Consider the following 41,453-nt stretch of genomic DNA (forward strand, 5'->3'; position numbering starts at 1 on the left):
GTGGGCCATGACGCCGTTGATGTGGTCGATCATGGCTTGGCGCAGGCTGCTGCCGCTGAGGCTTTGCATCCAGCCGGGTTGCTGGGCGTGCCAGGCGAGGGTGTGGCCGCGGACCTTGAGGCCGCGCTGGGTGGCCCAGTTGTAGATCTGGTCGCCGGCGCTGAAGTTGAACTGGCCGCGCTGGGGTTGGGTGGCGTCCGGTTTCATCTCGTTCTCGGCCGTGATCATGTTGAACTCGCGCCCGGCGATGGTGCTGTAGGTGGAGTTGCTGAGCCGGCTGGCGGCGATGGCCGTGCCGAAATACCGGCCCGACTGCGCGGCCGCGGCGCCCAGGGTGCTTTCCGCGGCGCTGGCGTTGGGGATCACCATCGCCACGCCCGCGGCCGTGACGGCGGCGACGGCGGCACCCATGAGCAGCCGGATCCGCGGCGATCGGCGCCGGTGGGGGACTGGGGGACTGGCGGTCACTGTGGCTCCTTCCAAGGAACGAAGAACCTCGATGTCGGGTCATGCTGACATGGGAAACGCCGCGGAAACAATAGTTTCCGGAAGTTCTCCGGAAGTTGATGAGCGCCTTGAAACGTTCTACCTGCATGTATGCAGCCGTATTTCGGTGATCGGCGATCACCGGGGCTCTTGTCGGGGTGACAACGACCGAAAGTTTCAGAGTCCACGACCAGGGAGGAGAGGGCTGGATAACACCTTTCCGCTCGGTTTCTTTCCCTGGACGGGCGGCATAGGGTGTCGTCGCTATGGATCTGACGAGTGCGAAGGTGGCCGAGCTCGTCACCGCGGCCCGCAACGGTGACCGCCGTGCTCTCGAGCGGCTGATCGCCGACCATCTCCCGCTGGTCTACAACCTCGTCAGCGCGGCGATGGAGGACCCGGCCGACGTCGACGACGTCGTGCAGGACACGATGCTGCGGGCCGTGCGCGAGCTGCCCGGTCTGCGCAGCCCGGGCAGTTTCCGGGCCTGGCTGGCCGTGATCGCGGTCCGTCAGGTGGGCACCCATCGGGAGCAGCGGCGGGCCGCCGGCCGCCGGCTCCGGCCCTTGACCGAGGCGGCCGGGACAGCGGACCCGCGGGCCGAGGTCGAGGACGTGACGGCGCTGCGCAGCCGTCTCAGCGACGAGCGCCGGCAGGTCGCCGAGGCGACGCGGTGGCTCGACCCGGACGACCGCGAGCTGCTGTGGCTGTGGTGGCAGGAGGTCGCCGGCCGGTTGACCCGGGCCGAGCTCGCGGAGGCGGCCGGTATCAGCGCCGCCCACGCGGGCGTCCGCGTCCAGCGCACCCGCGAGCAGCTCGACCTGGCCCGGTCCGTCGTCGCGGCGCTCGCGGCGCGACCGATTTGTGCCCGCCTGGCCGCGGAGACGGCCGACTGGGACGGGCGGCCGAGTCCACTCTGGCGCAAGCGCATCGCCCGGCACGTCCGGGGCTGCCGCACCTGCACGGCGGCCGCTGCGGGTCTGCTGCCGGCCGACAGACTGCTGGAGAACCTGCCGGCCCTCGTGGTGCCGGCCGGCCTGACCCATGCCGTCCTCGGCCCGATCGCCGCCGGCGCCCCGATCGCGGCGGGCGCCGCCTCCGTCGCCGCGGCCACCGCTTCCGTGGCCGCGGGCACCGGAGCCACCGCGGCCGGTGCCGCTTCCGTCGCCGCGGCCACCGGAACGACCGCGGTCGCCGGCAAGGTGATCGCGGGGATCGTCGCCGGTGTCGCGGCCGTGGCCGTGACCGTCCCGCTGGTCGTGCCCGACGACCCCGAGCCCGGGGCCCGTGGCCCGGGCGCGATCGCCGCGCCGGCCGCGACCACCTCGCCGGCGCGATTCAGCACACCGGCCCCCGCGCCCAGCCGTACCACCCGAAGCCCGTCGGCGACGGCCGCCGTGCCTCTCGGCGCGCTCTCCCTCGAATGGGCCGGCGGCGGCTATCTCAGCCGCGGCGTGAACACCGACGCGGTCGCCGTCACGGCCGTCGGCGGCGGCGCCGAGAGCCGCCGACGCGCGACCTTCACCGCCGTCAACGGCCTGGCCGACCCCCGATGCGTCTCGTTCCGCGACGGCGACGGCCGCTACCTGCGGCACTACGAGCTCCGCGGCTACGTCGCGCCGCTCGACGACAGCCAGATCTTCCGCGAGGACGCCACCTACTGCCCGCTGCCGGGTGCGACGGCGGGCTCGGTGGCGTTCCAGTCCTTCAACTATCGCGAGTTCCGTCTGCGCTGGACGGGCTCGGAGTTCGGCATCGGCTATCTCAAGGACACCGCCGAGTTCCGCACCGCCAGCACGTTCCTCGTGCGTCCCGCCCTGGCCACCGGATGACGGCGGCCAGGGCGGGTACTGCTCAGCGCTGGCGGGTCAGCAGGCCCGGCCGGTAGGGCAGGAGGCCGTAGTCGCCACCCGAGCTGGGGGAGCGGCCCTGGTAGAGCAGTTGCAGGTTGCACGGGTCGACGGTCATCGTCTGGTCGGCGCTGACCCGCACCAGCTCACCGTGGCTGATGTCGTTGGTCCAGGTGGCGCCGCTGTTCGCCTTGCCCGCGAAGGGGTTGCTCTCGGTCGCGGCGTTCGGCGTCCACGAGCCGTTCAGGCTGGTGGCGGTGAACGAGCGGAAGTAGCGGCCGTTGGCGCCGATGGCCTCGACGATCATGAGGTACTGGTTCTGGCCCTGCACCTTGTAGACCTGCGGGGCCTCGAACAGGTTGTTCGTCGAGTCGCTCATGATGGTCGTGTACGAGGAGCCGAAGTTGCCGGGGAAGTTCCCGATCGGCATCGACGCGCGGTAGATCTTGCCGTTGTCGCCGGCGAAGAACAGGTACATGTTCTGGCCGTCGGCGATCAGGGTCTGGTCGATCGGGCCGGTGCCGGAGCCGGTGATGCTGCCGGTGAACAGCGTCTGGGCCGACGACCACCCGTTCGGGTTGGTCGGGTCACTCGAGGTGCGGTACGAGAAGGCGCTGCCGCCCCACTGGTAGGCGAGCACCCAGATGCTCTTCGGAGCGAAGTAGAACAGCGTCGGGGCCACGGTGGCCGACGACATCGCGTTCTGCGACGCCGAGCCCATGTCGGACCAGTTCGTGAACAGGCCGAAGTTCATCGAGCCCCACGTCGAGCCCGTGTCGTGCGTGGTCGCGTACACCAGCTGCCGTCCGTTGTAGGGGACGGTCGTGAAGTCCTTCAGCGAGACCCAGCCCGAGCGCGGCTGTGCCAGCGCGCCGGTCGAGGTCCAGCGGTACGACGAGGGCAGCGTGCACGAGCCGGACGGCGGTGGTGTCGTCGGGTTCGAGCCGCCGACCCGCGCCAGCTGCCACTGCTGGTTGGCGCCGTTCCAGTCGGAGTACTGGACGATGTTGCCGCCGTCGGCGGTGGAGGCGCCCTGCACCTCGAGGGCCTTGCCGCTGTTGCGGTTGATCAGCTGGATGTAGCCGTCGACGTCCTGGACGCTGAACTGCTGGTTGGTGGTGTTGTTGTCGGTCCACTGCACGATCGAGCCGCCGTCGGCGGTGGAGAAGTTGTAGACGTCGAGGACCTTGCCGGACAGCCGCGACTTGAGCCGGTAGTTGCCGCCGCCGGAGTCGACGAACTGCCACTGCTGCTGGTTGCCGTCGTTGCGGGTCCACTGGGTGATCCGGGCACCGTCGTTGGTGGCCAGGTTGTAGACGTCCAGGGCCTTACCGCTGTTGCGGTTGACCAGCACGTACCAGGCGCTGGTGTCGATCGTCGCCGCCGAGGCGGGTGTCGCGCTGATCACGGCGACCAGGCCGGCGACCAGGGCGGTCGCCGCGGCGAGCCATCGGGATTTTCTCACATCGATTCCTTAGGGGGACGGGGGAACGGGGGACTTACGGCGCCGTCAGGTCGAACCGGTTCACGGTGACGGCGCCGCCGAGGGCGCTTGTGGCGTAGTTGAAGAGGCCGAAGCGATAGCCCATGAAGAACTGCCAGTCGTTGTTCATCACGAACGCCGGCCCGAGCGTGGTGAAGGTGCTGCCGTTCGTGCTGTACGAGAACGTGGCCGTGCGACCGGAGCCGGGCTGGATGTTCGCGGTGACCCGCAGCCAGACCGTGCCGCCGGAGATCGGTGCGCCGGCCGCCTCGGAGCCGGTGCCGGTCGTGCCCCACCCACTGGTGGACATGCTCAGTCCGTTGGTCATCGAGACGCGGGTGGCGCCGTTGTCCTTGCGGACGCCGATCCACGCCGACTGGTCGCGCAGCATGGCCAGCCCGGCCCGGTCGCCGTTGGCCATCGACGCATAGTTCAGCTGGATGGTGGCGGTGGAGGTGGGGCCCTGGATCCGGTGCGTCAGCGTGTTCCGGGCGTTGTAGAGGTCGTTGGTGACGGTCGCGGTGGACAGGCGAAGCCCGTTGCCGACCGTGAACTTCGACGTGTCGGGGTTGTGGTTCCACTCCCACCGGTGCGACAGGGAGGGGCCGGTGAACGTGTCCGGGCCGATCATCGACTGCACGGTTCTGGTCGTGCTGATGGCCGGCTTCGGATAGGTGGCGCCCCAGCGCCCGTTCACCGTCTGCAGCACCGGCCAGCCGTCGGAGCTCCAGGTGATCGGGGCCAGCGTCGGCATCCGTCCGCCCGGGTAGGCGTCGGTGAACGCCATGTACCACCAGTCGCCGTTCTGCGTCTGCACGAGGCCGCCCTGGTGCGGGACACCGCCGCCGGAGATCGGGCCGGGCAGGTTCAGAAGGACCTGGCGTTGCTCGTACGGACCCCACGGGCTGGTCGAGCGCAGCACGTACTGCCCGTTGGCCGGGCGGGTCAGCCAGATGTAGTAGTAGTTGCCCCGCTTGTACATCCGGGAGCCTTCGAGCGTCCCGATGCTCGACGGTGTCGTGTAGACGGTCTGCGACCGCACCTCGGAGCTCAGATCGGCCGAGAGCTGGGCGACGCTGATCGTGCCGTTGCCGTAGGCGACGTACGGGGTCGCGCCGTCGAACAGCAGGCCGGCGTCGTAGTAGCACTTGTTGATCCGGGCCTTCTTGGCCCAGTCGCCGCCGATGGCCGTCGAGGCGTACACATAGGTGCGGTTGAACTCGGTGCACCCGAGCCAGTAATAGGTCGCGTCACTCGGCCGGTAGTTGAAGGCGGAGGCCCAGATTCCTTTGACGTACGCCCGGGAGCCGCTCAGGTCGTAGGCGGCGGAGTCGAAATCGAGCCTGGGCACGGAGTGACCCGCGTACTCCCAATTGACCAGGTCGTAGGAGCGCAGGATCGGCGCACCCGGCGAGTAGTGCATGGTCGAGGCGGAGTAGTAGTACGCGTCACCGACCCGCACGATGTCCCCGTCGGCGAAGTCCTGCCAGACCACCGGGTTGGTGAAGCTCCCACCGGCCGGCGGGGGCGTCGTGCCCGCGGGGACGAGCTGCCACTGCTGGTTGGTGCCGTTCCAGTCGGAGTACTGGACGATGTTGCCGCCGTCGGCCGTGGAGGCGCCCTGCACCTCGAGGGCCTTGCCGCTGTTGCGGCCGATCAGCTGGATGTAGCCGTCGATGTCCTGAACGCTGAACTGCTGGTTGCCGGCGTTGTTGTCGGTCCACTGCACGATCGCGGCGCCGTCGGCGGTCGAGTTGCCGCTGACGTCGAGGACCTTGCCGGACAGCCGCGACTTGAGCCGGTAGTTGCCGCCGCCGGAGTCGACGAACTGCCACTGCTGCTGGTTGCCGTCGTTGCGCGTCCATTGAGTGATCCGGGCACCGTCGTTGGTGGCCAGGTTGTAGACGTCGAGGGCCTTGCCGCTGTTGCGGTTGACCAGCACGTACCAGGTGTTGGTGTCGATCGTGGCGGCCGACGCCGCCGGAGCGGCCAGCACGAGACCGGCCAGCACAGCCGCGGCGACCAGCCACCGCAGGGTGAGCCGCATGCTTCCTCCAGGGGAGTAAGTGAACGTTAACATTCGCCGGCGCCAGCGGCCTTGCATTTGATTTCGTCGATGTTGCTACGGCGTTACGCAGCTTGGCAATGTCGACTAAAGCGAACGGCACCGCATAACACTTATTGAGGCAGTTGAATGTATGGGAGCGCTCCCGTACGGTTTTTTCCATTCCCCGAAGTCCCCCCAGAGAAAGGTTTCCGTGCTCATGTCAATCCCCCGACATGGCCGGTCGGCGCTGCTCGCGACCGCGGCGGTGAGCGTCGCCCTCGCGGCGAGCGTCGCCGTCATCGGCACCGCGGACGCGGCCTCCACGCTCGGCGCCTCGGCCGCGCAGACCGGCCGTTACTACGGCGCGGCCATCGCGGCCGGGCGGCTCGGCGACGCCACGTACACCCGGATCCTGACGACCGAGTTCAACTCGGTCACGCCCGAGAACGAGATGAAGTGGGACGCCACCGAGCCGTCGCAGGGGCGGTTCACGTACACCAACGGCGACCGCATCCTCAACCAGGGCGTCGCGATGGGCGCCAAGGTCCGCGGCCACGCCCTGCTCTGGCACCAGCAGCAGCCCTCATGGGCGCAGTCGCTGTCCGGCACCGCGCTGCGCAACGCCGCCATCAACCACGTCACTCAGGTCGCCACCCACTACAAAGGAAAGATCTACGCCTGGGACGTGGTGAACGAGGCCTTCGCCGACGGCGGCAGCGGCGCCCGGCGCGACTCCAACCTCCAGCGCACCGGCAACGACTGGATCGAGGCCGCCTTCCGGGCCGCCCGCGCGGCCGACCCGGCCGCCAAGCTCTGCTACAACGACTACAACACCGACGGCGTCAACGCGAAGAGCACCGGCATCTACAACATGGTCCGCGACTTCAAGTCGCGCGGGGTGCCCATCGACTGCGTCGGCTTCCAGTCCCACCTGGGCACCGGCCTTCCGGGCGACTACCAGGCCAACCTCCAGCGCTTCGCCGACCTCGGCGTCGACGTGCAGATCACCGAGCTCGACGTCGCACAGGGCAGCAACCAGGCCAATGTGTACGCCGGGGTCACCCGCGCCTGCATGGCCGTGTCCCGGTGCACGGGCATCACGGTCTGGGGCATCCGCGACAGCGACTCCTGGCGCACCGGCGAGAACCCGCTGCTGTTCGACAACTCCGGCAACAAGAAGGCGGCGTACACCTCGGTCCTGAACGCCCTCAACGCCGGCGGGCCGACCACCCCGCCCACCACCAGCAACCCGCCCCCGCCCACCACCAGCACCCCGCCCCCGCCCACCGGGGCCTGCGCCGCCACGGTCTCGCTGAACTCGTGGACCGGCGGCTACGTGGCCACGGTGCGCGTCACCGCGGGCCAGGCCGCGGTCTCGGGCTGGACGGTGTCGCTGTCGCTGCCCTCCGGCAGCGCGATCACCGGCGTGTGGAGCGCCGCCAACACCGGCAGCACGGGTGCCGTGAGCTTCCGCAACGTGAGCTACAACGGCCAGATCGCGGCCGGTGGCTTCACCGAGTTCGGCTTCCAGGGCACCGGCAGCGGGCCCACGGCCACTCCCACCTGCGCGGCCGGCTAGCCGGCTGTCCTCTCCGTGCTCTCCGGCCGGGCTCCCCTCGGCCGGAGAGCCGTCCCCCGAAAAGAGGAACGCGATGTCCCTGAGAAAACTCGCCGGCGGAGCGATGGCCGTCCTGGTCGCCGCGGCGGCCGCGGTCGCGGTCATGACCGCGGTACCGGCCGAGGCCGCGGTCACCGCCGGGTGCGGCAAGGCGCCGACGCTGACCAGCGGCACCCGCACCATCTCCAGCGGCGGCCAGAACCGCTCGTACATCCTGCGGGTCCCGGACAACTACGACCGCACCAAGCCGTACAAACTCATCTTCGCCTTTCATTGGTTGAACGGATCCGCGGGCAACGTGGCGAGCGGTGGCTACTACGGGCTCCAGGGGCAGTCGAACAACTCGGCGATCCTGGTCGCGCCGCAGGGCATCGACAACGGCTGGGCCAACACCGGCAACCGTGACCTCACCCTCGTGGACAACCTGGTCTCGCTGATCGAGGGCGACCTGTGCGTCGACACCAGCCAGCTCTTCGCGCTGGGCTGGAGCTACGGCGGCTCGATGAGCTACGCCGTCGCCTGCGCCCGGCCGGCGGTCTTCCGTGCGGTGGCCGTCCTGTCCGGCGCCAACCTCAGCGGCTGCTCGCCGGGCAACCAGCCGGTCGCCTACTTCGGCATCCACGGCACCCACGACAGCGTCCTGAACATCTCGCAGGGCCGGTCCATCCGCGACACGTTCGTCCGCAACAACGGGTGCACCGCACAGAACCCGCCGGAGCCGGCCCGCGGCAGCCTGACCCACATCACGACCGCGTACGCGGGCTGTCGCGCCGGATACCCGGTGGCGTGGGCCGCGTTCGACGGTGACCACACCCCCGAGCCGGTGGACGGATCCACCTCGACCAGCGGCGCCCTGACGTGGGTGGGCGGCGAGGTCTGGCGGTTCTTCTCGCAGCTCGGCAGCACGACGACGCCCACGCCGACGACGCCGACGCCGACGCCGACGCCGACGACATCCACTCCTCCTCCGGCCGGCGCCTGCACCGCCGCCTACCGGATCACCGGGCAGTGGCAGGGCGGCTTCCAGGCCGAGGTCACGGTGACCGCCGGCGCCGCCGCACTGAACGGCTGGCGGGTCGGCTGGACCTTCACCGACGGCCAGACGATCACCCAGGCCTGGGGCGGCCGCGTCTCGTCGAACGGCAGCGCCCAGACCGTCACGAACGAGACCTGGAACGGCAGCCTCGCCGCCGGCGCGTCGGCCACCTTCGGGTTCCTCGGCACCACACGCGGCGCCAACAGCGTGCCCACGACCACCTGCGGACCTCAATCCGCCGGCTGAGTCGCGATCTGCTGTAGGGCGCCGAGCACGGAGCGGACCGCGGCGCGGTGCAGCGTCTCCGGTCTGGTCAGCACGTCGACGTGGCGGGCGGCGGGCAGATCGGCCAGCGGGCGCAGCACCAGCCGCGGGTCCGGGGGAGTCGTGTGGCCGGGCAAGAGTGCCAGCGACTCCCCACCCGCGACCACCGAGGCGGCGACGGTGAACTCGTTGATCCGGTGATGGATGTCGAGGGGGCGCCCGGCCGCCGCCTCGATCGCGGTCAGCAGCCCGGTCAGCGGGAACCCGTCGTGCACGCTGATCCACGGCCAGGTGCTCACGTCGGCCGCGGTGAGCCGTTCGCGCGCGGCGAGGGGGTGGTGGGCGGACATCGCGACGTACATCGGCTCCTGAATCAGAGAAATCACCGTGAGCCGGTCGGAGGGCCAGGGCGGGCTGTGGGCCAGCCGATGGGCCAGCACCAGGTCGTAGTCGCCGACCAGAGCGGGGAACTCGGCCTCGGCCACATCCCGGTCGGCGCAGCGCACCGCCGGAAACCGCGCGATCAGCGGCGCGAACCAGGCCAGCCCGGCGCTGTGGAACGCGGCCACGGTGACCGGCGTGCCCGGCGCCTCCAGATAGTCGCCGACCGCCCGCGACGCCCGGTCGAGCGCGGTCATCACCTCGACCGCGGCCGTGGCCAGGGCCCGGCCCGCCTCGGTCAGCACGAGGCGGCGGCCGCTGCGCTCGGTCAAAGGCACCGGCGCCGACCGTTGCAGGACGTTGAGCTGCTGGGACACCGCCGACGGGGTGATGCGCAGGGCGCGGGCCACGGCGGCGACGCTGCCGCGCTCGCCCAACTCGCGCAGCAGCCTCAGGTGATGCGGATCCATAAGGCTCCACTACATCGTCGATTCAGCGGATGGCGTCTTGTCTACCGTATCGCCGGGCCGCAGGCTTTCCGGGTGACAGGGGATCTTCTGCTGCTGGCCGTGGCCGTGATCTGGGGCAGCAGCTATCTGGCGGCCAAGACACTGGTCGTGGCCGGCGGCGTGCTGGTCGTGCTGGCGCTGCGCTACCTGGTGTCGATGGCGGCGATGCTGCCGCTGATGTTCCGGCGGCGCCCGGCGAGGGGCGAGCTGAAGGTGGGGCTTCTGCTCGGCTGCACGCAGGCGTCGGTGCTGGCTCTGGAGACGTACGGGGTGTCGCTGACCAGCGCCACCAACGCCGGCGTGCTGATCAGCCTGACGATCCTGCTCACCCCGCTGCTGCAGGGCGGCCTGCCGCCACGCTTCTTCCTGGCGGCCGGGGTGGCGACGGGCGGGGTGGTGCTCCTGGTCGCGGGGCCAGGATTGCGGACGCCGTCGGCCGGCGACGCCCTGATGCTGGCGGCGGCCGTGGTCCGGGCCGCGCACGTCACGCTCTCCGGCCGGCTCAGCCGGCCCTCGTACGACACGGTCACCCTGACCACGCTGCAGACGGTGGTGGGCGCGGCCGTGTTCACGATCGCGGCCGGCCCGGCGCTGCTGCCGGCGGCCGGCGGTCTCGGCGCGGGGGAGTGGCTGGGCGTGCTGTACCTGGCGCTGGGCTGCAGCGTCTTCGCGTTCGTGGTGCAGCTGTGGGCCGTACGCCGAACCTCACCGGCCCGGGCCAGCCTGCTGCTCGGCACCGAGCCGGTGTGGGCCGTCCTGATCGGCCTGAGCCTGGGCGGCGAGCACTTGACGGTCCTCGCGGCGGCCGGCATCGCCCTGGTCCTGGCCGGCACTTTCTGGGGCCAGCGCGTCGAACGCGCCCATCGCACGGGGTCACTATCCTCGGCGTCGATAAAGGTGACCCGGCGGGAGGCTGCGTGTTCGACGGAATCGGTGGGGACAACGCCGAGCGGATGATCGACGACTGGCAGGCAGGCTTCGAGCGCCGCGCGGCGCAGGCCCGTGAGCTTGCCGGGCGGGTGGAAGGCCTGACAGGCTCGGCCCGTAGCCAGGACCGGCTCGTCGAGGTGACCGTCGGACGGTCGGGCGAGGTCACCGACCTGTGGCTCGACGAGGACACCCGGCAGCAGTCGGCGACGCGGACCGCGCGCGAGATCCTGGCCACGATCGCGGCCGCCCGAGCAGACCTGTCCGGCAGGGTGCGAGAGGCCGTCGCCGGCACGATAGGCGTGGAGTCGGAGGCGGGTCGTGCCGTCCTCAAGGGCTACGCCACCGACGAGGACGACGCGTGAGTGATCGGTTCTCCGTGATCACGCAGGATCTGGCCGCGCACGCCGGGGCGGTTGACGCCGTCGGGGACGGCGTCCAGGAGGCCGGCGGCGCGGGCCGTTCCGTGCGGGCCGGCGGGGATGCGTACGGAAAGATCTGCAACTTCCTTCCGCCTTTGATGGCTGTCCTCCAGGAGACCTTGATCCAAGGGATCGCGGACAGCGCCGACGACCTGCGCGACACCGCGCGGAAGCTGCGGGCGACGGCCGAGCATTACAACTCCACCGACGCGCGCAACGCCGACGCCATCACTCGCAGCGGGCGACTGCCGTGACCAACCCGCTGGTGGCGGCTCCCTCCAGCGCGGGACCCGGTCCCATCGCCGGTCTCGCTCCGGCCGAGGACATCCAGCAGATCTACCAGGCAATCCAGAGCGGATCGTGGGTGGACGGTGCCCTCGGCCTCGCCGGTGGCGCCCTGGACGCGCTGGCGTTCGTGTCCGACCCGATCGGCTCGCTGCTGCAGTACGGCGTCGCCTGGATCATCGAGCATGTCAAACCGCTCTCCGAGGCGCTGGACTGGCTGGCCGGCGACCCGAGCCAGGTCACGGCTCAGGCGCGGACATGGACGAACATCGCGGGCAGGCTCGCCGGCGAGGCCGACGCGCTGGCGCAGTCGGTCCGCTGGGACACCGCTGACTGGCACGGTGGTGCCGCCGAGGCGTATCGGTCGCACGCCGCGCGGCGGATGTCGGATCTCCGAGCGCTCAGCCGTGCCTCCGACACGATGGCGCTGATCACCGAGGGCGCCGGCATGCTGGTCGGCACGGTGCGGATCATGGTTCGCGACGCGATCGCCACGGTGGTGTCGCGATTGATTTCGTACGCCGTCGAGGTGCTCGCGAGCCTCGGCACCGCCACGCCGCTCGTCGTCGAGCAGGTGGCCACCCTCTGCGCCTCGTGGGCGGCGAAGATCGGCCGCTGGCTCAAGCAGCTCGTCGCCAGCATGCAGAAGTTGGCGAAGGCCATGAAGGAACTCGGTGAGGCGATCCTGGCGCTCCGCAAGGGCGGCAAGGGCGCGGACGATCTCGTCGACATGGGCAAGCGGTCCAACTGGAAGAACCCAGGCGATCGCCCGCAGGCGCCTTCCCGTCCGCCGGACGGCTACCTGCCGACCGGTGACCCGGTGTATCACGGGCCGAACTCCACGGCCGTGGGATACGACAGCAGCACGATGCGGAACTTCGATCACGTCGAGCCGAAACCGGGTGTCCACGACGTCGTGGTGCACGGCGAACCCAACGGTACGTTCCGTCCCGGTGTGGTCGGTGAGGACGGCGGCAAGTATCCGCACAACTACACGAGTCCGGAGCAGATCGCCCAGGCCGTCCGCGACAACCCGAACTACGTTCCCGGACAGCCGGTACGCCTGGTTTCCTGCCACACCGGCCGAGTGGACGCCGATCCGGATCTGCCGGGCCTGGTACCGGCCGGCCAGCAGGTGGCCGACTCGCTGGGCGTACCGGTGGAAGCCCCGACACAGGCGGTCGGGGTGCCCATTTACGGTAGTGGCAAGTACGTCCCCCGAATCGCCAACAAGCCCGAACTGCCCGAAGGTAAATGGGTCACCTTCTGGCCCCGGGATTAAGGAGCCCGTCCGTGCGGACCGCCGGCATGTTCGCAGAACTCGGCCAGACTCGGCATCCGGAGCCGGTGGAGAGCATCGCCGACAACATCGGGGCCGGGCCGATCGAGGACGCCGAGCTCGTGACCCGGTATCTGGACAACGGCTATGTGCTGATCGACATGATGGACGTCGAGCGGGACGTGCTCGATCCTGAGCAGGAGATTCTCAGCGGGTCGTCGATCATGACGGACGGCGACTGGCTCTGGCGTCAAGATCTTTCTTATTACGTACGCCGTCACCACGTCACCCTGCCGCCGGAACTGCTGGCCACCATTCGGGAACGGCGTTACGCGATCCCGCCGGTCGATGAGGAGCGGCTGGTCGCGCTGACCGGGGACGCTGAGCGGCTCGCGTTCTGACGGCGACCGGTGGTGCGGAGCAGGATCAGCGCCAGCATCGCGGCGACCGCATAGGTGCCGGCCTGGGCCTCGAGCAGCGGGAGGGTGCCGCTGACGCTTTGCAACAGGCCGCCGGCGAGCAGGCCGAGCGCCTGGCCGATGGCCTGGGCCAGGCCGAACGCCGCGAAGGCGCTGCCACGCCGGCTGTCGTCCGAGGCCTGTTGCAGCAGGCTCGTCAGGCCGGCGCCGAGAAGGACGCCCGGCGCACCGATGATGGCGAAGAGGACGACGTAGACCGGCATCGCGTGCGTCAGGAACGACAGGTTCCACGTCAGCGCGGTCAGGACGGTGAAGACGATGCTGCCGGCGATGGTCAGCCGGACGATGTCGAGGCGGGCGCCCAGCATGCCCAGCACGACGCCGGCGGCGATCGCGCCGACGGCCTGGACGCCGCGGAGCACCCCGACGTCCGCCGCGGCGCCGCCGAGGATGTCGGTGACGAAGAAGACGAACAGCAGGAGGAACAGGCCCTGGGCGACGGCCGCGACGAAGGCCACCACGATCGGTGCGCGGACCGCGGGGCCGCTTTTCGGCCGGCCGGCCGGTCGTACCGCCGGCCGGGCGCGTTCCCGGGGCAGGGTGGCGACGAGCGAGGCGGCGACCAGATAGGTCGCGATGTCCACCAGCACGACGCCGCTGAGCCCGGCGACGGCGAGCAGCACACCGCCGAGCGGGCCGCCCGCCAGGCGCCCGAGGTCGTTGTTCAGGCCGACCAAGGCGTTCGCGGACACCGCCCGGCCGGGCCCGACGAGCGCCGGCAGCATCGCGTTCTTGGCGGGCTCGAAGAACGCGGCGAAACTCGCGTGGGCGACGATGACGCCGTAGAGGATCGGCAGGTCGGATCGGTCGTGCACCGCCAGCAACGGCAGCAGCGAACAGGCCTGGGCGAGCATCGCGACGACCATGACGAGGCGGCGCGGCAGCCGGTCGGCCACGCGGCCCGCGAGCGGGGCGATCAGCACGGGCGGCGCCAGCTCGAGCAGGAACGCGAACGAGGTGCCCAGGGCCGACCCGGTCAGCTGGAGGACGACCAGCGGCAGGGCGATGAACATCAGCCAGTCGCCGGCGTCGGACACCAGGCCGGCGATCCAGAGCCGGCGGAAGGCCGGCACCGCCAGCGCAGACGAGGTCACCGCCCGAATCCCGGCCGGGGAAAAGCCATGAGCGAGAGGTGTACGTGTTCGGCGTCCTCCGGGCTGTCGGTCCGGGTGGGCGCGAGGTAGGGCCGCACCACCGCGTCGATGCGGCGCAGCACGGTGGCGAGTTCCTCCGGCGACAGGGACAGGCCGAAGCTGGCGTGCGAGTCGACCTCGCGCCACTGCTCCGGCAGCTCCGGCTGCCGGCGCAGGTATTCGCGGGCGAGGTGGTGGTCGAGCTCCACGGCCGCGGCGAGCACGCGGGTGACGCCGGCCTCGGAGTCGTCGGTCTCGGTGCCGACGGTGAATCCGGTGAGGGTGGTCCGCCAGGGGCGGGAGCGCCCGTCACCGGAGTCGTCCGGCTCGACGAGGCCGTGCGCGGCCAGCACCCGCAGGTGGTAGCTGCAGTTCGACGGCGTGTCCCCGACGGCCCGCGCGCACGCGGAGGCCGTCGCCGGGCCGGACGACATGAGGTAGCCGAGCACGTCGAGCCGCACCGGGTGGGCCAGGGCGTCGACGACGGCGGGGTCGGTGAGCTGGGGGCGGCGTTCCTGCACGGCGGCACTCCGATCTGAAAGACTCTTTCAGATCCTAGGGCGGCGCCGGGAAACCTGCAAGGCTCTTTCAGATCGGCGTCGCCCGGGTGAAGTCGGCGACCCAGTTCGTCTCCCAGGTCTCGCCGCGGTCGGTGGAGAACGCCTGCTCCCAGCGGCACGAGTCGGGCGAGGCGATCGTCCACAGGTAGCGGACGCGGATCGGGCGGCCGTTCCACTCCTCGTCGTCGTAGAAGCGGCCGACGCCGTCCGGCTCGAAGCGGCCGACGGTCGGGGGCAGGGCGAGGCCGATGTCGGTGCGGGCCCAGTAGATCGACCACAGGTCGGTGGCCGGGTCGAAGATCCGTACGGTGAGGCCGGTGTAGCCGAGCTCGGGCAGCTCGACCTCGTCGATGTTGCCGTGGCCACCCAGGACGCTCCAGCAGCGGGTGGTGCCGGTGAACTCGTACCACTCGTCGTTGCCCGCGAGGATCTCCCGCCGGCGCCGCTGCTTGGAGGTCCAGGTGCCGATGAGGAAATCGAAGTCGTTCGCCATGCGGTGAGGCTAGGGCCGTATACCTGACATCCTTTGTCAGGATGATCGTCGCCGTCGCGCCAGCCAGAAGAGCACGGCGCCGGCGGCGAGCGCCATGCCGATGACGACGGCCCGGGGCACGCGCGGCCCATGGCAGTCGTTCTCGGGGTCGTCGTGGGTGAGGGCGCAGACCATCCGCGAGGCCCGGTCGGCGCCGTAGCGGTCGGTCAGCCCGGTCCGGAAGTCCCGCCACTGACGGCGGCTCTCGGCGATCGCCCCCGCCACCGCGTCCGCGAAATTGTCGGCCACCTGGCCGCGCGGCGTACCCGGCTCGGTGGCCCGGCCGCTGACCGGGTCGATCAGGCCCTTGTCCTTGTTGAGGGCGGCGTGGGTGATCCGCAACTGGCAGACGCCGGCGCCGGGCACCTGGTCCTGCAGGACATAGCAGCCGGTGGTGAAATCGGCCGGTGGCGGCCCGGCCGTCACGCCCAGCAGGTCGAGCAGCGGGCTCGGCCCCGGCCGGTGCAGCCCCGGCGGGTTGTCGTCGCCGATGGGCCGGGACGGGTCGGCCCGGTCGGCCCAGTTGCTGTGCGAGTAGAAGTCCTGCACCCCGTGCAGAGCCCGGCCGAACGCCTCCAGCGTGGCGCACTTGGCGCGGCTCTCCTCGCGTTCCCTCGGGTTGCACTCAGGACTGGCCGTCACCTCGGCCGCGACAACCTCACCCTGGTCGTCGAGGAGATCCTTCGCGCTCTCCAGGCCTCGCCGGAAGTCCGCACGCAGATGCTCGACACAGTCCGTCAGGGCGACGACGGCGGTTTCATGGCTCTGTGGGTAGCTGCCGGACAGGTAGTCGGCGTTGTCGCAATGCGCGGCCGGGTCCGCCATCTCATCACTGTCGGGGGCGCCGACGGCGCCGAACTCGCGGTCGTGCCCGGCCAGATAGTTCATGGTCGCCGGTTCGAAGCAGACCGGCTCCCTGCTCGTGCTGCTCGTGCAGGCCAGGGCGGCGCGGGTGATGCGCTCGTGCTCCCGGTGCTGGCCACCGGTGTCGATGGTGCCGAACGCGGGCCAGGCCACGAGAAGCAGAGACAGCAGAACTCGCACCACCCAGCCCTCCCGCGCCGATCGCAGGAACAAAGCCTGCGGCGCGGGCGACCCGGCGTCCTCATCCGGCCCGGGTGAAGCCCGTCATCGGCCCGGCCCCGATCATCGAAGACCATGGGCTGTTTGTTCGCACTGTTCGCCGGGGTCTTCCCGCGCCTGGGCCTGTTCATCATCTGGATCGCCCGGCCCGCGCTGGTCAACGCGGCCTTCGACACGTGGATCATCCCGCTGCTCGGCATCATCTTCCTGCCGTTCTCCACCCTGATCTACGTGGTCCTGTACACCCCGGGCTTCGGCCTGACCGGCTGGGAGTGGTTCTGGGTCGTGGTGGCGGCCATCCTGGACCTGGGCCACTGGGCGGCCAGCGCGACACAGCGCCGCCAGATCCCGGGCTACCCCGCGACCCGGTGACCTAAAGCCCGAGTCGCGCCAGGAGTTCAGCGATCGCCGCGTCCCAACTCGCCCTGGCGCCGATCTGCTCGCGGAACTGTGCTGCCCGTTGGAAGGCGCGGTGAGGATCGGCGAGGGTGTTCGTGAGCGCTGTGGTCCAGATCTTCTCGACATCGGCGTCCACGCCTCGCGTCGGCAGGATCTCCGGCGGACGAGCCTCGTCGGTGAACATCGACGCGATCATCTGGGCCAGCCCACTCTCCACGCTGACGAGCACCGGGACACCTGCGGCGATCGCTTGGTACGTGGTGAGTCCGAACCCTTCGTGGTGGGACGGCATGGCGACCACCTGTGCCTGCCGGAGATCCGTACTCAGCTCCCCCTCGGCGGACGTGTAGGGGCGGAAGGTCACCTCGAGAACCTGGCCGGCCACCATCCCGATGCGGTCGCGGACGTCTTCCGCCGCTATGCCACGGATGACCAGCTGGAGGCGCTGATCCCTGAATCGCGGGTGCGCGGCCGCGGTGCGCGCCGCTCGGACGAACATGTCGATCTCCTTGGACATGCCGTCCCCGGGAGACGCCATGAGCAATATCCGCGGAAGCCCGGGCGGATGGTGGGGGTCCACCATCTGTCCCCAGTCGTGTAAGCCCGGCTCGAGGTTGACGACCTCGGGCATCGTGCCGGGACGGCGGCGCAAGCGGTCCCGAATCAGTTCGGTGAGCTGCGGGCCGACAGCGGCCACGAGGGTGGCTGTGGCGGCCAGGTCGATTTCCACCTCGCGGCGAGCGTCTCCGAGCATGCGTGTGAGGTGCTCGTTTTCTTCGGCGCTGTCCAGCCGGTCGGGGTCCGTGTGCACGACGTGTATCCGTCGCGCCCGCGGGAAGTAGAGCCTTTGCAGCCCATAGGCGTACGAGCCGACTTGTCGGCCATGGCCGACGATCACGTCCGGCTGGTAGTCCCGATCGGTGAACCTCGGCTTGGCCAGCATGAGGTGTCTGCCGTTGATCCCGGGGATGGGCTCCGGGGTGACCAGGCGGACACCTGCGCTGGTGGCCGAGTTCAATTCTTCTCGTGTGGCCGCGGGAACGGCGACCCGCACGTCGGCTCCGTCGGCGGCAAGAGCGACCGCCAGGTCACGGTTGAGGGTGGAGATGCTGCCGAGGCCCGCATCCCACCCGCCGGCGACCAACAGGAAGCGAGCGGCGCGACCGCGGTCGGCCGGGCTGATCAGCTGATCGTCATCCGCGCTGTCGACCGGGGCCTCGAAGACCGGGACCGTATCCGCAGCGGGTGGTCCGGCCTTTCGTGCGGCGATCCACAACAGCCGGAAGGCCTCGATGTCACCGCCCAGTGCTTCGACCACCAGCTCGACCTGGCCCCAGGCGGGCAACGTGGGGGCGCGCAGTACCTTCGCCACCGTGGTGTGGCTGATCGCCTTGCCGGTGCGACCGGCGATGGTGCGGGTGCTGGGCTCGCCGTCGTGCAGGTGCAGCTCACGGATCTGCGCCCGCAGGCGGGCCAGCGGGTGATCGTCGGAGGGCTCGGCTGACATGGTGATCCGAGCATCACGAGGTTGGAGCCGATCGTCAACTTCTGTAAAGCGTTGTCAGCGTTTGGAGTGGCCTGTCAACGGCCCTTCCCGGGAGCTGAAGGTTGAGCAAGACCCACTCCCGTACGGAAGGAACCTCCCGATGACGACCGCTCCTACTGTTTCCCGGGCCGTGTGGATCGGCTTCGCCCTCATCGCGGGCGTGCTGATCGGCGCCACCACCGGCCTGCTGTCCCATGCCGGCGGCGTGCCCGTGCCTCTGGCCATCGTGGCCGGCGGCGGTGCCTGCGGCGCCACGATCGCCCTCGTCCTCACCCTGGTCCGCTACGCCACCGACGGTTCGTGAGCGAGCCACCGGTCCAGCCAGGCGAAGGGTTCCTCCTGCGTGCACACGGTGCAGATCGAGGGGGTCGGATGACAGGCGGACGGTGCGGCGGAGCCGGACTCCGGCTATTGATGAACGTCGCGGGGCCGGGCCGAAGCGCTGATCGCCCGGCTCACCACCTGCCGGACGGCGATGATGGCCACGACGGCCAGCAGTTGGGTGGCCGAGGTGGGCAGGGCCAGGCGCAGCAGGCCCGCGGCCAGCCAGAAGTCCAGGGCCGTGCGCAGCGCGGCGCGACCGTCGCGGGCGACGGCCAGGACCAGCGCGCCGCAGACGAGGCCGGCGGCCACGCAGAACAGTGACGCGTACTGGAGGAGCGCGGTCACGGCGCGGGCTCCCGCCGGGCGAGTTCGTCGCGCTCCTCTTTGATCTCGCGGGTCAGGAAGAAGTTGAGCGCGGTCCGGATGGCGGCCACCGCGGCCAGCTCGGCGATCTCCCGCAGGGTCGGCGCGATCGCGGTGCGCAGGATGTCGGAGGCCAGCTGGAACTCCAGGCCCAGCGCGAGGAACCGGCCCAGCTCCAGCCGCACCGGCACGAACGCCTCCGCGCGCCTCTCGCGCAGGCCGACCACGACGAACCGGACGAAAGCCACCATGGCCCCGACGAAGATGATCAGCGCTCCGGCCGCCTCGACCAACCGCACCATCAGATCGACGGCCTCGGACAGCCACCGCTCGCTGAAGATCTCGTTCACACCGGCCAACGTACGCCGGTGGGGCGTACGCCGATCACACAGTTCGGAGGGTGCGTGTTCGTCGCGCGCGGGTGACGACGGCCTCGCGGTGGGCCGGGGTGTGCGCGGCGATCGCCTGGCGGCGGCCGAACCAGCGGACGATCTCCAGGTAGCGGTAGCGCTGGTAGCCGGCCGGCTCGACCAGGTGCGCGTCGGCGATCGACTCCATCCGCCGCTCGGCCTCGGTCTCGGGCACGTCGAGCAGCCGGGCGGCGGTGGCCACGGTGATCTCGTCGTCGTCGGCCGTCGCGACCCGCGCGAACGCGGCCGCGGCGAGCGGGTCGCCGGCGCGCAGCGCGGCCAGGTCGCGTTCGAACGGCGCCTCGACCCGGACGCAGTCCTCGTGCAGGGCGACCGGCTGGCGCATCTCCACCCGCAGCCGGTCGCCGATCGCCGCGACCGACCAGCTGGGGCGGGCGGCGAGGCGCTCGGCGCCGAGCCGCACCGCCAGCGGCAGGTGGGAGCAGGCGGCGGCGAACCGCAGCGCGGCCTCGCGTTCGGCGTCGACCCGGTCGCGGCCGGCGACCCGGCGGAAGAGCTCGACGGAGTCGTCCGGGTCGAAGGCCGGTACGGAGATCCATCGCGTGACCGACGTGCTGGGCAGGCGGCGGCTGCCCGTGACGATCGCGGCGCTCCCGCTTCCGGCCGGCAACAACACCTTCAATTGCCCGGGTGTACGGGCATGGTCGAGCACGACGAGCAGGCGGCGGCCGTGCGAGACGGTCCGCCACAGCGCGGCCTGTGACGCCGCATCGTCCGGGACCTCCGTTGACGGCACGCCGAGCGCGCGCAGGAATCCTGGCAGCACCCCGCGGTCCTCGCGCAGGTCGGCGTAGAGCTGCCCGTCCGGGAACCGCTCCCGCAGCCGGTGGGCGAGGTGGACGGCCAGCGTGCTGGTGCCCACCCCGCCGAGCCCGACCAGGCCGACGGCCGGCGCGCTGAGCCCGTCGGCCACGAGCAGGTCGGTGACCCGGTCGATCAGATCCGCGCGCCCGACGAAGTCGCGGATGCCGGGCGGGAGCTGCGCGGGGGCCGGGTCGTCCGGTCGCGAAGCCGGCTCGCCGGCCAGGATCCGCTGGTAGGCGCCGCGCAGCGCGGCGCCCGGGTCGAGACCGAGCTCGTCGGCCAGCAACTCCCGGATCCGCTGGAACTCGGCGACGGCCATCGCCTGCCGGCCGGTCCGGTACAGCCCCACCATGAGCAGCGCGCTCAGGCCCTCGTCGAGGGGATGCTGCTCGACCAGCGCGCTCAGCTCGGTGACCGCGGCGGCGGCGCCGGCCGACTCGACGTCGAGCGCGAGCCGTTCCTCGGTGGCGGCACGCCGTTCCCGGTCGAGCCGGACCCGCTGGGCGGCCGCGTACGGCCCGGGCACGTCGGCCAGCGCCGGGCCCCGCCACATCCCGTCGGCCCTCTGAAACGCCTGCGCCGCCCGGCATTGCTCGCCCGCCTCCCGCGCCGCGCGGGCCCGGGCCACCGCCGCCGTGAAGTCCGCCAGGTCCAGAGTTCCCGGGCCGAGCCGCAGCAGGTAGCCGCCGTTGACGGTCGCGATCACGTCAGCGCCGAGGGCCTGCCGCAACCGGGAGACGTACGTCCGCAGGGTGAGCGCACTCGTCCGCGGCGGATCCTCGCCCCACACCGCGTCGATCAGCGCCTCCAAAGTGGCCTGTCGCCCTTCGCGCAGCGCCAGCGCGGTCAGCACCGCCCGCTGCTGCGGCGTGCCGAGATCGAGCTCCTCGTCGCCCGCCCACGCCCGCACCGGGCCGAGCACCTGAATCCGCAGCGTCATCGCGTAGTCCCCCCGTCACGTGCCCCATTGAAGCCGGTCGTGAGCTGGGCATCTACCTTCTGTCAACTCTTCGTCGAACCGGGCGCCGCTCAATGGACCTCCTGCGGCCGGCGTCAGTGCCGGCCCGCCTCGAAAGGCCGTTACATGAGCACGTTTCCGTCCACCGCTATTCCCCCGGCCGACATCGCCGCCCTGCGCGCGTCCGTCGCCGGTCCCGTCCTTCAGCCCGGCGACGAGGGCTACGCGGAGGAACTCCCGGCGTACAACCTCACCGCCGTGCACACACCGGCCGTCGTCGTCGGCGCGGCCAATGCCGAAGACATTCAATGGGCCGTACGCTTCGCCGCCGCTCACGATCTGCCGATCGCCATTCTCGGCGCTGGCCACGGCACCTCCGTCTCGTCGGCCGGCTCGGTGCTGATCACCACCCGCCGGCTGACCGGCCTGGCCATCGACGAGAACGCCATGACCGCCCGGGTCGAGGCCGGCGTGCGCTGGGCCGAGTTCATCGAGCTGGCCGGCAAGCTCGGCGTGGGCGCGCTGAACGGCTCGTCCCCGACCGTGACGGTGGTGAGCTACACCCTCGGCGGTGGCCTCGGCCCGTTCGGCCGCAAGTACGGCTACGCCGCCGACCACGTCACCGCCCTGGACGTGGTGACCGCCGACGGGCAGCTGCGGCACGTCACCGCGGACAGCGACCCCGACCTGTTCTGGGCGCTGCGCGGCGCCAAGGGCAACTTCGGGGTCGTCGTCGCCATCGAGTTCACCGTGTTCCCGATCGCCACGTTCTACGGCGGCGGCATCTTCTTCCCGGGCGAGCTGGCCGGCGAGGTGCTGCACCGGTTCCGCGAGTGGACCCGGGACGTGCCGGAGGAGATGTCGGCCTCGGTCGGCCTGCTGCACCTGCCGGCGGCCCCGTTCGTGCCCGAGCCGCTGCGCGACCGGCTCGTCGCCCACCTGCGCATCGCCTACCTGGGCTCGCCGGCGGACGGCGAGGCACTGGTCGCGCCGTTCCGGGAGCTGGGCACGCCGATCATCGACGCGGTCGGCCCGATGCCGTACGCGGCGGTCGCCGCCGTCCACAACGACCCGGTCGACCCGCTGCCGATCTACGAGCACGCGGCCCTGCTGCGGGAGCTTCCGGCCGAGGCGGTCGAGGCGATCCTGCGGTACGCCGGACCGGAGGCCGATTCCCCGCTCGTGCTGGCCGAGGTGCGGCACCTGGGTGGTGCGCTCAGCCGTACCCCCGAAAGCCCCAACGCCGTCGGCAACCGTGACGAGACGCTCTACAACGTCTTCCTGGTGGCCGCCGGCGGCCCGCCGGACGCCGAGGCCCTGCACGCCTACGAGCAGCGGCTGATCGACGCCCTGGCGCCGTGGTCGACCGGCCGCCGCTACCTGAACTTCATGTTCGCGGCCGACGCCGCCCCGGAGACGGCCGCCCTCGCCTACGCGCCCGGGGTATACACCCGGCTGGCCGAGATCAAGCGCCGCGTCGACCCGGCCAACCTGTTCCGCGTCAACCACAACATCCCGCCCGCGTGATCCCCGGGCCCCGGAGCCAGTCACCCTGGTGGGGGGATGCCGGCGGCGAACGACCGTCGGCAGCATAGGTTCACCTGGTGACCGCCCAGCCCGGCGTGGTGACGTTCTACCTGGCCTTGCCGTACGAACCGGCGGCGCTCGCGGCGGCCGCGGTCACGGCGGCCACACCGGGCGCGGGATATCGCCGATTCGTCCCGCTCAGCCAGGCCGCCCAGCGGTTCGGCGCCACCGACCAGGACATCGCGCGGGTCGGCGCTGCGGTGACGGGGCTCGGTATCGGGTTCGCGGTCGATCCGACCCGGCTGTTGGCCCGGCTGACCGGCACGCCGGCGCAGTGGCAGAAGGCGCTCGGGGTGCCCCTGGCCCAGCAGGCCGGCTCGGCCGCCGACCCGTTCGACGCCTACGCGCTGCCGAGCCGGATCCCCGACGGGCTGGAGCCGGCCGGCACCACCCTGCTGGCCGGTGAGGCCGCCGTCTACGACCCGGCGAGCGACGGTTCCCGCGCGCCGTCGGCCAACACCCCGGAGGTGGCGAAGGCCGGGCAGAAGGCGTGGCCGCTGAACGCCGGCAGTCCGATCACCAACGTCGACCCGGAGGCCTCGCTGGACCTGCAGACGGTCGCCGCCGTCGCGCCGGGTGCGGGGCCACGGTGTCGGCGCCCACGCTGTCCTATCCGGTGTCACCGTTCGTCACCGCGGTGGGTGGCACGCGGCTGGTCCTGGGGCAGGGCAACGCCCGTACGGGAGAAGTGGTCTGGAACGACAGCGTGTACGGCGCCCAGGGCGCCGGCGGAGGCGGCGCCAGAGCCGGATCAGCGGATCGGCCCGCACCGTGCCCGATGTCGCGGCGCTGGCCCTGGTGAGCGCCGGCGGCCACCCTGCCCGCGGCCGGCTGACCGGCCATCTCACTTCCGGGACGTGCAGGAGGTTGTGGCTTTGACCGCCGGGTTGCTTTCCGAGGTCAGAGTCACGGTGGTACGGCGGGTGTCCTTCAGCCAGACCTCGGCCGACGAGGTCTTCCCGGCCGCGACGCCGATCACCGTGCGGGGCAGTGAGGCGTTGGGGGCGGTGACCCGGAAGACGTCGGCGGCCCGGCCGGTGTTGCGCACTCCGATGGTGCAGCGGGCCCAGCCGGTGCGGTCGGCGCGGGCAGTGTCGGGGTAGGCGCGGACGCCGCGGGTGGCCGGGCCGGCGCCGTCGAGGGAGCGCACCGCCACCTCGTACGAGAGAACACCCTTGCGGTCCCGCTTGCGGTCCAGGATGTAGAAGTGCAGGCGGTTGGCCGTGTCGACGTACTCGAAAGCGCTCCCCGAATTTGTCCCGGCGTGGAACAGGGCGTCGGAGAGCTGGCGGTAGTCGCCGATCGTCATCTTCTGGGGTGTGCCGTCGGGCAGAACGAAGTCGACCTTGTCGATGTCCTGCGGGTTGGCGTCGATCGTCCAGATGAACGGTGCCGCGTCGGCGTTCTTGGTCTTGGCCAGCAGGACGCCGGAGTCGGGAGTGAACGAGTCGAAGCCCATGCGGTCGACGACTTCGAGGGTGTAGTTGTCGTAGCCGCCGCCGTCGCAGAACGGGTCGGTGGCCGTGTCGCAGGCGGGGCTCAGATCGCCGCCGTCGAGGACCACGTTGATGCCCGGTCGTCCTTGGTCGACAGTGCGAGCGGTCACTCGGGTCACCACGACGCCTGACTCGGCCAGCGCCGCGCGGGAAAGCTGGAGCACGTCGTCCACGATGCCGAGCTTCATCTTGTTGCGCAGCATGTGCTGGGCGCCCATCGACGAACCCGAGGTGCCGGGGATCAGCCAGCGGCTGTGCGGGCCGCCGGGACCGTTGAAGGTGCCGCGGCTGAGCATCTCCCAGGGGCCGCTGTAGTCGCGGCGGGCCGGGACGCTGTACGGGTTGTTGTAGTTGTCGCCGACGCCGAGGATGTGGCTGAACTCGTGCGCGTAGGTCGACATGCCCGAGCTCTCGGCCTGCAGCGAGCTGCCCTGGGTGGCGTTGGGCCAGATGTTGGCCGAGGCCTGCCACGAGGTCCAGTCGACGTAGCGGGTGGCGTTCCAGTTGGGCAGGGCGGCGTCCGGCGGCCCCCACTCATCGGTCACGTCCTCTTTGGTCGTGAACTTCATCGGGCCGAACTCCTGCCAGGTGGCCGACTCGTCCTGCCCGGCCGAGAGGAAGAAGACGAAGTCGTACTTGGCCGCCTCGGCCTCACCGACGGCGGCGACCCAGGCGGCGCGGGCGTCGGTGCGCAGGTTGCGGTTGCAGACGTCGCCGGCCGGGCAGCCCTGGCCGCGCTGCATCTGAGCCTCGATGCCGTACTCGTGGCTGTCCGAGGGCATCTGGTAGACGCCGAAGGAGCTGAGCTCGATGCCGAACCGCCCGTTCGAGTCCTCCATCCAGTATTCGTGGATGGTGTGCCCGCGGTTGAGCTTGCCCGGCTTGTTGAGGAAGTCCCGATAGAACTGGGGAACCTCGGACCGGGCCAGATTTTGTACGCCGGACGGGTTGCCGTAGATCGTGGAGTTGGCCGGCTGCGTGACGACGAACGGCTGGTTCGGGTAGTCGACGAGCACGAGGGCACCGTTGAAGTTGCGCTCCGACCCTTTCACCGCCGGGTCGGCCCAGTCGGTGCCGGGAATCGGCTTGTAGTCCGACCAGGTCATGGTGTCGGGCAGCTCGTAGCGCTGCGGATCGACCGGCTGTGGCCCGCTGCCTTTGCCGCTGAGCGCGGCCGCCTCGTCGACCTGCCACGGCTGCGTCTGCGGCCAGTGCCGCATGCGCCAGGGCGTGTCCGGGTCTCCCGGCGGCGCGGCCGAGGCCGGCGTGGCGGTGAGGGCGCCGGCCAGGGCCAGCACCACAACGGACGTTGCCGAGACCAGGCGCCGCGCACTCGTCATCCGCTCATCTTGGCAAACCCATAGACGTCATTCAATGGTTATGATGCGGGAGCGCTCCCATCGGGTGACGCGTCGTGCGCGTGGAGAGGCTCGGCATGAAGGTCGGTCGCATCCTGCTCGTTCTGGCTCTGGCGCTGGCCGGGGGTGGGCCGGCCGGTGCGCCGGCGGCCGCGGAACCGGTGCATCGGGTCAGCTATGACAAACACTCGCTGATGGTCGACGGGCAGCGGGTGCTGGTGCAGGCGGCCGAGTTCCACTACTTCCGGCTGCCCAGCCCGGAACTGTGGCGCGACATCCTGGAGAAGGAGAAGGCGGCCGGGTTCAACGCCGTGTCGGTCTACTTCGACTGGGCGTTCCACTCACCGGCGCCGGGGGTCTACGACTTCAGTGGCGTACGCGACGTGGACCGGCTGCTGCGGACGGCCGAGCAGGTGGGGTTGTACGTCATCGCGCGGCCCGGCCCGTACATCAACGCCGAGACCAGCGGTGGCGGCTTTCCCGGGTGGCTCAAGCTCGTGCCGGGGCGGGCCCGCAGCAGCGCGCCCGGCTACACCGCCGCCTATCGGGACTGGCTCGGGCACATCAACCCGATCATCGCCCGGCATCAGATCACCCGGGGCGGGTCGGTGCTGCTCTACAACGTCGAGAACGAGTACGCGGTGAACACCGACGCCGCGTACATGCAGGACCTTCAGGACACCGCCCGCGGGCACGGCATCGACGTCCCGATCACCACGAACCTGTGCTGCGACGCGGCGTCGTGGACCTCGACGTGGGCCTCGGGGCCCGGCGCCGTGCAGATACCGGGAGTGGACGACTATCCGCAGTCCTTCGACTGCGGCAACGCGGCGACCGTGTGGGGTGCGTGGGGCGCCGGGATCACCGAGCGGGTGCGGGACGACGTGCCGGTGTTCGCCGCCGAATATCAGGCGGGGGCGATCGACGTGAACAACGCCGGGTACGAGGCCTGCCGCGAGCTCACCGGTGTGGCGTACACCCGGTATTTCCCGAAGAGCAACCTGATCACCAGCGGGGCCACGGCCTTCAGTCACTACATGGGCTTCGGCGGTACGAACTGGGGCTGGCTGGCCCAGCCCAACGACGTCTACACCTCGTACGACTACGGCGCCGCCATCACCGAGACCCGGCAGCTCACCGCGAAATACGACGAGTACAAGCGGCAGGGCTACTTCCTGCACGCGGTGGCGGGCTCACTCACCCGGACCGATCCGGTGGCCGCGCCGGCCGCGGCCGGGCTGGAGACGCTGGCGCGGGCCAACCCGGACGACGGCGCCCAGTTCGTGCTGGTGCGCAACCCGGGGACGGCGGCCGTGTCGAGCACCCTCGACTGGGGTCCCTACGCCTTTCCGGTGACGCTCGCCGGGCACGACGCCAAGGTTCTGGTGGGCGGGTACGCGCTCGGCGGCCAGCGGCTCGTGGCGTCCACCTCGGAGATCCTGACCCACGAGACGATCGGCGGGCGGGACGTGGCAGTGCTCCACGGCAACCAGGACGCGCCCGGCGCGACCGTGCTGCGCTATTCGTCGAGGCCGCGGGTGACAGTGCTCGAAGGCCAAGTCACCACAACCTTCGATGCCGGTCATCTCAGGCTCGACTACACGCACACCGGGCTGGCCCGGGTGCTGATCGACGGCGGCGGGCGACGGCCGCTGCTGCTCCTGCTCGGCACGTCCGAGGCCGCGGCGTCGTTCTGGCGGGCCGACACCGCCGCCGGCCCGGTCCTGGTGCGTGGCACAGCACTGCTGCGCTCGGCGACCGCTCGGCCCGGGACTTTGGCGCTGCGCGCTGACACCGCTGCGGCCGGGCCGGTCGAGGTCTTCACCGGCGGGCGCGCGGTGACGGTCAACGGCGAGCGGGTCCCCACCCGCCGCACGCCGAGCGGATCGCTGCTGGGCCGCCTGCCCGGGCCGCGGCCGGTCGCCCTGCCGGCGCTCACCGGCTGGCGGCAGCACGCCGAGGCGCCCGAGGCCGCTCCCGGCTTCGACGACTCCCGCTGGGCCCTGGCCGACAAGACGTCCAGCCTGAGCCCGTTCGCTCCGCTCACCCAGCCGGTGCTGTTCAGCGACGAGTACGGCTTCCACACCGGCAGCGTCTGGTACCGGGGCCGGTTCACCGCCACCGGCGGCGAGACGTCGGTGTCGCTCAACGCGATCACCGGCAAGCGCGGCAACTACCTGGTCTGGCTGAACGGGCGCTATCTCGGCTCGGCCGCCGGCGGCGTCCAAGCCGACTCCGACGCGCCCGCCAACCCGTCGCCCGGTGCGGGCGAGTTCGCGGTGCCGGCCGGTCTGCTGAAGCCCGGCGGCCCGGCCGTGCTGTCGGTGCTGGTGCAGAACATGGGCCACAACGACGACTGGACGGCCGACGACAACCGGTTCCGCCAGCCCCGTGGTCTCGTCGGGGCCCGGGTCAACGGCTCGGCGGCGCCGGTGACGTGGCGGATCCAGGGCACCGCGGCGATCGACCCGGTGCGCGGCGGCCTGAACAACGGCGGCCTCTACGGCGAGCGGGCCGGCTGGACCTCCCCCGGCTACGCCGACCGGAACTGGCCGTCCGCCGGCACGACCGTGCCGGCCGGCGTCACCTGGCTGCGCACGGCGTTCCAGTTGGATCTGCCGTCCGGACAGGACACTTCGGTGGTGCTGCGCTTCGCCGGCCCGCCGCCGGCCGGCTACCGAGCCGTCGTCTACCTCAATGGCTGGCAACTCGGCCAGTACGGCGCGGAGATCGGCCCGCAGACCGACTTCGTCCTGCCGGCCGGCCCGCTACGCCAGAACGGCCGCAACACCCTGGCCATCGCCGTCATCGCGACGTCGCCGAGCAGCGTCACCACGCCCACCCAGGCGGTCGCGGGCCGCCAGCGCGGCGGAGTGCAGGGCTCGTGAGCGACGAATCGGTGTCACCGCTCGACACCCGCCTCTTCCCAGACCTCGCCGAGCGGGGCGGCCTGGGACCGGCCTGGCGCGACGCGGCCCGGCGGGCGGGCGCCGACCTCGACGAGATCTCCTGGCCCGACGGCTTCTTCCGGCTGAACAGCGCCTCGATCCCGGTGGAGGGCGGCCGGATAGACCTCGAGACGGTGCGCGACCAGCGCCTGTTCTTCATGCACATCAGCGTCGGCAGTCATCCCTGGCTGTGGGGAGGCAGCGACGACTTGGAACAGCTGGCCCGGGCCGCCGCCATCTGGCGGGACGGCAGCACGATCCGGGCGATGATCGCCGCCTTCCCTTTCCTGGAGACCAGCCGGTTCGTGCAGGCGCGCGAGAACGGCCAGGTCGCCATCTGGTGCGAGGGCGGCGGCTATGAGGTCTCGACGTCCTGGCGGGGCGCCGTCCGGCCGGCGGCGACGCCCGCCGAGGCGGTCCGCCTCGCGGTTGAGGAGATGCCTAGTTGACCTTCAGTTACCGAACCGTTACACGCTGGGCTCTTGCTTGAAACGTGGCCAAGGGCCGAGATTTGTCCAAGGAATAAACAAATCTTTGCGGGATGGCTATTCGGCGGGCCGGACCGACCTAACAGGACACAAGGAGACCCTGTGCCCCGTCGAAGTTTCCGTGCATTGATCACGGCTGCCCTGTTGTTGTGTGCCCTTCTGACAGCTCCACATCAGGCCGCTGCCGCGCCGGCCGCCGCCGCGGCCGATCCGTACTCGGTTCTCGTCTTCTCCAAGACCGCCGCGTTCCGGCACGACTCCATCCCGGCCGGGATCGCGGCCATCAAAAAGCTCGGTGAGGACAACGGCTTCACCGTCGACACCACTGAGGACGGGGCCGCGTTCACCGACGCCAACCTGGCCAAATACCGGGCCGTCGTCTGGCTTTCCACCACCGGCGACGTTCTGGACGCCGGGCAGCAGGCGGCCTTCGAGCGCTACATCCAGGCCGGCGGCGGGTACGCCGGCATCCACGCCGCCTCCGACACCGAGTACAGCTGGCCCTGGTACGGCGAGCTGGTCGGCGCCTACTTCAACAACCACCCGGCCAACCAGCAGGCCACGGTCAAGGTCGAGGACCACGCTCACCCCTCGACCGCCCACCTGCCGGACACCTGGCCGCGGTTCGACGAGTGGTACAACTTCCGCACCAACCCCCGCAGCAAGGTGCACGTGCTGGCCACCCTCGACGAGACCAGCTACAGCCCCGGCACCGGCGCGATGGGCTCCGACCACCCGACCGCCTGGTGCCGCGACTACGACGGGGGCCGGACCTGGTACACCGGCGGCGGCCACACCAACGAGTCGTTCGCCGATCCGCAGTTCCTGGCCCATCTGCTCGGCGGCATCCAGACCGCGGCCGGCGTGGCCGACGCGGACTGCGGGGCCTCGCTGACCAGCAGCTTCGAGAAGGTCTCGCTCGACGGCAACACGAGCAACCCGATGGAGCTGGACATCGCCAAGGACGGCCGGGTCTTCTACGTCGAGCGCGACGGGCGCGTTCAGATCATCAAGCCCGACACCGGCCGTACGGTCACCGCGGTCGACCTCGATGTCTTCACCGGCAATGAGGACGGCCTGATCGGCATCCGGCTCGACCCGGACTTCGCCACCAACGGCTGGGTCTACCTGTACTACGCCCGCAACGACGGGACGCCCCGCAACCTGCTGTCGCGCTTCACGGTCACCGGCGACACCATCGCCGTGGCCAGTGAGAAAGTCGTGCTCCAGGTCGACACGCAGCGCAACACCTGCTGTCACGCCGGCGGCAGCATGACCTTCGACCGCGACGGCAACCTCTACCTGGCCACCGGCGACAACACCAACCCGTTCGAGTCGGACGCGTACACGCCGATCGACGAGCGGGCCGGCCGGCAGGACTACGACGCCCAGCGCTCCGCGGGCAACACCAACGACCTGCGCGGCAAGGTGCTGCGGATCCACCCGGAGGACGACGGGTCGTACACCGTCCCGGCCGGAAACCTCTTCGCTCCCGGCACTGCCAAGACGCGGCCGGAGATCTTCGCGATGGGCTTCCGCAACCCGTTCCGGATCGGCACCGACCCGAAAACCGGCACCCTCTACGTCGGCGACTACGGGCCGGACGCCAGCACCACCAACCCCAACCGGGGCCCTGAGGGCACCGTGGAGTGGAACATCGTCGGCAAGGCCGGCAACTACGGGTGGCCGTACTGCACCGGCGCGAACTACGCGTACAACGACTACCAGTTCCCGTCCGGGCCGAGCGGCGCCAAGTTCGACTGCGCGGCCCCGAAGAACGACTCCCCGAACAACACCGGCCTGACCGACCTGCCGCCGGCCATCGCGGCCACCGTCGACTACGACTACGGCGGCAACCCGCGCTTCCCCGAGATCGGTGGCGGCGGCGCGCCGATGGGCGGACCGGTCTACCGGTACGACGCGGCGCTGAGCTCCGACCGCAAGTGGCCCGCCTACTACGACGGCAAGGCCATGTTCGGCGAGTGGAACCAGTCCAAGATGTACACAATGCAGGTCTCCGCGGACGGCAAGTCGCTGGTCGACATCAACCAGCTGCTGACCGGGATGAGCTTCATCCGGCCGATGGACTTCGAGTTCGGCCCGGACGGCGCGCTCTACATGATCGAGTGGGGCAGCGGGTTCGGCGGCAGCAACGACGACTCCGGCGTCTACCGGATCGATTACGTGGCCGGGGATCGAGCGCCGATCGCCGCGGCATCGGCGACACCGACCTCCGGGCCGGTGCCGCTGACCGCGAAGTTCTCCAGCGCCGGCTCCCGTGACCCGGACGGCGGCGCGCTGACCTACGCCTGGACGTTCGGCGACGGTGGCACCTCGGACGAGGCCAACCCCACACACACGTACACCAAAGCCGGTAATTACAACGCCCAGCTCACCGTCACCAACCCCAAGGGGCGTACGGCGGTGGCCAACGTGCCGGTGACGGTCGGCAACACCGCGCCGACGGTGTCCATCGAGTTCCCGCCGGACGGCGGCTTCTTCGACTGGGGCGACCAGGTCAAGTACACGATCAAGGTGACCGACCCGGAGGACGGCACCATCGAGTGCGACCGGATCCAGCTGCAGGTGCTGCTCGGCCACGACGAGCACGCCCACCCGCTGGAGCAGCACACCGGCTGCACCGGCACCGTGCAGACCGCGCTCGCGGCCGGCCACGGCGCCGAGGCCGACGTCTTCGCGGTCTTCGAGGCCACCTACACCGACAACGGCGGCGAGGGCGGCGCGGCCGCGCTCACCGGCCGGGCCATCGAGCAGTTGCAGCCCAAGCGCAAGCAGGCCGAGTACTACACCGGCACCGGCCGGGTGGCCGGCAGCACCGGCGGCGGCGACGCCGGCGTGCAGCGGGAGACCGCCAGCGATCCGGCCGGCGGCGGCCAGAACATCGGCTTCATCGAGGACGGCGACTGGTGGTCGCTCGACCCGGCCAGCCTGACCGGCGTCGACTCGATCCGCTTCCGGGCGGCCTCGGCCGCGTCCGGCGGCCAGATCGAGATCCGGTCCGGGGCCGCCGACGGTCCGCTGGTCGCCACGGCGACCGTGCCGGGCACCGGCGGATGGCAGACCTACGTGGACGTCACGGTTCCGGTCACCGCGGCCGACACCGAGTCACTGTTCTTCGTCGCCCAGGACCCGGGCGGCGGCACGGGGTCGCTGTTCAACGTGAACTGGATGGACTTCCTCGGCCGGGGCGTCACCGAGAACGCGCCGCCCACGGTGAGTGCCACGGCGACGCCGGCGAGCGGCACGGCGCCGGTCACCGTCGCCTTCGACGGCACGGCGACCGACGCCGAGGGGGACACCCCACTGACGTACGCCTGGGACTTCGGCGACGGCGGTAAGGCCGACACCCTCGACGCGACCCACACGTACCAGGCGCCGGGCAACTTCACGGCCACGCTGACCGTGACCGACAAGCGCGGCGCCAAGGCGTACACCAATGTGCCGGTGAAGGTCGAAGCGCCGAACACGGCCTGTTTCGGGGCGCGCTCGGACGACTTCCTCGGCTCCAGCCTCGACCGCAGCCGGTGGTCGGTGGTCCGGGAGGACCAGACCTTCTCGGTCGGTGACGGGTCGCTGAAGCTGCCCACCATGGTGGGCGACCTCTACGGCGCCCGCAACGACGCCACCAACCTGGTGCTGCAACCGGCGCCGAGCGGGGCCTGGCAGGCCACCACCAAGATCACGCTGCCGGTGACCGCGAACTACCAGCAGGCCGGGCTTCTGGTCTACGGCGACGACGACAACTACGCCAAGCTGGATCTGCTGTTCAACGGAGCCCGCACGGTCGAGTTCATCCGGGAGACCGCCGGAACACCGCGCAACGAGAGCGGCGACAGCACGTCGGCGCCGGTCGGTGACACCTTCTACCTGCGGCTGATCAGCGACGGGACGAACCTGACGGCCCAGGCCTCGGTCGACGGGCAGAACTTCACGGCGGTCGGCCGCGCGGCCGCGCTGGCCGGCATCGTGAACCCGCGGGTCGGTGTGTTCGCGCTCAACGGCGGCACCACGGCGCCGGTGGTGAACGCGGCGGTCGACTGGTTCCAGATCACACCGGACGCGCCGGCGGAACCCGCCGCGCCGTCGGACGAGTTCACCGGCGCGGCCCTGGACCCGTGCCGCTGGAACGCGATCGTCCGCGGAGACTCGACGGCGTACCGCATCGCCGACGGGGCCCTGCGGATCGACACACCAACCGGTGACATCTACGGCACGGGCAACACCGCGCCGAAGAACTTCATTCTGCAGAAGGCGCCGTCCGGCGACTGGACGGTGGAGACGAAGGTCGACGGGAGTGCGCTGAACGAGCGGTACCAACAGGCCGGTCTGATAGTCTACGGCGACGACGACAACTACGTGAAGCTCGACTTCGTCGTCGACAACGAGGCCGGGCAGGCGGTGAGCCGGCGCATCGAGTTCCGCAGCGAGATCGGGGCGGCGGTGCAGGATCCGCAGCCTCAGTCCGGCAACCTGACGTCGGGGGTGTGGCACCTGCGGCTGGCCAAGGCCGGCAACACCTACACGGCGTCCTATTCGGCGGACGGTACGACGTGGACGTCGTTCCCGGCGCTGACCAACGCGGCCGTGTCGAAGGTCGGTCTTTACAGCATCGGAACTTCGCAAGCCGCCCCGAAGACGGTGGCGTTCGAGTACTTCCGTCTGACCGCCGCCAACTCCGACACCACCGCTCCGGTGACCGCGGCGTCGGTCTCCGGCACTCCGGTCGACGGATGGCACACCGGGGACGTCACGGTCACCCTGACCGCGACGGATGCCTCCGGCGTCGACAAGACGGAATACCAGGTCGACAACGCCACCACGTGGACCGCCTACACCGCGCCGGTCGTGGTCACCGGTGACGGCTCGCACGACGTGCGGTTCCGGTCGACTGACAAGGCGGGCAACGTGGAGGCGGCGAAGTCGGTCGCCGTGAAGATCGACACCACGGCGCCGCTCACGACGGCGGCGTTCGCGCCGGCGAACGACAACGGCTGGCACGCCGGGGCCATCCCGGTCACGCTCACCGCGGCCGACGCCGGGTCGGGGGTCGGCAAGCTGGAGTGGTCGCTGGACGGGGGCGCGTGGACCCCGTACACCTCGCCGGTGGACATCAAGGGTGACGGGCAGCACGAGCTGCTCTACCGCTCCACCGACAAGGCCGGAAACGCGGAAACCCTCAAGTCGGCGGTCGTACGGATCGACGGGACCAAGCCGACACTGCTCGTGTCCGGTGTGGCCCACGGTCAGCTTTACGGCGACAGCCAGGACGTGCGCATCTCGTGGCAGGCGGTCGACCCGACCTCGGGCGTCCAGAGCACCAGCGCGACGCTGAACGGCCAGGCGTACACGAACGGGGCGCTGCTGGCCCTGTACGAGTTGCCGCTGGGCCTGCACGACCTGACGGCGACCGCGGTCGACAAGGCGGGCAACCGCACGACGACCACGGTGCAGTTCTACGTCACCACCTCGTTCCGGGACATGCAGAACCTGCTGGACCGGTTCAAGGCGACCAGCCGGCTCTCGGCCAAGGCCCACAAGGACCTGTCGAAGAAGCTGGACGCGGCCCGCAAGGCCGAGGCGGACGGCAAGGACGACAAGGCCATCAAGGAGCTGAACGCCTTCAAGAAGGCGGTCACCGACGCGGCCCCGGCCGCCGACATCCGTGACACCCTGCTCCGCGACGCCGACGCCATGATCGTCCGCCTGGGCGGCACCGCCAGCCCCGCCGGCGTCAAGGCGAACAAAGGAAAGACAGTGAAGAACCTGGGCCGCCTCGGCGGCGATCCGACCCGTATCCGCTAACTCCGTTTCGCAAGACTGCGGCCCGTCCCGTGCACAACGGGGCGGGCCGCGGTCGTCTCAACTCAGCCGCCCACTGCCGCGAGACGACCGGCCGGGTCAGGTCCGCGGCTTCGCCCTTTTCGCGCCGCCCCACAGCGAGCCGGGGTTGGCGCGGGTCGGGTAGCGCTTCAGCATCGCGCCGTACAGTTGCTCGGCTGTGGTGGTCTGTTCGGCGAGCGTGTTGAACGTGCGCAGGTAGTCCGCGGTCTGGGCGAGGATGGCCGGGTCGTCGGGGAGATCGGGCTTTTTGTGGCCGGCCACCACGGCGGCCGGGTCGAGTCCGCGCAGCCGGTCGGCGGTGGCGGCCCGCTGCTCCCGGGTCTCGGCTGTGGTTTCGGCCAGGTAGGGGTGGATGTCGTTGTAGGCGACGTCGCCGGCGACCAGCAACCGCAGATCGGGTGACCAGAGGGCGGTGGTGTTCTCGGTGTCGGAATAGCCGGTGCCGACGATTTCCAGCGGGCTTCCCTCGAGGTCGAGGGTGCTGCCGGCCAAGGGCTCGGGCAGTTGGAGCGGTTTGGGGATCTGGCCGGGGAAAAGGCGTTCCCAAAAGTCGTTCAGGTACTGCGGGCCGCCCTGGAATGCGGTGAGGCGCACGGTGGCTTCGGTGGCGACCGCCCGTACACCTGGGAAGGCTTTGGCGATCTGCCCGGCGCCGAAGAAATGGTCGCCGTGGCCATGCGTGATGTAGAGGTGGGTGAGACGCCGGTCGAAGGAGCGGACCCACTCGATGAGAGTCTCGTTCTGCTCGATCGTGGTGTAGGTGTCGATGAGCACGGCGTCGCGCTCGCCATAGATGAGCGTCGCTGAGTTGGCGACCCAGAGCAGATCCTCGGGCCCGTAGGGAAGGTCGCGGGTGACGCCCGGGCGGCGGGCGGAATGAACGGCGTACTGCATGGCCTCGAAGGTACTTATGGTGCGACGATCGTTGCGGTCGCCGGCGTCAGGGTTGCCCGGCCGGGCAGCGCGCGGTGCACGGGAGGTCCGGCTATGTATGACGACCCTTTCGAGACTTCTGAGCGGGCGGCGTTGCGAGAAGCGACTGCGTTATTCGTACGGAGGGAGATCGTGCCCCACCTCGGCGAATGGGAGCGGGACGGCGAGATACCGCGGGAATTGCATCGGCGGGCGGCCAAGGCGGGACTGTACGGAATAGGGTTCGCCGAGGAACACGGCGGTGACGGCGGGGACACCGTCGATGCGGTGGTCGCGGCCGAGGCGTTTCTGGAAGCGGGCGGGTCGTCGGGGTGTCATGCGGCGCTGTTCACGCATGGCATCGCGCTGCCGCACATCGTGGCTTCGGGGGACGGTGGGCTGATCGATCGCTTCGTCCGGCCGGCGCTGGCGGGGGAAAAGGTGTGCGCGCTCGGCGTCACCGAGCCGGATGCGGGGTCGGATGTGGCGTCGCTGAGGACCACCGCGGTGCGGGACGGCGACGAGTACGTCGTCAACGGGGCCAAGATGTTCATCACGTCGGGTACGAGGGCCGATTTCGTGACGACTGCCGTGCGTACAGGCGGACCTGGGGCCTCGGGGTTGAGTCTTCTGGTCGTGGAAAAGGGGACGCCGGGATTCGGGGTGTCGCGGCGGCTGGACAAGATGGGGTGGCTCTGCTCGGACACGGCGGAACTGTCGTTCGCCGATTGCCGGGTGCCGGCGCGCAATTTGATCGGCGCCGAGAATGAAGGGTTCCCGCTGATCGCGCAGGTGTTCGTGCCGGAGCGCATCATCGTGGCGGTGCACGCGTATTCGGTGGCGCAGAGATGCCTGGACCTGACGGTGGAGTACACGCGCGAGCGGTCCACGTTCGGCAAGCCGTTGGCGGCGCGGCAGGTGGTGCGGCACAAGCTCGTGCAGATGAGGCAGCGCATCGAATTGGCCCGGACATATACGCGCCGGGTGGCGCTGAGGCACGCGTCGGGCGAGATGGTCGCGGGGGAGGCGTGCCTGGCGAAGAACGCGGCGGTGGACGCGTGCAAATACGTGGTCGATGAGGCGGTCCAGTTGCACGGCGGAATGGGCTACATGCGCGAGTCGGAGGTGGAACGGCATTACCGCGACTCCCGCATCCTCGGCATCGGCGGCGGGGCCAGCGAGGTGATGGCCGACCTCGCCGCGAGGATCTTCGGGTACGCCGGTTAGTCGTCGCTGTACTTCTTGACCGTGGCGGTGATGAGAGACCCGGACTCGACCGTGGAGCCGGGCTTCAGATCCTGCGCGAGGACGACCCAGTTCGCGTCGATGACCGGCAGGCGATGCGCTCCGGTGGCGTCCTTGGCGGGAGCGACGATGAGCCCGGCCGAACGCCGCAGGTCCTGTGCGGACTGATAGTCCAGTCCTACGCCGCTGGGCACCTTGATCTTAGCTGGAGCCGCCTTTGTGACGGGCGCCTTTGTGGTGGGCGCCTTTGTTGTGGGCGCCTTTGTGGTAGGCGGCGCGGAAGTGGGCAGATCCGCGGGCTGGGCGGGAACGGCGGCTGTAGTCGCGGCCGCTGCTGGGGTCGAGGGCGTGGTCTGCTGGGCGGACGCCTGCGCGGCGGCGGCGCCCTTTGCGTAGCCCTCCTCGAAGCTGTCCTTGGCATCGCCGCTGGAGACTGCGGCGATCACCGTGCCGCCGACGCAAAGAATGAGCACGGCACCTACACCACCGAGAATCCACGGCAGCTGGCTGCGCTTTTTCGGTGGCGGCGTCGGCGTGGGTTGCGGATATTCGGTCCCGTAAGGGCCTGCCGGCCCCAACCTAGGGCGAGGCTGGGGCCGGCGGGGTCGGTCGTTCGGAGTCGCTTTCAGGCGTACGGGCTGAAGGGGATGCCGGACGGCTTGGCGGCGTTCAGCAAATACTCGAAGGAGCCGTCCTTGATTTTGATGGTGGCCGAGCCGAAATTGGCGGCCATCAGCTTGTCGCGCAGGGTGACGGTTGGGTAGCCGTTCCAGTCGACCAGAGCCGGGTAGCGCCAATTGTGGTAGTGGTTCTCCGGGGGCTCGTCGTTGCTGTTGGCCAGCCGGAAGAAGTGGGTCGAGGCGCCGTCCTTGTGGTAGACGACCTTCGGGTGGCTGCCGTCGAAACGTACCTGGGAACGGGTGTAGGTCACCTGCGAGCTGTGCTGGGTCGTGGTGACGTACTCGACCTGGTTTGAGGTTTGGTTGACCCAGGAGATGACGTGTTCCCAGTCGTGGCGGTGGCCGCCCAAGCCGCTGCCGGCTACGGCCTGGTCCTTTTCGAAATAGCTGGCGTAGACGATGGCGCACCAGCCGTTGTTGCATTTCGCGCGGGCGTACGTCTGTGAATTGTCGAGGTCCCATTGGTCGCGGCAGGAGCCGTTGACGGCGCCGGTGGTGTTGAGGCCGCCGTTGAGGGTGCCGTCGGGGCCGATGGCGGGGACGGCGTAACAGCCGTCGGTGTCGTAGTCGTAGGCGGGGGAGAACGATTGTTCGTATCCGCCGGCGTTCTGGGGGAGGTTGTGGGGAGGGTCGGCCAGGGCGGGGGAGGCCGCGACCAGGACCATGAGGGCGGCCAGGCCGGAGACGGCCCCGAGACGTACGAGACGCATGGCTGATCTTCTCGGGTTTGATTTAAAAGCGTCAATAGATGGGGCGTGAACACATCGCGGCGGGCGGGTCCCTAGGCTGGAGGCATGAAGGTTCTGTCCATCCAGTCGGCGGTCGCCTGGGGCCACGTCGGCAATTCGGCGGCCGTGTTCCCGCTCCAGCGCATCGGCGTCGAGGTCGTGCCGGTCTATACGGTCAATTTCTCCAACCACACGGGGTACGGGGCGTGGCGAGGCCCGCTGATCCCGCCCGCGGACGTGGCTTCGGTCTTGCTGGGCGTGGAGGAGCGGGGCGTGTTCCCGCAGATCGACGCGGTGTTGTCGGGCTATCAGGGCGGCGTCGGCATCGGCGACGTCATTATTGATGCCGTACGCAGGGTGAAAGCGGCCAATCCGGCGGCGGTCTACGCCTGCGACCCGGTCATGGGTAATGCGAAGTCGGGCTGCTTCGTGGCACCGGAGATTCCGGAACTGCTGCGCGACCGGGTCGTGCCGGTGGCCGACATCATCACTCCGAACCAGTTCGAGCTCGGCTTTTTGACGGGCACCGAGCCGGCGAGCATCGAGTCGACGCTGGCGTCGGCCGATCTGGCCCGCGAAATGGGGCCGTCGACGGTGCTGGTGACGAGCGTGGAGCGCCCCGACCGCGCGGAGGGCACGATCGAGATGCTGGTCGTGGACCCGGCCGGCGCCTGGTTGGTGAACACCCCGCACCTGCCGTTCAAGGCGAACGGCTCGGGTGATGTGACGGCGGCGTTGTTCACGGCGCATTACGTGGCCACGAAGGATGCGGCGATGGCTTTGGAGCGTACGGCGTCAAGCGTCTTTGATTTGATTGAGACGACATATCGCTCCGGCCAGCGCGAGTTGCAGTTGGTGGAGTCCCAGGAGTTCTACGCCAGCCCACGAATGCAGTTCAAGGCCGAACGGGTGCGTTGACGGCGTCTCTTAGCGTGAGACCGTGATGGATGAGCCGTTGGACGGGCTGGCGGTGGAGCGGATCGAGGAGCGGCAGCGGGGCTTCGAGGAGCGCGCTGCCCAGGCTCGAGCGCTGACCGAGCGCGTGGCCGGGCTGTCGGCCACGGCGCGGGAGGGCGACGGGATCGTCGAGGTGACGCTCGGGTCGAATGGCCAGATCGTCGATCTGCGGCTCGACGAGGAGATCCGCCGTCAGCCCGCGGCCGCCACGGCCCGGCAGATTCTGGCCGCTGTGAAGGCGGCCGATCAGGAGTTGGCGCGGCAGTTCGCTCAAGCGACGGACGAGACCATGGGACTCGACAGCGCGACCGGCCAGGCTCTGATGAAGGGCTTCAGGCCTCAGGAATCAGGGTGATCTCGGGCCGGCCCTCGGGGCGGCTGTCGAACGGGTAGCGCTCGGTGCCGGCCGGGATGCCGACACGGCCCAGCCAGATGCCGTGACGGCAGCGGTCGCACCATGCGGTGATGGAGCCGGTCCGGCTGTCCGGATAGCCGTAGAACGTGAGCTGAATGTGGCCGCCGTCGCCCTCCGGGCAGGGGACGTCGATCGGCTGCGGGAAAGCCTCGTAGACCTTGCTGAAGGCCTGATACCACGACTCCCAGCGGCGCTCGGCCTCCGTCATCTCATTCCCCCTCAAGAAGGTGCTTGTGTTCCTGCCACCAGCGTTCCTCGTAGGCGTACGCCCGGGCCTCGTAGGCCTTGCGGGCCTCCTCGGTCCACGGGAACGGTAGCCCGTCGCGCAGCTCGTCGAGATGGAACCGCTCGTGCGCGAGCGTGCGGGCCAGTTGCTCTTCGTCCATGAACGCGTCCCGGGCCAGTTTGATCTCGCCGTCCGGCATCGTCACACCGTAGAACTCCTTGCCGGGCCCGCCGCCGCGACGGAACTTGTCGATGGTGAGGGCCACGTCCTCCATGTCGATGCCGTACTTCTCGGCCAGCGCCAGCACGTTGTCGCGGCTCATCAGGATCTTCTTGCCGTTGCGGGCGATGCCGTCGCCCTCGCGGAACAAGCCCTTCTCCAGGCCTCGGGAGCCGCGCAGGCGGGCGATCAGGTCCTGGATGATCTCGCCGAGCCGGCGCACCATCGTGCCCAGGTTGCGAAGGCTGGAGATCAGGTCCTTGAGCCAGCGCGCGATCTTCGCGGCCCAGGACGCGCACAACGTGGTCACCTGCTCGACCACCAGCGGCGTGGCTGTGCCGAGCGACGCCAGCAGCTCACCGGCGTACACAATCAGCCTGGAAACGACCGTGGCGACCGCGTCCCGCACCATCATCCGCACCGTGGCGATCAGCAGCCCGGCGCCCTCGGTGATCAGCGCCATCGTGTCGGAGGCCCTGGCCAGCGCTTGGAGCGACTGGTCGCGCTGCTCAACCCATTTGCTGTACGCGTCGGAAGCGGCACCCTGCCATTCGCTCAGGTCGAACCGCGCCGCCCGGGTCAGCTCGTCCGACTCGGTGCGCAGACTTTCGGCCACGTTGCGCCAGGTCTGCGCGTGACCGGCGATGGCGCCCGGGTTGCCGGCCAGCCAGTCGAGGGCCTCCGAGAGCGGCTTGACGTGTTCGATCAGCCACGCGATGCCGTACTGCAACAGCGCGCCCACCGGATCCGACACCAGGGCCAGCCCGTCCAGGCCGGCGCCGACCGCTCCCAGCGTGCCGTCCACCTAGTGTCGTGAGTCGTTAATGCGTGTGCAGTATCGCTTGATGGATTCGAGGATCTGGTCGGCGGTCTTGGTCCAGACGTAGGGCCGGGGGTCGTCGTTCCAGGTCTCGATCCAGGCGCGGATGTCTTTGTTGAGTTCGCGCACCGAGCGGTGGGTGCCGCGCTGCAGCTTTTTGGTGGTTAGTTCGCCGAACCAGCGTTCGACCAGGTTGAGCCAGGAAGAGCTCGTCGGGGTGAAGTGCAAAACGAAGCGTGGGTGGGCGGCCAGCCAGCGTTTGATCGCCGGGGTTTTGTGGGTGGACGCATTGTCCAGAACGACGTGCACGTCC

Annotated in this window: 36 protein-coding genes; 17 read left to right on the forward strand and 19 right to left on the reverse strand. The window is 70.2% G+C overall.

The window, feature by feature from the left end:
- Window positions 1-468: endo-1,4-beta-xylanase (locus CRP55_RS49550; protein WP_245923989.1), on the reverse strand; the 468-nt coding region annotated here is incomplete at its 3' end.
- Window positions 469-752: 284 nt separating this feature from the next.
- Between CRP55_RS49550 and CRP55_RS49555 the strand changes: the two genes are divergently transcribed.
- Complete coding sequence (locus CRP55_RS49555; RefSeq protein ID WP_097329089.1) at window positions 753-2,318, forward strand: sigma-70 family RNA polymerase sigma factor; 1,566 nt, start codon at window positions 753-755, stop codon at window positions 2,316-2,318.
- A 22-nt stretch (window positions 2,319-2,340) separates the two neighbouring features.
- Here CRP55_RS49555 and CRP55_RS49560 read toward each other — a convergent pair whose 3' ends face one another.
- Window positions 2,341-3,801: a non-reducing end alpha-L-arabinofuranosidase family hydrolase gene (locus tag CRP55_RS49560; RefSeq protein ID WP_179855696.1), complete on the reverse strand. Its 1,461-nt coding sequence runs from the start codon at window positions 3,799-3,801 to the stop codon at window positions 2,341-2,343.
- Between the two features lie 34 nt (window positions 3,802-3,835).
- On the reverse strand, window positions 3,836-5,866 hold the full coding sequence (locus CRP55_RS49565; RefSeq protein WP_097329091.1) for a family 43 glycosylhydrolase: 2,031 nt from the start codon (window positions 5,864-5,866) through the stop codon (window positions 3,836-3,838).
- A gap of 217 nt (window positions 5,867-6,083) precedes the next feature.
- On the opposite strand from CRP55_RS49565, the gene CRP55_RS49570 reads away from it, so the two are divergent.
- Window positions 6,084-7,445, forward strand: coding sequence for a glycoside hydrolase family 10 protein (locus CRP55_RS49570; RefSeq protein WP_097329092.1), 1,362 nt, complete (start codon window positions 6,084-6,086; stop codon window positions 7,443-7,445).
- 73 nt (window positions 7,446-7,518) lie between these two features.
- On the forward strand, window positions 7,519-8,766 hold the full coding sequence (locus CRP55_RS49575) for a CE1 family esterase (RefSeq protein WP_097329093.1): 1,248 nt from the start codon (window positions 7,519-7,521) through the stop codon (window positions 8,764-8,766).
- Here CRP55_RS49575 and CRP55_RS49580 read toward each other — a convergent pair.
- Window positions 8,751-9,635, reverse strand: a complete 885-nt coding sequence (locus CRP55_RS49580; RefSeq protein WP_097329094.1) for a LysR family transcriptional regulator — start codon at window positions 9,633-9,635, stop codon at window positions 8,751-8,753. The genes CRP55_RS49575 and CRP55_RS49580 overlap by 16 nt on opposite strands.
- A 72-nt stretch (window positions 9,636-9,707) precedes the next feature.
- On the opposite strand from CRP55_RS49580, the gene CRP55_RS49585 reads away from it, so the two are divergent.
- From CRP55_RS49585 to CRP55_RS49605, 5 genes are read left to right on the forward strand one after another with little or no spacing between them, the layout of a single operon-like run.
- Window positions 9,708-10,631, forward strand: coding sequence for a DMT family transporter (locus CRP55_RS49585; protein WP_245923991.1), 924 nt, complete (start codon window positions 9,708-9,710; stop codon window positions 10,629-10,631).
- Complete coding sequence (locus CRP55_RS49590) at window positions 10,592-10,966, forward strand: YbaB/EbfC family nucleoid-associated protein (protein ID WP_245923993.1); 375 nt, start codon at window positions 10,592-10,594, stop codon at window positions 10,964-10,966. Before CRP55_RS49585 ends, CRP55_RS49590 begins: the two co-directional genes overlap by 40 nt.
- The gene (locus tag CRP55_RS49595; RefSeq protein ID WP_097329096.1) at window positions 10,963-11,277 is read left to right on the forward strand and encodes a type VII secretion target; all 315 of its coding nucleotides are present in this window, start codon (window positions 10,963-10,965) and stop codon (window positions 11,275-11,277) included. The genes CRP55_RS49590 and CRP55_RS49595 overlap by 4 nt, the downstream gene beginning before the upstream one ends.
- On the forward strand, window positions 11,274-12,590 hold the full coding sequence (locus CRP55_RS49600) for a WXG100 family type VII secretion target (RefSeq protein WP_097329097.1): 1,317 nt from the start codon (window positions 11,274-11,276) through the stop codon (window positions 12,588-12,590). The genes CRP55_RS49595 and CRP55_RS49600 overlap by 4 nt, the downstream gene beginning before the upstream one ends.
- 11 nt (window positions 12,591-12,601) lie before the next feature.
- A complete protein-coding gene (locus CRP55_RS49605; protein ID WP_097329098.1) occupies window positions 12,602-12,988 on the forward strand; it encodes a hypothetical protein in 387 nt (128 codons plus the stop codon).
- On the opposite strand, the gene CRP55_RS49610 is transcribed toward CRP55_RS49605, so the two are convergent.
- The 4 genes from CRP55_RS49610 to CRP55_RS49625 form a co-directional block, all read right to left on the reverse strand.
- On the reverse strand, window positions 12,916-14,160 hold the full coding sequence (locus tag CRP55_RS49610) for an MFS transporter (protein WP_179855698.1): 1,245 nt from the start codon (window positions 14,158-14,160) through the stop codon (window positions 12,916-12,918). The genes CRP55_RS49605 and CRP55_RS49610 overlap by 73 nt on opposite strands.
- Window positions 14,157-14,720 carry a winged helix-turn-helix domain-containing protein gene (locus CRP55_RS53755; RefSeq protein ID WP_097329100.1) on the reverse strand — a complete coding sequence of 188 codons (564 nt, stop codon included), beginning with the start codon at window positions 14,718-14,720 and terminating at the stop codon, window positions 14,157-14,159. The genes CRP55_RS49610 and CRP55_RS53755 overlap by 4 nt, the downstream gene beginning before the upstream one ends.
- Window positions 14,721-14,787: 67 nt before the next feature.
- Window positions 14,788-15,252, reverse strand: coding sequence for a hypothetical protein (locus tag CRP55_RS49620; protein WP_097329101.1), 465 nt, complete (start codon window positions 15,250-15,252; stop codon window positions 14,788-14,790).
- Between the two features lie 36 nt (window positions 15,253-15,288).
- The gene (locus CRP55_RS49625) at window positions 15,289-16,338 is read right to left on the reverse strand and encodes a CinY protein (protein ID WP_097329121.1); all 1,050 of its coding nucleotides are present in this window, start codon (window positions 16,336-16,338) and stop codon (window positions 15,289-15,291) included.
- A 111-nt stretch (window positions 16,339-16,449) separates the two neighbouring features.
- Here CRP55_RS49625 and CRP55_RS49630 point away from each other — a divergent pair, with 111 nt between their 5' ends.
- Entirely contained in the window at window positions 16,450-16,746 is a 297-nt protein-coding gene (locus CRP55_RS49630) for a hypothetical protein (protein WP_179855699.1), read from the forward strand.
- A 1-nt stretch (window position 16,747) separates the two neighbouring features.
- Here the strand turns inward: CRP55_RS49630 and CRP55_RS49635 are convergent, their stop codons facing one another.
- Window positions 16,748-18,280, reverse strand: a complete 1,533-nt coding sequence (locus tag CRP55_RS49635; protein ID WP_097329102.1) for a glycosyltransferase family 4 protein — start codon at window positions 18,278-18,280, stop codon at window positions 16,748-16,750.
- Window positions 18,281-18,419: 139 nt separating this feature from the next.
- On the opposite strand from CRP55_RS49635, the gene CRP55_RS52645 reads away from it, so the two are divergent.
- The gene (locus CRP55_RS52645; protein ID WP_143235520.1) at window positions 18,420-18,623 is read left to right on the forward strand and encodes a hypothetical protein; all 204 of its coding nucleotides are present in this window, start codon (window positions 18,420-18,422) and stop codon (window positions 18,621-18,623) included.
- A gap of 104 nt (window positions 18,624-18,727) precedes the next feature.
- Here CRP55_RS52645 and CRP55_RS49640 read toward each other — a convergent pair whose 3' ends face one another.
- From CRP55_RS49640 to CRP55_RS49650, 3 genes are read right to left on the reverse strand one after another with little or no spacing between them, the layout of a single operon-like run.
- Complete coding sequence (locus CRP55_RS49640) at window positions 18,728-18,988, reverse strand: hypothetical protein (RefSeq protein ID WP_097329103.1); 261 nt, start codon at window positions 18,986-18,988, stop codon at window positions 18,728-18,730.
- Window positions 18,985-19,356 carry a DUF1622 domain-containing protein gene (locus CRP55_RS49645; RefSeq protein ID WP_097329104.1) on the reverse strand — a complete coding sequence of 124 codons (372 nt, stop codon included), beginning with the start codon at window positions 19,354-19,356 and terminating at the stop codon, window positions 18,985-18,987. The genes CRP55_RS49640 and CRP55_RS49645 overlap by 4 nt, the downstream gene beginning before the upstream one ends.
- Before the next feature lie 34 nt (window positions 19,357-19,390).
- Window positions 19,391-21,181 carry an AfsR/SARP family transcriptional regulator gene (locus tag CRP55_RS49650; protein WP_097329105.1) on the reverse strand — a complete coding sequence of 597 codons (1,791 nt, stop codon included), beginning with the start codon at window positions 21,179-21,181 and terminating at the stop codon, window positions 19,391-19,393.
- Window positions 21,182-21,325: 144 nt separating this feature from the next.
- On the opposite strand from CRP55_RS49650, the gene CRP55_RS49655 reads away from it, so the two are divergent.
- Window positions 21,326-22,726, forward strand: coding sequence for an FAD-binding oxidoreductase (locus CRP55_RS49655; protein ID WP_097329106.1), 1,401 nt, complete (start codon window positions 21,326-21,328; stop codon window positions 22,724-22,726).
- A gap of 904 nt (window positions 22,727-23,630) precedes the next feature.
- Here CRP55_RS49655 and CRP55_RS49665 read toward each other — a convergent pair.
- A complete protein-coding gene (locus CRP55_RS49665; protein ID WP_097329108.1) occupies window positions 23,631-25,622 on the reverse strand; it encodes a M6 family metalloprotease domain-containing protein in 1,992 nt (663 codons plus the stop codon).
- Between the two features lie 95 nt (window positions 25,623-25,717).
- On the opposite strand from CRP55_RS49665, the gene CRP55_RS49670 reads away from it, so the two are divergent.
- From CRP55_RS49670 to CRP55_RS49680, 3 genes are all read left to right on the forward strand, one after another.
- Window positions 25,718-28,528, forward strand: coding sequence for a beta-galactosidase (locus tag CRP55_RS49670; protein ID WP_097329109.1), 2,811 nt, complete (start codon window positions 25,718-25,720; stop codon window positions 28,526-28,528).
- A complete protein-coding gene (locus CRP55_RS49675; RefSeq protein WP_097329110.1) occupies window positions 28,525-29,037 on the forward strand; it encodes a hypothetical protein in 513 nt (170 codons plus the stop codon). Before CRP55_RS49670 ends, CRP55_RS49675 begins: the two co-directional genes overlap by 4 nt.
- 141 nt (window positions 29,038-29,178) lie before the next feature.
- Complete coding sequence (locus CRP55_RS49680) at window positions 29,179-34,899, forward strand: ThuA domain-containing protein (protein ID WP_097329111.1); 5,721 nt, start codon at window positions 29,179-29,181, stop codon at window positions 34,897-34,899.
- A gap of 96 nt (window positions 34,900-34,995) precedes the next feature.
- On the opposite strand, the gene CRP55_RS49685 is transcribed toward CRP55_RS49680, so the two are convergent.
- Complete coding sequence (locus tag CRP55_RS49685) at window positions 34,996-35,832, reverse strand: MBL fold metallo-hydrolase (protein ID WP_097329112.1); 837 nt, start codon at window positions 35,830-35,832, stop codon at window positions 34,996-34,998.
- 93 nt (window positions 35,833-35,925) lie between these two features.
- On the opposite strand from CRP55_RS49685, the gene CRP55_RS49690 reads away from it, so the two are divergent.
- Entirely contained in the window at window positions 35,926-37,077 is a 1,152-nt protein-coding gene (locus CRP55_RS49690; protein ID WP_097329113.1) for an acyl-CoA dehydrogenase family protein, read from the forward strand.
- Here CRP55_RS49690 and CRP55_RS52650 read toward each other — a convergent pair.
- Both CRP55_RS52650 and CRP55_RS49700 read right to left on the reverse strand, forming a co-directional pair.
- Window positions 37,074-37,568 (reverse strand): PASTA domain-containing protein, encoded by a 495-nt coding sequence (locus CRP55_RS52650; protein WP_143235522.1) that lies wholly within the window; start codon window positions 37,566-37,568, stop codon window positions 37,074-37,076. The two genes, CRP55_RS49690 and CRP55_RS52650, sit on opposite strands and share 4 nt — an antisense overlap.
- A gap of 152 nt (window positions 37,569-37,720) precedes the next feature.
- Window positions 37,721-38,485 (reverse strand): NPP1 family protein, encoded by a 765-nt coding sequence (locus CRP55_RS49700; RefSeq protein ID WP_097329115.1) that lies wholly within the window; start codon window positions 38,483-38,485, stop codon window positions 37,721-37,723.
- Between the two features lie 84 nt (window positions 38,486-38,569).
- On the opposite strand from CRP55_RS49700, the gene pdxY reads away from it, so the two are divergent.
- Entirely contained in the window at window positions 38,570-39,421 is an 852-nt protein-coding gene (gene pdxY / locus CRP55_RS49705; protein WP_097329116.1) for a pyridoxal kinase PdxY, read from the forward strand.
- A 37-nt stretch (window positions 39,422-39,458) separates the two neighbouring features.
- Complete coding sequence (locus CRP55_RS49710) at window positions 39,459-39,815, forward strand: YbaB/EbfC family nucleoid-associated protein (RefSeq protein ID WP_179855700.1); 357 nt, start codon at window positions 39,459-39,461, stop codon at window positions 39,813-39,815.
- Here CRP55_RS49710 and CRP55_RS49715 read toward each other — a convergent pair.
- From CRP55_RS49715 to CRP55_RS49725, 3 genes are all read right to left on the reverse strand, one after another.
- Complete coding sequence (locus CRP55_RS49715; RefSeq protein ID WP_097329118.1) at window positions 39,793-40,083, reverse strand: hypothetical protein; 291 nt, start codon at window positions 40,081-40,083, stop codon at window positions 39,793-39,795. The two genes, CRP55_RS49710 and CRP55_RS49715, sit on opposite strands and share 23 nt — an antisense overlap.
- Window position 40,084: 1 nt before the next feature.
- On the reverse strand, window positions 40,085-41,125 hold the full coding sequence (locus tag CRP55_RS49720; RefSeq protein ID WP_097329119.1) for a WXG100 family type VII secretion target: 1,041 nt from the start codon (window positions 41,123-41,125) through the stop codon (window positions 40,085-40,087).
- A partial coding sequence (locus tag CRP55_RS49725) for a transposase (RefSeq protein ID WP_179855701.1) occupies window positions 41,126-41,453 on the reverse strand: 328 nt, incomplete at its 5' end. It lies immediately after the preceding gene.

Origin of the sequence: Paractinoplanes atraurantiacus (assembly GCF_900215205.1) — a bacterium.
Lineage (GTDB): Bacteria > Actinomycetota > Actinomycetes > Mycobacteriales > Micromonosporaceae > Actinoplanes > Actinoplanes atraurantiacus.

What these genes read in the sequence shown, in the direction of transcription:
- CRP55_RS49555 (WP_097329089.1), top strand. Translation starts at nt 753, where the DNA reads ATGGATCTGACGAGTGCGAAGGTGGCCGAGCTCGTCACCGCGGCCCGC.
- CRP55_RS49565 (WP_097329091.1), bottom strand. Translation starts at nt 5,866, where the DNA reads ATGCGGCTCACCCTGCGGTGGCTGGTCGCCGCGGCTGTGCTGGCCGGT.
- CRP55_RS49570 (WP_097329092.1), top strand. Translation starts at nt 6,084, where the DNA reads ATGTCAATCCCCCGACATGGCCGGTCGGCGCTGCTCGCGACCGCGGCG.
- CRP55_RS49575 (WP_097329093.1), top strand. Translation starts at nt 7,519, where the DNA reads ATGTCCCTGAGAAAACTCGCCGGCGGAGCGATGGCCGTCCTGGTCGCC.
- CRP55_RS49580 (WP_097329094.1), bottom strand. Translation starts at nt 9,635, where the DNA reads ATGGATCCGCATCACCTGAGGCTGCTGCGCGAGTTGGGCGAGCGCGGC.
- CRP55_RS49620 (WP_097329101.1), bottom strand. Translation starts at nt 15,252, where the DNA reads ATGGCGAACGACTTCGATTTCCTCATCGGCACCTGGACCTCCAAGCAG.
- CRP55_RS49630 (WP_179855699.1), top strand. Translation starts at nt 16,450, where the DNA reads ATGGGCTGTTTGTTCGCACTGTTCGCCGGGGTCTTCCCGCGCCTGGGC.
- CRP55_RS49635 (WP_097329102.1), bottom strand. Translation starts at nt 18,280, where the DNA reads ATGTCAGCCGAGCCCTCCGACGATCACCCGCTGGCCCGCCTGCGGGCG.
- CRP55_RS52645 (WP_143235520.1), top strand. Translation starts at nt 18,420, where the DNA reads ATGACGACCGCTCCTACTGTTTCCCGGGCCGTGTGGATCGGCTTCGCC.
- CRP55_RS49650 (WP_097329105.1), bottom strand. Translation starts at nt 21,181, where the DNA reads ATGACGCTGCGGATTCAGGTGCTCGGCCCGGTGCGGGCGTGGGCGGGC.
- CRP55_RS49655 (WP_097329106.1), top strand. Translation starts at nt 21,326, where the DNA reads ATGAGCACGTTTCCGTCCACCGCTATTCCCCCGGCCGACATCGCCGCC.
- CRP55_RS49665 (WP_097329108.1), bottom strand. Translation starts at nt 25,622, where the DNA reads ATGACGAGTGCGCGGCGCCTGGTCTCGGCAACGTCCGTTGTGGTGCTG.
- CRP55_RS49670 (WP_097329109.1), top strand. Translation starts at nt 25,718, where the DNA reads ATGAAGGTCGGTCGCATCCTGCTCGTTCTGGCTCTGGCGCTGGCCGGG.
- CRP55_RS49685 (WP_097329112.1), bottom strand. Translation starts at nt 35,832, where the DNA reads ATGCAGTACGCCGTTCATTCCGCCCGCCGCCCGGGCGTCACCCGCGAC.
- CRP55_RS49690 (WP_097329113.1), top strand. Translation starts at nt 35,926, where the DNA reads ATGTATGACGACCCTTTCGAGACTTCTGAGCGGGCGGCGTTGCGAGAA.
- CRP55_RS49700 (WP_097329115.1), bottom strand. Translation starts at nt 38,485, where the DNA reads ATGCGTCTCGTACGTCTCGGGGCCGTCTCCGGCCTGGCCGCCCTCATG.
- pdxY (WP_097329116.1), top strand. Translation starts at nt 38,570, where the DNA reads ATGAAGGTTCTGTCCATCCAGTCGGCGGTCGCCTGGGGCCACGTCGGC.
- CRP55_RS49715 (WP_097329118.1), bottom strand. Translation starts at nt 40,083, where the DNA reads ATGACGGAGGCCGAGCGCCGCTGGGAGTCGTGGTATCAGGCCTTCAGC.